This is a genomic window from Paraburkholderia translucens (genome assembly GCF_020881035.1).
GTDB classification, from domain to species: domain Bacteria; phylum Pseudomonadota; class Gammaproteobacteria; order Burkholderiales; family Burkholderiaceae; genus Paraburkholderia; species Paraburkholderia translucens.
The window spans coordinates 170,166-227,836 of record NZ_JAJITC010000004.1 but is presented as its reverse complement, the minus strand read 5'-3'; the positions used below and the strand labels follow the sequence as shown (position 1 = coordinate 227,836).

Annotated in this window: 43 protein-coding genes and 2 tRNA genes (1 of these 45 only partly in view); 35 read left to right on the top strand and 10 right to left on the bottom strand. The window is 62.2% G+C overall.

All coding sequences use genetic code 11. The annotated features are described in order from the left end of the window. The 4 genes from LJ655_RS08910 to LJ655_RS08895 form a co-directional block, all read left to right on the top strand. On the top strand, window positions 1-936 hold the end of the coding sequence (locus tag LJ655_RS08910) for a transposase family protein (protein ID WP_230560885.1). It extends 1,095 nt beyond the left edge of the window; only the last 936 of its 2,031 coding nucleotides appear in the window; its start codon lies beyond the left edge, outside the window; its stop codon occupies window positions 934-936. Next, complete coding sequence (locus tag LJ655_RS08905) at window positions 933-1,919, top strand: TniB family NTP-binding protein (RefSeq protein WP_230560884.1); 987 nt, start codon at window positions 933-935, stop codon at window positions 1,917-1,919. Before LJ655_RS08910 ends, LJ655_RS08905 begins: the two co-directional genes overlap by 4 nt. Continuing rightward, window positions 1,916-3,766 (top strand): TniQ family protein, encoded by a 1,851-nt coding sequence (locus LJ655_RS08900; RefSeq protein ID WP_230560883.1) that lies wholly within the window; start codon window positions 1,916-1,918, stop codon window positions 3,764-3,766. The genes LJ655_RS08905 and LJ655_RS08900 overlap by 4 nt, the downstream gene beginning before the upstream one ends. Window positions 3,767-4,001: 235 nt before the next feature. Continuing rightward, on the top strand, window positions 4,002-6,701 hold the full coding sequence (locus tag LJ655_RS08895) for a UvrD-helicase domain-containing protein (protein ID WP_230560882.1): 2,700 nt from the start codon (window positions 4,002-4,004) through the stop codon (window positions 6,699-6,701). A 268-nt stretch (window positions 6,702-6,969) separates the two neighbouring features. On the opposite strand, the gene LJ655_RS08890 is transcribed toward LJ655_RS08895, so the two are convergent. After that, a complete protein-coding gene (locus LJ655_RS08890; RefSeq protein ID WP_230560881.1) occupies window positions 6,970-7,410 on the bottom strand; it encodes a hypothetical protein in 441 nt (146 codons plus the stop codon). 53 nt (window positions 7,411-7,463) lie between these two features. Between LJ655_RS08890 and LJ655_RS08885 the strand changes: the two genes are divergently transcribed. The 6 genes from LJ655_RS08885 to eutC all read left to right on the top strand — a co-directional run bounded on the left by LJ655_RS08885 (window position 7,464) and on the right by eutC (window position 18,740). Further along, on the top strand, window positions 7,464-9,731 hold the full coding sequence (locus LJ655_RS08885; RefSeq protein WP_230560880.1) for an McrB family protein: 2,268 nt from the start codon (window positions 7,464-7,466) through the stop codon (window positions 9,729-9,731). Window positions 9,732-9,736: 5 nt separating this feature from the next. Next, window positions 9,737-11,326, top strand: coding sequence for a DUF2357 domain-containing protein (locus tag LJ655_RS08880; protein ID WP_230560879.1), 1,590 nt, complete (start codon window positions 9,737-9,739; stop codon window positions 11,324-11,326). A gap of 142 nt (window positions 11,327-11,468) precedes the next feature. Continuing rightward, window positions 11,469-12,701 (top strand): PDDEXK family nuclease, encoded by a 1,233-nt coding sequence (locus LJ655_RS08875; RefSeq protein WP_230560878.1) that lies wholly within the window; start codon window positions 11,469-11,471, stop codon window positions 12,699-12,701. 1,218 nt (window positions 12,702-13,919) lie between these two features. Beyond that, window positions 13,920-15,713, top strand: coding sequence for an outer membrane protein assembly factor BamB family protein (locus tag LJ655_RS08870; protein ID WP_230560877.1), 1,794 nt, complete (start codon window positions 13,920-13,922; stop codon window positions 15,711-15,713). Window positions 15,714-16,557: 844 nt separating this feature from the next. After that, window positions 16,558-17,952 (top strand): ethanolamine ammonia-lyase subunit EutB, encoded by a 1,395-nt coding sequence (locus LJ655_RS08865; RefSeq protein WP_230560876.1) that lies wholly within the window; start codon window positions 16,558-16,560, stop codon window positions 17,950-17,952. Further along, a complete protein-coding gene (gene eutC / locus LJ655_RS08860; protein WP_230560875.1) occupies window positions 17,949-18,740 on the top strand; it encodes an ethanolamine ammonia-lyase subunit EutC in 792 nt (263 codons plus the stop codon). Before LJ655_RS08865 ends, eutC begins: the two co-directional genes overlap by 4 nt. A gap of 23 nt (window positions 18,741-18,763) precedes the next feature. Here eutC and LJ655_RS08855 read toward each other — a convergent pair whose 3' ends face one another. Continuing rightward, window positions 18,764-21,157, bottom strand: a complete 2,394-nt coding sequence (locus tag LJ655_RS08855; RefSeq protein ID WP_230560874.1) for a heavy metal translocating P-type ATPase — start codon at window positions 21,155-21,157, stop codon at window positions 18,764-18,766. Window positions 21,158-21,237: 80 nt separating this feature from the next. Here LJ655_RS08855 and cadR point away from each other — a divergent pair, with 80 nt between their 5' ends. The 6 genes from cadR to LJ655_RS08825 all read left to right on the top strand — a co-directional run bounded on the left by cadR (window position 21,238) and on the right by LJ655_RS08825 (window position 26,765). After that, on the top strand, window positions 21,238-21,669 hold the full coding sequence (cadR, locus tag LJ655_RS08850; protein WP_230560873.1) for a Cd(II)/Pb(II)-responsive transcriptional regulator: 432 nt from the start codon (window positions 21,238-21,240) through the stop codon (window positions 21,667-21,669). 122 nt (window positions 21,670-21,791) lie between these two features. After that, window positions 21,792-21,992: a hypothetical protein gene (locus tag LJ655_RS08845; RefSeq protein WP_230560872.1), complete on the top strand. Its 201-nt coding sequence runs from the start codon at window positions 21,792-21,794 to the stop codon at window positions 21,990-21,992. Window positions 21,993-22,015: 23 nt separating this feature from the next. After that, window positions 22,016-23,419 carry an ATP-dependent RNA helicase DbpA gene (gene dbpA / locus LJ655_RS08840; RefSeq protein WP_230560871.1) on the top strand — a complete coding sequence of 468 codons (1,404 nt, stop codon included), beginning with the start codon at window positions 22,016-22,018 and terminating at the stop codon, window positions 23,417-23,419. Window positions 23,420-23,755: 336 nt separating this feature from the next. Further along, the gene (locus tag LJ655_RS08835; RefSeq protein ID WP_230560870.1) at window positions 23,756-24,910 is read left to right on the top strand and encodes a pyridoxal phosphate-dependent aminotransferase; all 1,155 of its coding nucleotides are present in this window, start codon (window positions 23,756-23,758) and stop codon (window positions 24,908-24,910) included. A 65-nt stretch (window positions 24,911-24,975) separates the two neighbouring features. Beyond that, window positions 24,976-25,770 (top strand): ABC transporter substrate-binding protein, encoded by a 795-nt coding sequence (locus LJ655_RS08830; protein ID WP_230560869.1) that lies wholly within the window; start codon window positions 24,976-24,978, stop codon window positions 25,768-25,770. Window positions 25,771-25,895: 125 nt separating this feature from the next. Then, window positions 25,896-26,765, top strand: coding sequence for a helix-turn-helix transcriptional regulator (locus LJ655_RS08825; protein WP_230560868.1), 870 nt, complete (start codon window positions 25,896-25,898; stop codon window positions 26,763-26,765). A gap of 46 nt (window positions 26,766-26,811) precedes the next feature. Here LJ655_RS08825 and LJ655_RS08820 read toward each other — a convergent pair whose 3' ends face one another. Beyond that, complete coding sequence (locus tag LJ655_RS08820) at window positions 26,812-27,399, bottom strand: LysE family translocator (protein WP_230560867.1); 588 nt, start codon at window positions 27,397-27,399, stop codon at window positions 26,812-26,814. 106 nt (window positions 27,400-27,505) lie between these two features. On the opposite strand from LJ655_RS08820, the gene LJ655_RS08815 reads away from it, so the two are divergent. Both LJ655_RS08815 and LJ655_RS08810 read left to right on the top strand, forming a co-directional pair. Next, window positions 27,506-27,676, top strand: coding sequence for a hypothetical protein (locus LJ655_RS08815; RefSeq protein WP_230560866.1), 171 nt, complete (start codon window positions 27,506-27,508; stop codon window positions 27,674-27,676). 63 nt (window positions 27,677-27,739) lie between these two features. Further along, the gene (locus tag LJ655_RS08810) at window positions 27,740-29,701 is read left to right on the top strand and encodes an acid phosphatase (RefSeq protein ID WP_230560865.1); all 1,962 of its coding nucleotides are present in this window, start codon (window positions 27,740-27,742) and stop codon (window positions 29,699-29,701) included. Between the two features lie 431 nt (window positions 29,702-30,132). Here the strand turns inward: LJ655_RS08810 and LJ655_RS08805 are convergent. Further along, window positions 30,133-30,208, bottom strand: a tRNA-Lys gene (locus tag LJ655_RS08805). 424 nt (window positions 30,209-30,632) lie between these two features. On the opposite strand from LJ655_RS08805, the gene LJ655_RS08800 reads away from it, so the two are divergent. Continuing rightward, on the top strand, window positions 30,633-31,511 hold the full coding sequence (locus LJ655_RS08800) for a patatin-like phospholipase family protein (protein ID WP_230560864.1): 879 nt from the start codon (window positions 30,633-30,635) through the stop codon (window positions 31,509-31,511). Between the two features lie 51 nt (window positions 31,512-31,562). Here LJ655_RS08800 and LJ655_RS08795 read toward each other — a convergent pair whose 3' ends face one another. Further along, entirely contained in the window at window positions 31,563-32,576 is a 1,014-nt protein-coding gene (locus LJ655_RS08795; RefSeq protein ID WP_230560863.1) for a D-2-hydroxyacid dehydrogenase family protein, read from the bottom strand. Between the two features lie 380 nt (window positions 32,577-32,956). On the opposite strand from LJ655_RS08795, the gene LJ655_RS08790 reads away from it, so the two are divergent. Then, window positions 32,957-34,813, top strand: a complete 1,857-nt coding sequence (locus LJ655_RS08790; RefSeq protein WP_230560862.1) for a phosphoenolpyruvate carboxykinase (GTP) — start codon at window positions 32,957-32,959, stop codon at window positions 34,811-34,813. 342 nt (window positions 34,814-35,155) lie between these two features. Continuing rightward, on the top strand, window positions 35,156-36,259 hold the full coding sequence (locus LJ655_RS08785; protein ID WP_230560861.1) for a LysR family transcriptional regulator: 1,104 nt from the start codon (window positions 35,156-35,158) through the stop codon (window positions 36,257-36,259). A gap of 185 nt (window positions 36,260-36,444) precedes the next feature. Here the strand turns inward: LJ655_RS08785 and LJ655_RS08780 are convergent, their stop codons facing one another. The 3 genes from LJ655_RS08780 to dprA all read right to left on the bottom strand — a co-directional run bounded on the left by LJ655_RS08780 (window position 36,445) and on the right by dprA (window position 41,115). Further along, window positions 36,445-39,105, bottom strand: coding sequence for a DNA topoisomerase III (locus LJ655_RS08780; RefSeq protein ID WP_230560860.1), 2,661 nt, complete (start codon window positions 39,103-39,105; stop codon window positions 36,445-36,447). A 301-nt stretch (window positions 39,106-39,406) separates the two neighbouring features. Continuing rightward, window positions 39,407-39,784 (bottom strand): thioredoxin family protein, encoded by a 378-nt coding sequence (locus tag LJ655_RS08775; RefSeq protein ID WP_230560859.1) that lies wholly within the window; start codon window positions 39,782-39,784, stop codon window positions 39,407-39,409. Window positions 39,785-39,885: 101 nt separating this feature from the next. Beyond that, window positions 39,886-41,115: a DNA-processing protein DprA gene (gene dprA / locus LJ655_RS08770; RefSeq protein ID WP_230560858.1), complete on the bottom strand. Its 1,230-nt coding sequence runs from the start codon at window positions 41,113-41,115 to the stop codon at window positions 39,886-39,888. Window positions 41,116-41,378: 263 nt separating this feature from the next. On the opposite strand from dprA, the gene def reads away from it, so the two are divergent. The 14 genes from def (at window position 41,379) to LJ655_RS08700 (ending at window position 54,036) form a co-directional block, all read left to right on the top strand. Further along, window positions 41,379-41,882 (top strand): peptide deformylase, encoded by a 504-nt coding sequence (gene def, locus LJ655_RS08765; protein ID WP_230560857.1) that lies wholly within the window; start codon window positions 41,379-41,381, stop codon window positions 41,880-41,882. Window positions 41,883-41,912: 30 nt separating this feature from the next. Then, entirely contained in the window at window positions 41,913-42,908 is a 996-nt protein-coding gene (gene fmt, locus LJ655_RS08760; protein ID WP_230560856.1) for a methionyl-tRNA formyltransferase, read from the top strand. Window positions 42,909-42,964: 56 nt separating this feature from the next. Beyond that, window positions 42,965-43,606 (top strand): LysE family translocator, encoded by a 642-nt coding sequence (locus tag LJ655_RS08755; RefSeq protein ID WP_230560855.1) that lies wholly within the window; start codon window positions 42,965-42,967, stop codon window positions 43,604-43,606. 104 nt (window positions 43,607-43,710) lie between these two features. Continuing rightward, window positions 43,711-44,568 (top strand): zinc metalloprotease HtpX, encoded by an 858-nt coding sequence (gene htpX, locus LJ655_RS08750; protein ID WP_230560854.1) that lies wholly within the window; start codon window positions 43,711-43,713, stop codon window positions 44,566-44,568. Window positions 44,569-44,765: 197 nt separating this feature from the next. Then, window positions 44,766-46,205: a 16S rRNA (cytosine(967)-C(5))-methyltransferase RsmB gene (rsmB, locus tag LJ655_RS08745; RefSeq protein ID WP_230560853.1), complete on the top strand. Its 1,440-nt coding sequence runs from the start codon at window positions 44,766-44,768 to the stop codon at window positions 46,203-46,205. Beyond that, complete coding sequence (locus tag LJ655_RS08740) at window positions 46,202-46,801, top strand: DUF4390 domain-containing protein (protein WP_230560852.1); 600 nt, start codon at window positions 46,202-46,204, stop codon at window positions 46,799-46,801. Before rsmB ends, LJ655_RS08740 begins: the two co-directional genes overlap by 4 nt. After that, window positions 46,791-49,190 (top strand): sensor histidine kinase, encoded by a 2,400-nt coding sequence (locus tag LJ655_RS08735; RefSeq protein ID WP_230560851.1) that lies wholly within the window; start codon window positions 46,791-46,793, stop codon window positions 49,188-49,190. Before LJ655_RS08740 ends, LJ655_RS08735 begins: the two co-directional genes overlap by 11 nt. Continuing rightward, complete coding sequence (esaR, locus tag LJ655_RS08730; protein ID WP_230560850.1) at window positions 49,191-49,880, top strand: response regulator transcription factor EsaR; 690 nt, start codon at window positions 49,191-49,193, stop codon at window positions 49,878-49,880. 94 nt (window positions 49,881-49,974) lie between these two features. Further along, a tRNA-Phe gene (locus LJ655_RS08725) sits at window positions 49,975-50,050 on the top strand. Window positions 50,051-50,447: 397 nt separating this feature from the next. Continuing rightward, on the top strand, window positions 50,448-51,179 hold the full coding sequence (gene queC / locus LJ655_RS08720; RefSeq protein ID WP_230560849.1) for a 7-cyano-7-deazaguanine synthase QueC: 732 nt from the start codon (window positions 50,448-50,450) through the stop codon (window positions 51,177-51,179). Window positions 51,180-51,233: 54 nt separating this feature from the next. Beyond that, window positions 51,234-51,866: a 7-carboxy-7-deazaguanine synthase gene (queE, locus tag LJ655_RS08715; RefSeq protein WP_230560848.1), complete on the top strand. Its 633-nt coding sequence runs from the start codon at window positions 51,234-51,236 to the stop codon at window positions 51,864-51,866. A gap of 6 nt (window positions 51,867-51,872) precedes the next feature. After that, complete coding sequence (gene queD, locus LJ655_RS08710) at window positions 51,873-52,319, top strand: 6-carboxytetrahydropterin synthase QueD (RefSeq protein ID WP_230560847.1); 447 nt, start codon at window positions 51,873-51,875, stop codon at window positions 52,317-52,319. Between the two features lie 203 nt (window positions 52,320-52,522). Continuing rightward, on the top strand, window positions 52,523-53,305 hold the full coding sequence (locus LJ655_RS08705; RefSeq protein WP_230560846.1) for an HpcH/HpaI aldolase family protein: 783 nt from the start codon (window positions 52,523-52,525) through the stop codon (window positions 53,303-53,305). Further along, complete coding sequence (locus tag LJ655_RS08700) at window positions 53,302-54,036, top strand: tetratricopeptide repeat protein (RefSeq protein ID WP_230560845.1); 735 nt, start codon at window positions 53,302-53,304, stop codon at window positions 54,034-54,036. Before LJ655_RS08705 ends, LJ655_RS08700 begins: the two co-directional genes overlap by 4 nt. A 66-nt stretch (window positions 54,037-54,102) precedes the next feature. Here the strand turns inward: LJ655_RS08700 and rodA are convergent, their stop codons facing one another. Beyond that, entirely contained in the window at window positions 54,103-55,251 is a 1,149-nt protein-coding gene (gene rodA, locus LJ655_RS08695; RefSeq protein WP_230560844.1) for a rod shape-determining protein RodA, read from the bottom strand. A gap of 10 nt (window positions 55,252-55,261) precedes the next feature. Further along, a complete protein-coding gene (gene mrdA / locus LJ655_RS08690; RefSeq protein ID WP_230560843.1) occupies window positions 55,262-57,643 on the bottom strand; it encodes a penicillin-binding protein 2 in 2,382 nt (793 codons plus the stop codon). Window positions 57,644-57,671: the final 28 nt, after the last annotated feature.

Below are 57,671 nucleotides of genomic sequence, written 5' to 3'. Positions count from 1 at the left end.
AAGGCGAAGGAAGCTCAGGGCAAGCCATTTATCGAGCGCCTGAACAGGTCGCTCAAGGAAGCGTTGCAGCGACTTCCGGGTTGCACACGCTTCGAAGGAAAAGATGGCATTCGCGACCCGGAAGCGCTGAATGACGAGTTGATGACCATCGAAGAGTTGGAGCGCTGGATTGTGCGGTGGCTGTACGAAGACTGGGTTAACAGTCCGCTAGACCGACTACGCTGGGACGAACTGCTGATGGACTCGGTGAAGGGCAAAACGCCGCTTGAGCGTCTGACGTGGTTGACAGAGGAGATGGGGTATCCCATTTCCATGCCGCCACCGCGTCACGAGTGGGTGGCGGCGCTCTTCGAACACAAGATGTGTGCGCTGAGTGCCAAAACTGGCGTCACGCTTGAGCACGGATTCCGTTACCGCGGCGAGGCAATGTCGTACCTGCTCGCCAAATATGGTGAACAGGCGCGGCTTCACGTTGTGTTCAATCCCGATGACTTCCGGCAGGTGTATGTGTTCGAAGGCGATGACCTGCCGCTCGTCACGCTCACGCACGAACACGTCCGTCCGGAAACGCCCGCGTGGACCTTCAAGGAAGCCAAGGAACGATTTGATGCAGGTATGGATGACTGGACAGTTCCCGCTGAGAAGGCGCAGTTCGAGCAGGACCTTGACGATGCGGTAACCGGAAACGGCAAGCCTCGCAAAACCAGGTCGCGCAGCAAGCGGGAGGAAAGCAAGGAAACCGTGCGACGCGCAAAAAATAACTCGGCGGTTCAGCGTGCCGTTGACCAGCCGCTATCGGCGGGTGTGCCGTTTGGGCCTGCAGCTTCACCCAATCCGTCGGGGCAAGCGGAAGAACTTCAGTCAGAAACCATCTCATACGACGACGCGCCTCCAATGGACATCGTGAACAGAAACACCGGAGAAAAACTGCTGTGACGCCAGCCCAACAATTGCGCCGCGACATCGAGACGTGCGAGCTTCCTCACAAAATGTTCGTGGAGCACCTCACTGCGCTCAAACGGCGTATCGATGACGCCCTCATGGGTTTTGCGCCAAAAATCATTCGAGTTCCTGGTCCGAGCGGTGTGGGCAAGTCGTCGCTTATCGCCAAACTGTCACGTGACTACCCTGAAATCCGCATCGACGGTCGGCGCCATGTGCCCGTGCTGGTTGTTGAGGTGCCTCAATCCGCAACGGCCAAACTCTTGCCCAAAAGTGTCCTGCGTGCGTTGGGTATCCAGGTTCCCGGCAACATGACGGCGGGCACCATGTTCGACTTGATGGTGACGCAGCTTCGCCTGGCTGGTACACGTGTCGTGATTTTTGACGAAGTATCGCACCTGGTTGATGAAGGGTCGCGGGTGCCTCCGCGCGCAGCCAGTGACTGGCTCAAGGCTCTGGCCGACGCACTCGACATAACACTGATTCTCTTTGGCATCCCCCGACTGGAACGACTTTTTTCGGCGAATGAACAGCTGCGTCGACGTGCTTGTCCTGCGCTCAACTTCCTGCCGTACGACGCAACCATTGCTGACCAAATGACAGCCTACGTCGCGTGCGTCGTGAATTATGCACGCCTGTTCTCGGCGGTGGGCTATCCCATTGACGTGCCCTCGCGCGTGCTGACACAGCAAAGCTATCTACTTACCGGCGGCCTGGTTGGGGTGCTCGCCGACTTCATGCGCGAGCTGGCGAGTTTAATGGCGAACGAAGCACCGCGCGCCATTACATACGCAGACTGCCAGAAGGCGACCGAATACGTCAGCCACGCGGGGTCACCGCACAGACTGGCTTTCCAGGACTCTGGTGACGCCGACGCAAGTGTGGAGCCGGCGGCGCTGAAACAGGCATACGTGCATGTCCTGACCAGTAACGCGGCGTCCGTGCCTGTTCGTAAAAAGTCCGGAGACAAACAATGACCCTAGTTCTCACCTACGCGCCCAGGGACGACGAGTCCGGACTGGGTTACTACCGACGCCTTGCAGCAGACAATGCACTTTTCAGCTGGCGCAACCTGGCCAGTACGGCTGGTGTCGAGCGAAATCGCCGTGCCTTGCTTGCACGCACGGACGACGTAGCCCGTAACCTCGGCCTCGAAACGGCATGGACCGAATTTGCCCGACGGCAAGAAAACCTCTGCCGGGATTGGGGACGTCTACATCGAGTGCAGTCTGACGCTGTGTGTCCTGCGTGCCTGGCCGAGTCGCCTCACCTTCGGCACCACTGGGAACACGCCTATGTCACGGCATGTCCGAAACACCGAATCCTGCACGTGGACCGATGCAATGCCTGCGGGAAGCACCTCTCGCCGGAGCGCCTCTACATTGGATTGTGCTCGTGCGGTCATGACCTGAGCAGCCTGCCAGCCGCGCCGGCGACCCCGGCGCAGCAGTGGCTGTCGACGCTGATTGCGAGCGACGGTCAGGATTCTGGCAGCATGAAGCCGCACGTCCAGGGCATGGACATCGACGTGCTGGTGAAAGTCATCCGCACGCTCTGCCAGTACGCGGACCCGACACGCGCCGGGTTGCCGCGCGGTGCGGCATTGCCGAAATCCATCACCGAATCGGTGGAGTTTCTCTCGCCGCTCGAAGCCTTGCTATCCAACTGGCCAACGGGCTTTCAGAGTCACGTCGAGCAGCGCATAGCCGCGGGCCGCAAGGATGCCCGCACTCTCAACACGTTACTCGGCGACTGGTACATCAGCCTGCGCAAGCTCTGCCAGGGCACGACGCTCGAACCCCTGCTCCAAATCATCATTGACGTCGCTGCACGGAACTCCGATTGCGTTCTAGGCCTGGATTCGGCCAAGGACCTAGCAGAAGACTCCACCGGGTACATGCGGGCACCGGATGCCGCGAAGGCCTTCGGCGTCAGTGCCTCACGCCTGATTGATTCCATTCAGGCTGGCGAATGCGAGCACCGCACACGGCGTACCGGCACGCGCGGCCGGGTCTACGAAATTCCTCGCGCCGAGGTGGAGCGAATCCAGCAGCAGCGCGCTGAATGGATTACCGATGCAGAAGCCTGTGCACTGGCGGGCGTGCGACCATCGGTGCTGGAGCGCATGAAGTCAGCCGGCGTTATCCGGTCAGATATCCGATGGCGGGAGGACCTTATGAAAGGCGGCCCGGTGGAGCTTAAGTCCATTCGGGATATGTACGAGCGCGTCTGGCATTTCGCGGAGCCAGCTTCAGCACCGGACGCCGCCGCGACGCTGGCCTGGTCGTCATTCACGAGCCGACGCATGGGCGACCTTCAGGCCATCGAGTCACTGATGCGGGCGATTGTGAACGGTAGCGTGAAAGCAGTTGTTCGAGGCAAAACGCTCGGTGAGATGTGCTTTCTGCGCTCGGACGTGTCGCAGTATTTCGGCACGCCGCTGCTGGAAGCTGGCATGTCAATTCAGCAGCTCGCCACGGCAACCGGCTCAAAGTGGGAAACCATTGCGCACTGGGTGAGCGAAGGGCTGCTCGCGTCTGAATCCATTCATCTGCGTGGCCAGCAGTGCAGGGTCGTGTTGCCTCATCAACTCCTCGCATTCCGGCAGACCTATGTCCCGCTTGCCGACCTGGCTCAAGCAATGAACACGAAAGCCTCGGCGTTGTCGCGCTTGCTGTCGGACGTCGAAATCGTTGGCGCGAAGCAGCTCCCGGATGGCGCCAACCGAGGCGGGCTTGTTCGTCTCGCAGACTTGGGTCGGCTCGCAGTTATCGGTGCGAAGGCCGGACGCGACTTGTTCGTTCCCGAATCGCTGGCGCACTGACAGTAGCCGAAAGTTCTGGTGCGCCAGAAAGACGGACAGTATGTCGCCGGTTTCACTAACGACGAGCTGTGGATGCCCTACGAAACGTGCCAGAACCTGGCTCACCGGCTTGGCCTAAGTTTCGCCGGTCCCACGGCTTCCGTTTGCCATTTGAACCCGCTACGCTGGTATTCTTTTGAGATAGACCGGCGTCGCCCGCTCAACTACCGGGCATCCCATACGCCGGTTAATATCAATGACCAACGCGAATAGAGACAAGCAGTGGGCACCTTCCCACTATGGCCAGATATTCACGAAATCGAAAAACTGGGTTCTGCGCCTGATAGATGGCGCCCTCGTTCTCTTCGTAAGTGGCAAGGTGACTATCAGACTCGACCTTGATGGTAAGCGCCGTCCGCACATCAAGCGGGGCGTGTTTTGGGCAGACATCACCTTTCGGGCCGGACAACCAGACGCAATCCGCATTGATGGACTACCGAATGAACGGGCGCGGGAACTTGAGCAGTCAATTGCTGCGTGCGAGCGTTCATATTTATTCAACCACGCGTACAACCAGATATTGGCCTGGCTGCAGCTGGGCGACGCTCAACTAGCCAAATTTGAGAGGGAAAGACTCTGGATACCCCAGAGCTGGCAAGCAGTATTCGAGTCCTGGCGACCAACCTCGAATTATTCCGATGAGGAACTCTGGAGGCTATTCGGAGACCCTTCGGTTCGTGCCAGACTTCCCGGCGAAGCGGACTACGTCGAATCAGTGCTCAAAATCTGGCGTCGTGACTGGCCAGCCTATTGGGAGCAGAAGAATGAAGAACACACGCAGCGGGAGCTAGTCGCCTGCAAGGACCTTTTTGACGTGGTCGAAAGCAAACCGCTGACAGAAGAGCAGGCGCGGGCCGTCATCTGTTTCGAGGACCGTGTGCTGGTTGTTGCATCAGCCGGGTCGGGGAAGACATCGACCATGGTCGCAAAAGCAGCATATGCAATCCGTCGCGATATCGTGCGTCCCGACCTGGTTCTTCTGCTGGCCTTTAACAAGAAGGCTGCCGACGAGCTTGAGGGCCGCGCTCGCCAATCCTTCGACCGGCTGGGTATGAGGGATGTCATGGTGGAGGCGCGGACGTTCCACGCGCTAGGGCTCAGTATCATCGGCAAAGCGACGGATGAGAAGCCGGATGTGCCTGACTGGGCAATCGACGTACGAGTCGGTCAACAAAAATTGATGGAAATCGTCGACCGTCTTAAAGACCAGTCGGCTACATTCCGCACGAACTGGGACCTCTTCCGTATTGTGTTTGGCCGGGACTTCCCGAAGTTTGGTGAGCAGGAAACCCCGGACGCCGTCGACCGGGATGGCAACGCAAAAATTAAGACCATCGACGGAAAGTTTGTGCGCAGCCAAGAAGAATGCTTCATTGCAAACTGGCTGTTCTATCAGGGTGTCAGATACGTTTACGAAAGACCTTACGAGTACAACACAAAAACGGCAGAACATCGCCAGTACAAGCCCGACTTTTACTATCCGGACATCGGCCTCTACCACGAACACTTCGCTCTGGACGCCAACGGCGAACCGCCACCTCATTTCGAGAACTACATGTCGGGCGTAGTCTGGAAACGCGAAGAGCACGAGCGCCGTGGTACCCAGCTCATCGAGACGACATCTCACCAGGTTCGCACTGGGGAAGCCCTGCGCAACCTTGAGCAGGCCCTCACTTCACATGGGATTGTCCTCGACCCGAACCCGGACCGTCCCGTCCCGAAGTATGGGCAGCCCCCAATTGATAGCGCTCTACTGATTGGGCTCATCCGGTCGTTCATCGTCCACACGAAGAGCAACTGCCTGTCCGTCGACGACATGCGTAAGCGCTTGGACGGTATGCCCAAAGATGCCTTTAAGCATCGGCACCGAATGTTCCTCGACCTTTTCGAGCCGATTCTCGAAGCCTGGAATGCAGCATTGGCCGATGAGGACGGAATCGACTTCGAGGACATGCTGAATCACGCGGCTGAGCATGTTGAAAGCGGTCGATACGTCTCACCGTACCGGCTTGTCATGGCGGACGAATTCCAGGATGCATCGCGCGCCCGGGCTCGACTCTGCTGCGCTCTCGCGAACGCCCGGCCGAATGGGGCGCAGATGACTTTCGGGACGACACTTGATAGCGTCTATGTCCTCGCAGCACCGCTGCATCCTGGGCACCGATATTTTTTTGGCGTGGGCGACGACTGGCAGTCTATCAACCGCTTCGCAGGTGCCGACGTGTCCGTGATGAGTGGCTTCTCTAAATGGTTTGGCCATTCCAAGGTACTCCGGCTCGAACAGACGTACCGATGCCCCCAGGCACTGTGCGACGTATCCAGCCGGTTCGTGACGAAGAACCCGCAGCAAATTAAAAAGAACGTCGTGTCATCGACGCCTGCTACCGGGCCAGTGCTGGAGGCCTTCCAGGTCAAGACACGATTCCAGGTCCAGAATGCCGTCGACGATTATCTTGCGAAGCTGCATCGTGGCATCCGCGACGGAAGTATTCCCCGTGCACGCGACAGAAAAATCGTTGTATTTATTCTCGGCCGGTACAACGCTGACAACTCGGTAGTCCCATCTGGCTGGCAGGCCCGGTACGGAGGGGAAATCGGATTGTCGTTTTTCACCATGCACAGCTCGAAGGGCGCTGAAGCCGACTATGTCATTCTGCCGGGCATGGTCAGCCGGGGCTTTCCGAACACGCGAGAGGATGACCCGGTACTTGCGCTGGCCATGCCAGGCACCGACCCATACCCCTTCGCGGAGGAACGACGCCTCTTTTACGTAGCGCTAACACGTGCCCGTCGGTCCGTGGCAATGTTCACGGTCGCTGGGTACCGCTCTTCTTTTCTGCGGGAACTGGTCGATGAAGGAGCCGTTATCGTTAGGACGATAGAACCGTTGGACTGACGCTTCGTGATTCCAGCTCGTGATTCGTTCAAGGGTCACCGAAATCTACGGCCACACGGTCTGGACGGATGTATCGCGACCGTCAACGTCACGGCGCTCAATAACTACTCGTGCCTGCCAGCCCGCCACGAAGGCCCATTGTCTCGCAGTGGACCGGAAGACTCCGAGCACAGTCATATGCCAGTAGCGGTCGGAACAGCCTCCGCAGTGAGGCCCGCGGTGGCGCAAATCGTTAATACGTCTCTCCGCCGCGTTTGAAGCCAGTCGTTTAGAGGGCTGGACTGAATTGCTGCTGGTCCAGTGAAATTGCTGCAATGATGGACTCGAACTCCATCATCAAATCCGGATGACGTTGGGAAACATATTGTCGTGCAGACTGATTCTCGAGGAGCTTGGAAAGATAGCCTTTTGCAAGCACGAGATTCAACACGTCTTGACCGTAGGTTTGCTGTTCGCGAGCGCATGGTCTCAGCGGAATTTGCGAAGGCACGGCGTCAGACGATGTCGGTGGATAGGCAGGTCCCGCGTCATCAATCAACACGCGAAACACGCGCTCGGTTACGTGCTCATCTCCAGTGAGGCTTCTCCCGCCTCGTTGGCATCGACATTTGCCCGCAACTGCTTTGCCCGTAGTAGCATTCTTTGCAGCCACCGTCTTCACGACCGCACGCGTCGCCGGCGGGGCAACCGCCTTCTTCGTTGATACCATTCACGAGCGGCTCGCTTTTGGCATAAAGAACTTGCGCGTAAAGGATTTTTAGCATGAAAGACAAGAACCAGGACCTGACGTCCGACGCAGCATTGGGTGAAGCGATTACGGCGTCGCTCGCCGAGTCGACGGGCGCGGCGCAGTCTTGGTACCCGCGTCTTCGTGAACATCTTGCGCGTGTCAAGGCAGCGACCTCCGTTGACTTTGCGAATCGTGATTTTCTGGAAGAATTGTGGAGCGATGAATCGGTGTCAGCTACCGGGATGGGTAGCGTCAAAGTAGGGCCGGCGCTCGATGACCCGGAGTTTCGCGAGTGGTTCAGCCAGGCGTTTAGTGACGTGTTGCCGGACGACGAAGCTCAGGTAGAGGTTCATCTGACCACCCTGTACAAGGAGCTCGAACGTCGTTTGGGGGAAAAGTGCGGACGCGTCGCACGTCTGAAATTGAATCGCGTAATGTGCGCGCGATTTCCACAGCACTTTACGACACTTGCCGACGTTGGTGCACTTAAGTTCCTTCATCGCGCGATGGGCGGTACGGCAAGTGACCATGCCGTCCACGCTCACATGGCCATCAAGCGTCGACTCGAAACACTCCTCGGCCCGGTCGACCCGAACAGGTCGGACGCCGAAGTCGAACGACTCTCCCTGCCGTGGTTCCTGTACGAACATATTGTCGACGAACCTGAATTGGAAGCCGAGCCATCGCCAGGTGGCACCGATTCCGCAACGCCAGTTGGACTTCGACCATTACCTGCGTCGCTCAGACGGAAAGGGCTGACCGCGCTCAAGGGGTACTTCGCAACACTCCTCGAATTCGTTCAAGTCCTGAAAGACGGGTTGACCAGAGAGGAGCTTGCTGACGAGGTCCGACGAAGCAATCCAACCTTGCTGGATAGCAGTGTAAGCACCGTCATCACTACGGTCACCCGCGAGTTTGACCTGTGTGTTCGCGACGGTGCGGTGTATCGCCTTAACGCGCGTGGATTGAACCTCCTGGACACACAGGACCCGGATGAGTTCGCAGACCATCTCCTGACCAGGATTCTCGGCGTCGACCACGTTATCAAGACACTCGAAGCCGGCCCACGACCGCTTGTCGACTTGGTGGAGACCCTGAAGCAGGTGAATCCAGGTTGGACCTCCGATGCGATTCCGCGCGCGGTTATTGCATGGCTCAATAGCCTCGCGGTGCTTGAGTTGGACCCGGCGCGCAAGTGTTCGCTCACAGAGCGCGGAAAAATCTGGGCGCACAAGGTCACGTGGACTCCCGAAGCTTTGCCAACAGTCTCCGTACCCGCGCAGCTAACTCTCGACAATGTCGATGTCCCGGCAACGGTTCCAGTGTTCGCCGAGGTTGCGAAAAGGCTGGAGAGCGTCAATGGGGGCAAGCTGCTGTTTCCCGGTGACCTTGTTCGTCAACTTCACGTTGGATTGTGGTCTCACCCCGTGCGCCACTTTGCGGTGCTGACCGGAATATCGGGCTCGGGTAAGACACAACTCGCCTGGAACTATGGCGTCGCCCTCTGTGGTATTGAGAATGGTCAAACCGAACGGGTACGTGTGATTCCTGTTCAACCGGGTTGGTTCGACCCGACACCGCTTTTCGGTTATGTAAGCCCATTAAATCAGCAATATTGTTCGGCGCCATTCCTCGAACTACTGTTGCGAGCAGTAAACGACCCTGCGCGCCCCTACTTAGTGGTTCTTGACGAGATGAATCTTTCTCATCCGGAGCAGTATCTCGCGCCCCTGCTGTCGGCCATGGAAACGCGGGGCTGGATTGACCTGCACGACATGGCAGAGGAGGCCACAGACGTCCCCCGCCGGGTTCGCTATCCTTCCAATCTAGCCATCATCGGTACGTTGAATATGGACGAAACAACCCACGGTCTGTCCGACAAGGTTCTGGACCGTGCGTTCACACTGGAGTTCTGGAACATAAGCGTCGAAGCGTTCCCGGGTTGGAACAATTTTGAATTGACTTCGGATTTGCAGGCATCCGTCAAAAAGCTTCTCGGGGACCTGAGCACCGCCCTCGCACCGGTCCGCCTGCATTTCGGCTGGAGAACGATTGAGGATGTGCTGAGATATTTGCAGCTGGCCGTTCAATCGGGAGCGACAGAGGTCGATGCACTCGACGCGGTCGTCTACGCAAAAGTACTACCCAAATTGCGCGGCGAAAGCACGGACCGGTTCCACCTTGCGCTCGAGTCGGCCCGAACCTCGCTGCTTGAGCACGGCCTAAAACGCTGCGCGGAAAAGGTGTCGGCCCTTGTTGCGGACCTGAAGGAAACAGGAACTGCGCGATTCTGGCGATAAACTCAGTGAACGACAATATCTCAGGGCCCCCGTTACTTGTTCGCCTCGTTGGTTCGCCTGCCGCGCCGACGACATACTATCCGGGCGACACCATTACCGGTCTGCGGGAGTGCGAGAAGTGCGTCTTCGAAATCCTGGATGTTTATACGGCACAGCTATTCGTCGATGATGTGGAAGTTCGCGCGGACAAAGACGGTCGCTACGAATGGACGCCGACGTTTTACGCTGGTCGCGTGGAGATTGGCGTCTCGATTCATCCGGACGCCGATACTGTGTACTACGCGCAGGTCGGCCCGTCATCAGAAAAGACAGGCGACGAGCAGTTTGAGACGATGGTGCGCGAAATTCGTGACTTCCGGGCGTCTCTCCTGCTCGGTGAAACTAGCGCCGCCATGTCATTCGGGAATGACCCAGCAATCAGCCCGCTCGACAACCTCGTCCGACTGACGAGACTAAAGCGGTACGCGCCGGTTTTTCTTCGGGAGGCTCGCGCGATATGCCGCGTACCGCACCGGTCGCTTCTACAGGCGGACCGCCTTATCTCGCTCGCCCGGGCAAAGCGCCTTCATCCACTTGCCCTGCGTGAGCCGCGACTTGCTGCCATTGTGGCGGGGCATGCTATCGAGTCTGCGTCCCTGGATTCCATACGTGTCGCAACATCGACACCAGTACAGACTTTCGATACGCCCTCAAATCGGGCGCTTAAGGCGCTCGTTACCAAGGTTAAGGCCCAAGCGACAGACTTGCTCGCCGCAGTCTACCAGGGGCAGTTCGGCGGAAACCCGGAAGAACAGGCACTCCGGCGTCCAAGGAGAGAACGCCTGCTGCAACGTCTGGTCAGCGAGGCGAACAGTCTGCTCACACGCGAGCCCTTTCGTAGTGTTTCCCGTCTGGAGACCTCGGCGGCAAGCCTCACGCAGATTGCTGCTCAGCCGGCTTACAGCAGTGCTTACAGGCACGGTACCAGAGCGCTGCTTCGTGGAGTAGAAGGTACTTCCGACCAGGACCACTTGCATGTCAGTCCAACTTGGGGCGTCTATGAGACGTGGAGCTTCGTCCACCTTCTTTCAAGACTGGCTGAGAAACTCGGTCCGGCCCAGTGGAAAAGCATCAGGAACGGCATCGTCTCGGCGGCCGAATCGTACTCCCTGGAACTGACAGACGGAATCCGGTTGGAAGCGCATTTTCAGGCGAACTTTCCGGCGGGCGCTCCTTCGTCAAATCGTGCCGGTTGGAGCCTGTCGCGTCTCCGCATACCGGATATCGTGCTCGCCATCCAAACTCCCACACGATTCGAGTTCCTGGTCCTGGACGCAAAATACAGGCGCAAACGCGACAACGTACTCGAGGCGATGGAATCGGCCCACATCTACCACGATTCCCTGCGTGTTCATCATCATCGGCCAACTTTCTGTGCTCTGTTATTGCCAGCCGTGGCGGACGTTCCGTCTCTGGATGTCGATTCCTTCCTGCATGAACACGGCGTGGGCACGATTAGTCAGTTTCTTGCTGGGGACGCGGGCGTGAAGCGATGTGTCGACCTGATTACAAGCTGGGGCACTGGCACGGGCGCACTGCAACTGCAACCAGATTGAAGAAAATGATGCAAAAGGCTGCATGGCCAGGCGAAGACGTGTGAGATTGCCAAACTTACGTAGACAACGGCTTCATATCGGATTCGTATCGGATTCAACGTAGGGTTTTTCTCGAACAACAACAACCTCACAAAGGCGTTGCATGACGGTGTTTCTTGAAGAGCACGGGCCCGATGAAGGCCTCGTAGGATTTCAGCGCGTTTCGCTATCCGCTGGCCACAACGAGAACTGGTTGCAGGAAAAGCTGTTTGACCACCCCACTCTTGTTCCAATGGTCGAAATGTTTGGGCACGGTGAAGCATTAATGCCGCTGTGCCGTGAATATCCGCTCCGGTATGGCTCATCCAATGTCTTTGTAGACCTTTTGGGTGTGTCTCCGACCGGGCGTCTTGTGCTGATTGAGTGCAAACTCTGGCGAAACCCCGGTGCGCGGCGCGAAGTTGTGGCACAACTATTCGAATATGCATCGTTGATGGGCCGCCTAACGTACTCGGACCTTGAAGCCAAGCTGAAGCAAGTGCGCGGCTTGACCGGCGAGAATCCGATGTTCAAGGCTGTCAGCGAAGCCTTTCCCGAGCTCGATGAAGCAAGTTTCGTCGACGCGGTCAATGAATCACTCCGCCGAGGCGACTTTCTGCTTGCAATCGCCGGCGATGGAATTCGAAGTGACCTGCATGCTCTCAAGAATCTATTGGCGAATCAGGGCGGCATACTCGCACGGCTCGCGCTGCTCGAAATCCGGCTTTTCCGCGACGCAAACGGACGAACGCTCCTCGTTCCCAACGTGCCAGTGCAGACGGAGCTCGTCCGTCGAGAGGTGTTTGTAGGTGTCGGCCGGGAAGCGTCGACCTCCGACCCATTCATTCCGCCTCGCGCCGATGAGATGGTCGTCGGAAAGGAGGGGGTGGACTCGGGCACCACAGGCAGTTCCTCGTACGGGCCGAACCGGCCGTTCTGGACACGATTTATCAACGAGGTACGCTTTGACCATCCTGACCAGCCGCCGCCCCGGCACGGCGGAAATAATTGGGTTCGGATGGCCATGCCTGGCCCGCTTTCAAACGGGCTGGTCGCTTTCAGGGAAGCAAATCATACTGCAGCGCTCATGGTGAAGTTCAAAGGCCCCGAAGGGCGGAATCTCATGCAAACATTGCTCGAGGACCAATCTGCCCTGGAAAGTGAACTGGGCCATTCCGTCCGGTTTAACATCAAGGATGTAACAGAAGATAGTGACCGCGTCGTTGCTGTCCTGCTTGTGGAGTACAAGCCGCACGAAGGCCCCGAAATGGAATCGGAACAGATGACTTGGCTCCTAAAAATGGCCAACGCCATGGTCAATGCGTTGCGACCCAGGCTGGCGGCGACCACAGCCTGATGCAGTTTCGCCGGCACTAAACGCTTCGGGACATTTCTACGCGAGTACCTTCAGGTTGCAATGCTGCTTTGGATTGCGGCAGAAGAGTTCGCTTTTTTCTTGCGCTTGGCGGGTCTTGATGGACGACGATGATGGGAGGACTTCGCCAGAAAGATACTCGTTGCCTGGCCGGGCTCGGCTGCGAGACAAAGAATCTCACGCGATGTTTCCCAAAATTTCATCACATGCTTCCCAGAACCCGCAGAGCCTTGTCCGGCGGGGCAGAAAATCTCACCATATGGGTCTCGCTACAGGTAGTGTAGTGCCGGGAAACGGGATTAGTGAGACTAGGAACGAGTCTGTAAGACTGAAAAAGCCGAATAAGCGAGACTGGCGGGATCGCTTCTAAAGTTTGACCGTTCCAGTGTCGCAGGGTTGTCAGGGCCCCGAGGTTTTCAGTCCCACCGACTCTTGATCCGTAGGTCGAGTGTTCGAGTCACTCACGCCCCACTAAAGAATTCAAGGACTTACAGTGCTCTTGCCTGTAAGTCCTTTTTGTTTTCGCGTCGTGTAGGCACCGTGTAGGAAAATTTGTTCAATGCGGGCGCTGGATTGGATTGCCTACATTGGGCGGTGCCTGCTTCTGGTGAGACGGAAGTCTACCGGGCCCCGAGCTCGCGTTTACCCAGCTGCGCTCGCATAGCGTTCTGGGCGGCAAACCGCCCTCGCCCGCTGCTGGCAGCAGCATTCATTCAACCTGAGCCACTAAGGCAGGGACGGGCGAACAGGAGCTTTTTTGACGGGGAGTAGCAAGTTAACAGGGGCGACCTGTTGGCCCCGAAAGATGTCTCCCACTGAAGGGTTAGCCTAACGCTGCCGGAGTATGCGTTCGTACCCTTTTCGCCCGCCGCCGAAGCGGGGTGTTTATTGCCCCATTTTTTAAAAGCGCTAGCGACTAGAGCTCTGGACGGGGTGGCCGGGTGTGCCGATCTGCTTCCAGCGCAATCGCGCATTCGGATGAAGCAGCCGAACGGTGGGCGAGCCTTGCATTACTCAATAGGGACGACAATTCGTCGTCCGCCAGACGGTAGTCCATCGCGGACATTTCTTGCGCTTGATTTTAGATGGCCTACGATTAACTCACGTTAGCAAAGCGCGTATCAATTAGTAGAGCGAGGCGGGAAGTCGCGGTGCGCCGTCTAGCCAATGCTAACAGCAATATTTGCAAGAGGTGGCTACATGAATAGCGCACACAGCGTTATCGACGCTTCTCGGCTCATTGCAGCTTTGATCCTCGCCTGCATGGCGGCCTCGGGCGCACAAGCGCAAAGTTCGAACGCGGCACCGGCTGCGGCATCTGCGCCGGGTCTTGCAACAGCCGCTCAGGCGTCGTCAAACGCACTGGACCCATTCCCTCATGGCCCGCACCCATCTGGCGTCGGACCGAAAGTGCCGCCCGCCTTTGCCCTCGACGGATCGGAAGTAGACAAACAGAATGGCGGAGACAAGATCAATCCGGATAATTTCCGCGACGATCGCGGGCCGGCGGTGGATACGCCGTACCAAGCTCCCGAAGCAGCGACTGCCGCGACATTGAGCCGGACACCAGGGGCCGTCGCCGCGCCAACCTTTACGACGACCGATTGGCCGACGTATGGCATGAACAGGCAGCGCACTGGGTATAACCCGGTCGAGACGGTGCTTACCCAGACCAACGTGAGGACGTTGGTACAGCACTGGAAGTCACCTGTGCTGGACGGTGCCATCCTGACTCAGCCGGTACTGGCTACCGGGGTGACAATCAATGGGGTACCAACCGATATCGTCTACGTTGCGACAGAGGGGAACACTACATGGGCACTGAATGCCGCGACGGGGGCGGTCATTTGGAAAAGCGCCCCTATCCCTCAAGCTATCTTGACGTCGGCCTGCACCGGGCTCTTTCAAGGCAAGATCGGGGTGCAGGGCACGCCCGTCATCGACCATGCCAACAACCGGATTTTCGTTGCGAGCGGGCGAGGCTACCTGCATGCGTACGACCTCCGGACCGGCGTGGATCTCCCGGGCTTCAACCTGCCACTTCTTGACGCAGCCAACGCTTCTCCAAGAACGATGGTCTATGGCGGCTTGACGCTCAGTCCCGATGGTTCGTCGATATATGTGGCGACAGCCGGCGACCCCTGCGATACGGAGCCGTATCATGGACAGGTCGTCCGCGCGTCCACCACCAACCCCGCTGCGATTCTGCAACGCTGGTACCCAGACGGCGCAAGCGGGCCAGACGGGGGTGGTATATGGGGTGCGGGAGGCGTATCGATTCCGCCTGATGGGACGGTCGTCTATGCACTCACGGGCAACGCATTCGCCAATCCGGAAAATGCCGCGTTCGCGGAGCACGTCGTGAAACTCACGCCGACCCTGGCGGTAGCCGCGTCGAACTCGCCGCTTTCTCCGCCCAGCACGGACTCCGACTTCGGCGCTACAGCATTGCTCTTCCAGCGTCCCACCTGCCCGACGATGCTCGCGGCCTACAACAAGTCCGGCAACCTGTTCATCTATAACCGAGCCACTATTCAGCAGCAGGGGCCCATTGAAAAGTTGACGATTTCCCTCAGTTCAGTCGAGGGCAGCAACATAGGCCTTCCTGCATTCGACTCGGTGCTAAATCGGCTTTACGTCGTGTCCCCTGGCGGTTCGGGGAGCAACAACTTATACCAACACGGGGTCATTGCACTGTCGATCGACAGCAACTGTACTGTGAACCCCAAACCCGTGTGGACGGCGAAAGTCGGCTTGAACCGCTCCTCGTTCAACCCGGCTATCCCGCCCGTCGCCGCAAATGGTGTGGTGTATTACGCAGACGGTTTGGGCAACGACTTTTACGCATTGGATGCAGCGGACGGGACCATACTCTTCCACGACCAATACACGCCAGTTCAAACCGGCGAGGGTAACTTCGCGTCGCCGATGGTCGTGAACGGGCAAGTCTTCGTCGCTGGTAGCGACCACGTGGTTCATGCCTATGGCCTCTGACTGCTAAATTCGTTAGCCATACGGTAGCTTTTTCGCAAGAATAACCAGGCTGGCCCGCGACTGTTCAAATTGCCGCCGCCAAATTGTCCAAATCGCCTTTCCAACGAGGCCACTTATCCACATCCCCCTCTGGACAACTTTTGTAAAAGCAGCCGAACACGTTGTGGGCGAAACCTTGATAAATCCGCAGCGTTTGTGGGTCGCCCGAAAACTCTCCCAGGCTCCGTTAACCTGTCCGCCCCCACTCCCAATGGTTATCGATTCCGCAGCACATTGATCGGTAAACGAACTTCCAAGTTATCCACAGCCGAACGCATGGCTTGTTAACTACTACTACGTATACGTATACAAAGACTATAAAAACCAGAGAAGCAGCCCCAAACCCGCGCAACGTATACGGACACAACAACAGCAACATCGCAGCAAGCAGAAGCAAGCGAGCACCGCCCCAGCCACCCGACCTCACGCGATCTCCGCAAGCCGTCCTATACCGAGCGGTTCGTCGAGGTGATCGTTCATATGGTCGAGCACGCGCGCGAGTCGCGTTTCGTATCGAGCCCGATGGTCTGATTCATTCATGACTGAACCGCTGAAAATTGACGCGACAGAATGCGAACAAAGTATCACTTCGGAGTGTGCCGGCCGTTTACCAAATCCTGCGGATTTGCGACAGACATCGCTCGCCAGCAGCAAGGTAAACAGCCCCAACCCCCGCGACGTGACGGCCTCCGCCGTTTGGCGCTATCGTGTGATGCACGAGCACGAGTCTGCAGCAAGCAGCATGTAAACCGCCGTTCCCACTCCTACCCGCGTTCGCGCGAAGTGAAGCGATGGAGCCGCAAACATGAGCTACACCGAGTCGATCGGCAGCCGCATCTACCGCTTCGCCGACCTGAAGACCCTGCTCGCAAAGGCGAGCCCGCAACGTTCCGGGGACCAGCTCGCGGGCATCGCGGCAGCGAGCGAGGAAGAGCGGGTCGCCGCAAAACTGGCGCTGGCGCAGGTACCGCTACGCACATTCCTGAGCGAACCGCTGATCCCGTACGAAACCGACGAAGTCACGCGCCTGATCATCGACGATCACTCCCCCCGAGCCTTCGCCGAAATCTCCCATCTGACAGTAGGCGACTTCCGCAACTGGCTGCTCAGCACCTCAACCGACGCCGACGCACTCACCCGCATCACGCAGGGCCTCACACCAGAGATGGTCGCCGCGGTCTCAAAGCTGATGCGCAACCAGGACTTGATCACCGCCGCCCGTAAACGCCCGGTCATCACACGCTTTCGCAACACAGTCGGTTTACCGGGCCGCATGTCCGTCCGCCTGCAACCAAACCACCCAACCGACGACGTCAAAGGCATCGCCGCCTCGATGCTCGACGGCCTGATGTACGGCTGCGGCGACGCGCTGATCGGCATCAATCCCGCGAGCGACAACCTCGCCGCGATCACGAAGCTGCTGCTGATGATCGACGAATTCCGCCAGCGCTATCAGGTGCCCACGCAATCGTGCGTGCTCACGCACGTGACCAGCACGATCGCCGCGATCGAAAAAGGCGCACCGGTCGATCTCGTGTTCCAGTCGATAGCGGGCACGGAGAAGGCGAACGGGAGCTTCGGCATTTCGCTCGCGCTGCTGCAGGAAGCGTACGAAGCGGGGTTATCGCTGCAACGTGGCACCGTCGGCAGCAATCTGATGTACTTCGAAACCGGGCAGGGCAGCGCGTTGTCGGCGGATGCGCATTTCGGCGTCGATCAGCAGACCTGCGAGGCGCGTGCCTACGCGGTCGCGCGCAAGTTCAAGCCGTTTCTGGTAAACACGGTGGTCGGTTTCATCGGCCCCGAGTATCTGTACGACGGCAAGCAGATCACGCGCGCGGGTCTCGAAGATCACTTCTGCGGCAAGCTGCTCGGCGTGCCGATGGGCTGCGACATCTGCTACACGAACCACGCCGAAGCGGATCAGGACGACATGGACAATCTGCTGACGCTGCTTGGCGTCGCGGGCATCAACTTCATCATGGGCGTGCCGGGCGCGGACGACGTGATGCTCAACTACCAGAGCACCTCGTTTCACGACGCGCTGTACGTGCGCGATGTACTCGGCTTGAGGCGCGCGCCTGAATTCGAGGCTTGGCTGGAGTCGATGCAGATCATCGATGCACGCGGCGCATTGATCGGTGCATCGGCACGGCAACCGCTGCTCGAAAGCGCGCGCGACTGGATGGGTATCGTATGAGCGAGAACGACGCACTCGACAAGGATCCGTGGAACGTACTGCGCCGGTTTACGCGAGCACGCATCGCGCTGGGCCGCGCGGGCAACAGCTTGCCGACCGCACCGTTGCTTGAGTTCAATCTCGCGCATGCGCAGGCGCGCGACGCCGTGCATCATCCGCTCGATGTCGACGCGCTACACGCGCAGTTGCACGCGCAAGGTTTCAGCACGCTCGACGTGCATAGCGCCGCGCCGGATCGCGAGCATTATTTGCGGCGTCCCGATCTTGGGCGGCGTCTGTCGGAAGCGAGTCGCGCGGCGCTTGCGCAACTGCCGGCACAACCAAGCGACGTGCTGTTCGTGATCGGCGATGGCCTATCGGCGTTCGCCGCATCGAAGCAGGCTGTGCCACTGTTGCAAGCCATTCATCCGAAGCTCGCGAGCTGGACCATCGGCCCTGTCGTGGTGGCGCGTCAAGCCCGCGTCGCTCTCGGCGACGAGATCGGCGAATTGCTCGGCGCGAAGATCGTCGTGATGCTGATTGGCGAGCGGCCAGGCTTGAGTTCGCCGGACAGCCTGGGCATCTACATCACCTATGCGCCGAAAACCGGGTGCAGCGACGCACAGCGCAACTGCATTTCGAACGTGCGGCCCGAAGGACTCGACTACCAGCAGGCCGCGCACAAGCTGCACTACCTGCTCACGCAGGCGAGAAAGCTGGAACTTACAGGTGTGGGTTTGAAAGACGACAGCGATGAGCTGCTGGCGAGCGCGCCGATAAACCCTGCCGTAAGCGGCGATTCAGCATAGGGCGCGACGCGGAAACATCGCGCTCATTTCCGCAACAACCTCAACCCATTGCCCACCACCAGCAGACTTGCGCCGACGTCGGCAAACACTGCCATCCACATCGTGCCGAATCCCATCAGCGTCAGCACGAGAAACACGCTCTTGATGCCGAGCGCAAGCGCAATGTTCTGCACCAGCACCGCGTATGTCGCTTTCGATAAGCGGATGAACGCCGGAATCTTCCGCAGATCGTCATCCATCAACGCGACGTCAGCGGTTTCGATCGCGGTGTCGGTGCCCATCGCGCCCATCGCGAAGCCGATGTCGGCGCGCGCGAGCGCGGGCGCATCGTTGATGCCGTCGCCGACCATGCCGACGGTCGCGCCATCGGCGGACCATTGCACGACCGCGTCGAGCTTGTCCTCGGGCAACTGGTCGCCGCGCGCTTCATCGACGCCAACCTGATGCGCGATCGCCATGGCCGTGTGGCGGTTGTCGCCGGTCAGCATCGCGGTGCCGACGCCGAGCCGCCGCAGTTCGGCGACGGCCGCGCGGCTCGTCTTCTTCACGGTATCGGCGACCGCGAACAGCGCGAGCACGCGCTGCGCGTTGGCGAGCATGACGACGGTTTTGCCCTGCTCCTCGAGCGCATCGAGGCGCGCTTCGAGTTGCGTCGAGCAGCGGCCCAGCTCTTCGATCAGGCGATGATTGCCGAGCCAGTAGGCAATGCCGTCGATATCGCCGCGCACGCCGCGTCCGGTGATCGCTTCGAATGCGTCGACGCGCAGGTGCTCGACGCCGTCGTCATTGGCGGCAGCGGCAATTGCCATCGAAACAGGATGATCGGAACGGCCCGCGAGACTCGCCGCAAGCGTGCGGTAGCAAAGCGCGTCGGCCTCGTCTCCGACCACCTCGAACTCCGTCTGCACCGGGTTGCCATGCGTGATCGTCCCGGTCTTGTCCAGCGCGAGCCGGCTCAGCTTGCGACCCTGTTCGAGGAAAACACCGCCCTTGATCAGAATCCCCTTACGCGCAGCGGCCGCGAGCCCGCTGACGATCGTCACCGGCGTCGAAATGACGAGTGCGCACGGACACGCGATCACGAGCAGCACCAGCGCCTTGTACACCCACGCGTGCCACTCGCCACCCGACATCAGCGGCGGGACCAGAGCGACGGCGAGCGCGATCGCGAACACGATCGGCGTGTAAACGCGTGCGAACTCGTCGACGAAGCGCTGCGTCGGGGCCTTCGTGCCTTGCGCCTCCTCGACCGCGTGGATGATGCGCGCAAGCGTCGTGTTGTCGGCCGCGGCCGTTACGCGATAGTCGAACGAGCCCGCCTGGTTGATCGTGCCGGCGAACACGGCGTCGCCGGTCGCTTTGTCGACGGGCAGGCTCTCGCCGGTGATCGGCGCCTGATCGACGCTCGAGCGGCCCGCGACGATCTCGCCGTCGAGTGCGATCCGCTCGCCGGGCCTCACGCGTAGCAGCGCGCCGGGCGCGATCGCGTCGACGCGCACGAGCCGCCATGCGCCGTCGGGCTGCTGCACGCTAGCCTCGGCGGGCGCGAGCCGCATGAGTCCTTCGATCGCGTTGCGCGCGCGGTCGAGCGAGCGCGCCTCGATCAGTTCGGCGATCGTGAACAGCACCATCACCATCGCGGCTTCGGGCCACTGGCCGAGCAGCGCCGCGCCGGTCACGGCAATGCTCATCAGCGCGTTGATGTTCAGGTTGCCGTTGCGCAGCGCGACCCAGCCCTTGCGATAGGTCGTAACGCCACAGGAGGCGATCGCGACGATTGCGAGACCCGCCACTGCCCAGGCGGGCGCACCGAGCCAGCCAGCGGCCTCTGAGGCCGCGGCTACGACGGCGGCGAGGATCAGGGGCCACCAGGGCTTGTGCAAGGCGCCAGCGGCCGCACTGGTATCCGCAATGCCTGAATCTCTGGCATCGCTAGCCAGTTCGGGCGTGAAGTCGAGGGAGCGCAATGCGGCCAGGACCGTTTCGAGCGAATTCGGGGCGTGGACGACGGTCAGCACGCGCTGCATCAGGTTGAAATCCATGCTGCGCACGGCCGACATGCGATCGAGCTTCTTGCGGATCAGCGCTTCCTCGGTCGGGCAGTCCATCTGCAGGATGCGGATTGCGGTACGCATGTCATTGCCGACGACCTCTGAAGGCGGCAGGCGCAGCGGCGCCGCCTCGAACGCGGCGCGCGCACAGCAGGCTCCGCCGTCGTGATCGTGGACGTGGCCGTGGTCATGAACATGGCCGTCGTGATGATCGTGGCCTTGATGCCCATGCCAATGCCCGCACCCGCTACCCGTGCCCTCGTCATGGTCATGGTCGTGCCGTGCATCAACCTTCCCGCAAGCGCCGTGCGTACGGACTTCGTCCCATTCCGGACGAGCGGCGGCGACACGGCTGGTATCAGGCATGGTGGCTTCCTCGTGCAATTTGTGGTCTAGTAAACACCTTGTAGCCACTACAAGGTCAAGGCCGCGTGGAGGTAAGGTCCATGAAGATCGGCGAACTGGCGAAAATCGCCCATTGCACGACGGAAACCATCCGTTTCTACGAAAAAGAGCGCCTGCTGCCCGAGGCGGAGCGCACTGAGGCCAATTACCGCAGTTACACGGCGAAGCACGTCGAGCGCCTGCGTTTCATCCGCAATTGCCGCGCGCTCGACATGACCCACGACGAAATCCGCGCGTTGCTGCGTCTGACCGACGCGCCGGCGAATGGCTGCGGCGGTATGCATACGCTGGTCGACGAGCACATTGCGCACGTCGACACGCGTATCGAAGAGCTACAGCAGCTGAAAGCGCAACTGACGACGCTGCGCGACCAATGCCACGGCGAGCATCCGCTCGAAGACTGCGGCATCGTGCACGGGCTGACCGACATGGATGTCGCCGTGCCGCGCCCGCGGCATACGCATCTCGGCTGACGCCGGGCCGGCCGTCGGGCGCTATCGCGTCACGACGCGGCGCTGGCGCGGCAACCCCATACACGGCAAGGCCGCATGCGCGACCTTGGCGATCGATCATCGAATCCAGTTGGAGAATCAACGTGTTCACCTGTAGAAACCAGTCCTGCGGCGCGCAGTGGGAGCAATCCGACGTCGTCATCAAGAACGAAGGGCAGGGGCTCCTGTTCCGCTGCCCGCTGTGCGGCGCGCGCAATTACGTCGAGAAATTCGACGGCGACGACGGCGAGGTGCTGTACGAGCAGCTGCCGGGCCGCCCCGATCAGGGCCCGCTGGCCGAGTAATCGCAATTCCTGCTGACGATCCTATGAATAGTCCCACTCCCGCCGGCGCCCCATTCAGCGAGCTGCCGCTGCCGCCCGCGACGCTCGCGAACCTGACGCAGCTCGGCTACGTCGAGATGACGCCGATCCAGGCCGCGAGCCTGCCGATCGCGCTCGCCGGTCAAGATCTGATCGCCCAGGCGAAAACCGGCAGCGGCAAGACCGCGGCGTTTTCGCTGGCGCTGCTCGCACGGCTTGACGCGCGCAAGTTCGACACCCAGGCAATGGTCCTGTGCCCGACGCGCGAACTCGCCGACCAGGTCACCCAGGAAATCCGCCGCCTTGCGCGCGCGGAGGAAAACATCAAGGTGCTGACCTTGTGCGGCGGCACGCCGATGCGTCCGCAGACGGCAAGCCTCGAACACGGCGCGCACGTCGTGGTCGGCACGCCGGGCCGCATCATGGATCACCTCGAACGCGGCAGCCTCGCGCTGCAATCGCTGAACACGCTCGTGCTCGACGAAGCCGACCGCATGCTGGACATGGGTTTCTTCGACGACATCGCGAAGGTGGCAAGGCAATGCCCGAAAGAGCGTCAAACGCTGCTGTTCTCGGCGACGTATCCTGAGAGCATCGCGAAGTTGAGCCAGCAGTTCCTGCGCAATCCGAAGGAAGTCAAGCTCGCCGAGCGGCACGACGACAGCAAGATCCGTCAGCGCTTCTACGAAGTGAGCGAAGACGAGCGTCTGCACGCGGTCGGTCTGCTGCTCAATCACTATCGTCCGGTCAGCACGATTGCGTTCTGTAACACCAAGCAGCAGTGCCGCGATCTGCTCGACGTGCTGCGCGCGCAAGGCTTTCATGCGCTGGCGCTGCACGGCGAGCTCGATCAGCGCGAGCGCGATCAGGTACTGATCCAGTTCGCGAATCGCAGTTGCTCGGTACTCGTCGCGACGGACGTCGCCGCGCGCGGTCTCGACATCGCGCAACTCGAAGCCGTGATCAACGTCGACGTGACGCCGGACCCGGAAGTGCACACGCACCGCATCGGCCGTACGGGCCGTGCAGACCAGGAGGGCTGGGCGCTCAGTCTCGCGAGCATGGACGAGATGGGGCGCGTGGGCGGGATCGAGCAGGCGCACAAGCGCGACGTCGAATGGCACAAGCTGTCCGAGCTGAAGGCGGCCAGCAATGACCCGCTGCTGCCGCCGATGGAAACGTTGCAGATTCTCGGCGGCCGCAAGGACAAGATCCGTCCCGGCGACGTGCTCGGCGCGCTGACGGGCGACGCTGGTTTCGCGGGCTCTCAGATCGGCAAGATCAACGTGACCGACATGTCGACCTATGTCGCGGTGGAGCGCAGCATCGCGCGCGAGGCGGTGCGCCGGCTCAGCGCGGGCAAGCTGAAAGGCCGCAAGGTCAAAGTCCGTTTGATGGACGAAGCCTGATTCACCCGAAGCTCCGGCCTTTCCTTCTTCGAATCCGAAGCGCACCGACTCGCGAAACGGCCGCATCCGCGGCCGTATACGCAAGAGAACCAGTTAGCATCACATTCCTTCATGCCCGCGCGGATTCCCGGATCCCCCGAACTCCCTGCAAACTATGACCTCGCCGAGCTTGCCCGAGGTGGAGCGGCCTCGTGCAAGTCATGACGAAAACGCATGCCGCGCATGACAAAGTTTCGATTGTGAGCGTTCTTTGGCTGATGCCTAATCACCGCACAGGAAGGAACGCCCCGCTGCCGTTCGCACGGCCGCCGGCGGCTGAAGAAAGGAGAAGCTCTTATGCAGAGCGCCACGCAAGCCCGCTCGAAACTGCCGGACGTCGGCACCACCATTTTTACCGTGATCGGCCAGTTGGCCGCGCAACACGATGCTTTGAACCTCTCGCAGGGCGCGCCGAATTTCGCGCCGGACCCGAAGCTCGTCGATGGCGTCGCGCAGGCGATGCGCGCGGGTCACAATCAGTACGCGCCGATGGCGGGTATCGGCGCGCTGCGCGAAGCGCTCGCTGACAAGGTCGCAACGCTGTACGGCGTGCGCTACGATCCGGCCAGCGAAGTGACCGTGCTCGCGAGCGCGAGCGAAGGGCTCTATTCGACGATCAGCGCACTCGTGCATCCGGGCGACGAAGTGATCTACTTCGAACCGTCGTTCGACAGCTACGGCCCGATCGTGCGCTTGCAGGGCGCGACGCCGGTCGCGATCAAGCTGTCGCTCGACCACTTCCGGGTGGATTGGGACGAAGTCGCCGCCGCGATCACGCCGAAGACGCGCATGATCATCGTCAATACGCCGCACAATCCGACCGCGACGATTTTTAGCGACGCCGATATCGAGCGGCTCAAAGCGATCACGCGCAACACCGACATCGTGATCCTGTCCGACGAGGTCTATGAGCACGTCGTGTTCGACGGCGCGAAGCATCAGAGCATGGCGCGCCATCGCGAGCTCGCGGAGCGCAGCCTGATCGTGTCGTCGTTCGGCAAGTCGTATCACGTGACCGGCTGGCGTGTCGGCTATTGCCTCGCCCCCGCCGCGCTGATGGACGAGATCCGCAAGGTTCACCAGTTCATGGTGTTCTCCGCCGACACACCGATGCAGTACGCGTTCGTCGACGCATTGGCCAATCGCGACAGCTACCTCGGCCTGTCCGGCTTCTATCAGAAGAAGCGCGATCTGCTCGCGCATGCGCTGCGCGAATCGCGCTTCGAGTTGTTGCCGAGCGAAGGCAGCTTCTTTATGCTCGCGCGGTTCCGCGGCTTCTCCGATGAAAGCGACAGCGATTTCGTGCTGCGCCTGATCCGCGATGCGCGCGTCGCGACGATTCCGCTGTCGGCGTTCTATACCGACGGCACGGATTGCGGGCTGATTCGCCTGAGTTTCTCGAAGGACGACGCGACGCTGATCGAAGGCGCGCGGCGTTTGTGCGAGATCTGAGTGCGCGAGCGCACACCCGAAGTCGCCGAAGTCATGAAAGTATTGGAAGAAAGAAGGGAGATGTCATGAAGTTGCTTAAATGCCTGTTGGCGCTTGCGTACGCAGGCGCGTCGCTCGCGACGGCGTCCGCTGCAAGCGCCGCCGATACCACCACGCTGCGTTTCGGCCTCGAAGCGCAGTATCCGCCGTTCGAATCGAAAGGACCGAACGGCGAGCTTCAGGGGCTCGATATCGACGTGGGCAACGCGGTCTGCGCGGCCGCGCATATGACCTGCAAGTGGGTCGAAACCTCGTTCGACGGCCTGATCCCCGCGTTGCAAGGCCGCAAGTTCGACGCGATCAATTCGGCGATGAACGCGACCGAACAGCGTCGCCAGGCGATCGACTTCACGACGGTCGTCTATCGCGTGCCGTCGCAGCTGATCGCGCGGCGCGACAGCGGTCTGCTGCCTACGCCCGCGTCGCTGAAGGGCAAGCGCGTCGGCGTGCTGCAAGGCTCGATCCAGGAGACCTTCGCGAAGGTGCATTGGGAACCGGCCGGCGTGATCGTGCTGCCGTATCAGGATCAGAATCAGGTCTACGCCGATCTGGGCGCGGGCCGTCTCGATGGCACGCTCGTGCTCGCGCCCGCCGGACAAACGGGGTTTCTGTCGAAGCCCGACGGCAAGGACTACGCTTTTGTCGGTCAACCGGTGCGCGACGACAAGATTCTCGGCAGCGGCATCGCATACGGTATTCGCAAAGGCGACACTGCGCTGCGCGATCAGTTGAATGCCGCGATCGCCAAGGTGCAAGCCGATGGCACCGTGAAGACATTGGCCGCGAAATACCTCGGCAATATCGATGTGAGCGCGAAGTAGTCGCGTAGCGTTGGACAGGCGGCGCCGCGCGTTCGCTTGTTGCCCATGCGTTCGACGACTACGATACGTAGGTTTCGCGAAGTCGGAGACGATCGCGAAGTCGACGGATCAAACGGAGAACGCGCATGGGCGAGACGACCGAGGCGACAAGCGCTGCAAACAACGCGCGCGCAACGGGCGCGGCCGCGCCGCGCTTCTGGCGCAGCGACGCGCTGCCGTTCATCGAAGCGCGCGCCATCGACGATGGCCGCAGGGTCTGCTACGCCAAACATTCGCACGAAACATTTTCCATCGGCGCGGTGACCCGCGGCCGCAGCGTATATCTGAACCGTCACGCGCGGGAATGGATCGGCGCGGGCGCCGTGGTGATGATGAACCCCGACGATGTGCACGCGTGCAATCCGGTTGCCGGTGAGCGCTGGTCGTATCGGATGCTGCACGTCGACGTCGCATGGATCACGAAACTGCAGCACGAGCTTGGCTTGAGCGGGAACCACGCGTTTCGCCCGTTCTCGCAGATCATGACGCTCGATGCCGCGTTGTTCGACGGCCTGAATCGTCTATACACGATTCTCGCCGGCGACAACGAGATCGACGCCGACACGCTGCGCAAGGAAAGCGCGGTCATCACCTTCTTCTCTCATCTCCAACAAACGCTCGATCCGGTGAGCTTGCCCATGCGTGCCGGGAACGGCCAGCTTGCGCGCGCCGCGGAGTACATCGCCGAAAACTGCACGCGCGCGCTCAGACTCGACGACGTGTGCGAGGCGGCCGGGCTGTCCGCGTCGCATCTGATCCGCGCGTTCAAGCAGCGCTACGCTATGACGCCGCACGCGTATCTGATCAACCGGCGCATCCAGTACAGTCGCGCGCGATTGCGGCGGGGAGCGCTGATTGCGGACGTCGCGCTCGACGCCGGTTTCGCCGACCAGGCGCATTTGCAGCGCACCTTCAAACGGCTGGTGGCGGCGACGCCGGGGCAGTATCGCAGGTGAGCGTGATGCGGCCCGAAGCCGCGTTGGCAGGCAAGCGCGAGCCGCATCACTCGGCAAGCAGATACAACGCACTGAGCGCGAGCAGCGCCGCCATCACGCGATTGAACATCCTGACCCGCTTCGCTTCACGCAGATGCCTGCGCAGAAACGTGCCGGCATAGGCCCAACTCGCGATCGACAGATAGCAGATCACGAAGTACAGCGCGGTGAATTGCCAGAGGAGCGTGCCATCGCCGCCGGCCGCATACGCGCCCATGCCGGCCAGCGACGCGAGCCACGCCTTCGGATTGAGCCATTGCATCGCCGCGCCGCGCGCGAACGACGGCCCGCGCGCCGGCTTGTCCGCGCCGAGCTGGCCGTTGTCGATGGCGAGTTTGCAGGCCATGTAGAGCAGGAAGCCCATGCCTGCCCATTTGACGATCTCGATCAGATCAGGAAAGCGCGCGAGCAATTCGTGCAAGCCGAGTCCGATCAGGAGCAGCAACGCCGTGAAACCGACCGTCGCGCCAGTGACATGCCGCAAACTCGCGGCGAGCCCGTGCTGCGCTCCGGCGCTGAGCGCGACGACGTTGACCGGGCCCGGAGAAATGGAACTGGCGAGCGCGAACGCGGCCATCGAGAGTAATGCAGTCATCGGATGCCTCGAAACGTGAGTGTGGCGAATGGATTGCGACGCTCAACCGTAACGGGACGGCGACAGCATGTATTGAAGGAAATTGCCAAGGCAAAGGGCAGGCGCGTTGAAGAAAAAACAAACGCGCAACAAACGCGCGTCTGAATCTGAATCTCGATTCGCGCAAACGTTATCGAGGAAATCCAATGTGATCTGCGCACTGGGCGTCGGCGAGCTGGGCGTTGCGCAAGCGGGCTGCGCGTTTGGTCGCTTTAACGAGCGCGAAATAAATCCGTAATTCACCAGTAACAGGCCGTAACGACAATCCGTCGCCATTAACCACGACGACGGAGTTGCCTGCATGCTTGCTTCCCTCATCCGTTTCCCGCTGCGCCTCGCGGTGCTTTCGAGCGTTGCCGTACTGGCCGCCTGCGGAGGCGGGAATGTCGATCCCAACACGAGCGCGAGCGCGGCCATTCCGGCGCCCCCCGCCGATCCCGGCTTTGTCGACAACGCACCGATCCCCGACGTGCCCGCCTTCGTCGACAACATCGCGACCAACCAGCGCGGCGACGCCCGCTACGCCACGCTCGAAACGAATGCTGGCGTGCGCGTGGTGGCGCGCTTCCTCGACCTCTGGCAGCCACTCACGATGCTCGTGGACGCCGGCGTTTCCGCGCCGGCGAACGGCACGTTTCCCGCGGTCGCGCAATCGACGTGGACGGGGGTGCCGATCGACGGCACGCCGAACGGCACGATCCTGAACAGCACCGTGCTGAACGCGAACATCCAGTACGTCGTGACCGCCACGACCCGGCGCACCCAGGCGCAGGCCGACGCGGCCTACTATGACGACCGCCGCGGCAAGGGCTACAGCGTCACCGACGGCATGGGGCCGCTCACCGCGGCGTGGCGCTCGGCTGCGCAGCAAACCACGAGCATCACGTCGATTCCCGCGAACGCGACCACAACGCTCTACAGTGACTCGGGCAACAACATCGGCGTGGGGAGCACGAGCAACGCGACCTTCGGCAAGGTCGTCGATCTGCTGAATACGATGGGCAACAACGCCTCCACCGAGCCCGCCAAGCGCTTCTACAAATATGCGAGGCCGTTCCGCTGGAGCACGAGCGTCGTGGTCGATCCCACGCTCGTGCCGGCCATTAGTACGACGCCCGCCACCGACGGCGGCTTCATTAGCGGTCACGAAGCCGAAGCCATGCGCGACGCGATGACGATGGCCTACCTCATTCCCGAGCGTTACCAGGAGATGGCGAGCCGCGGCCTCGAACTTGGCGAGAACCGCATTCTCGCGGGTATGCATTCGCCGCTCGACGTGATTGGTGGGCGCCTGTTCGCCCTCGCTGTGACGGCCGCGAATCTCTACGACCCCGCGAACGCCACGCTCAAGAGCGCGGCCTACACACAGGCGCACAGCGCGCTCGAGCAGGCCACCGGCACGGACGCGACAACCTTCGCGGCCTACGCACATTCGGCGACGACCTCGACCGACCGCTTCGCCGACTACTCGACCAACAAGTCAGAATTCGCGCGCCGCATGACGTTCGGGTTCGGCCAGATCGAATCGACCGAAGCGCCGCCCGTCGTGCCCAAAGGTGCCGAGGTGCTGCTCGAAACGCGTTTCCCGTACCTGAGCGCCGATCAGCGGCGCGTCGTGCTGAAGACGACGGAAGTCGCTTCGGGCTATCCGGTCATGGACGATGCGGAAGGCTGGGGCCGCCTGAATATGTTCAGCGCAGCCGACGGTTATGGCGCTTTCAACGGCAACGTGATCGTCACGATGGATGCGACGCAGGGCGGCTTCAACGCCGCCGATGCCTGGCGCAACGACATTGCCGGTTCGGGCAAGCTCACGCTGCAAGGCAGCGGCACGCTCACGCTCGCGGGCAACAACAGCTACACGGGCGGCTCGCAGGTGAGCGGCGGGGTGCTTACCGCTTCGTCGGCCACGGCTTTCGGCAACGGCGACGTCTACGTTGGCTCCGGCGGCGGCGTGACCGTGGCGACGCGCGCACCGTTGACGATCACGGGCAAGTACACGCAACTCGACGGCACGACGCTCGAACTCGACATCGACGGCAACGGCGGCGGACGCCTGCGCGTGGGTGGCCAGCTCACCGTAGCGGGCGGCACGCTGCATGTGAAGTTCGTGAACGGCTACGTGCCCAAGGCCGGCGACACGATCGACGTGATCGACGGCAGCGGCGCATCGGTGAAGTTCGCGACGGTCACGGTGGACGGTTTCAAGGCCACGCCGGTTTATTCCTCGAGCGGCGTTTCGATAAAACTGTCGGCATCGTAACGCCATGAAGCACGGCCCCGGGGCTGAAGGATCGAAAGCCGATTCTTGCGGGCGAAAGCCGTCCGGCACTTCGGGGTGTTTCTCAGCCAATTGGCCAGCATTGTTTTGTTAATCAGCTTGGAATTGGGTAGGTTGTTTAGGTCGACCGGTGCCGGTTTCGCAAGAATGGGGACCGAGGGTTTGAAGCAGTGCGGCAACGTGCGGCGACGTCAGCGAGCTATCGGCACGGAGTTTCTTGAGAATGGCGAGGAATCAGGACGGCTGCGTCGGCACGACGGGCAATCAACGGGACATTGGATGATCGCTCAGGCAGCCCGAACGGCGAGAACGGCGATTGGCAGATGGTGTTTTCTGCAGCCTTTGCGTCGCCTAACGGAAACCGCAGCCCAAACGAAAAAGGGTTCCAATTGCTTGGAACCCTTCTAAATGCTTGGTGGGGCGTGAGTGACTCGAACACTCGACCTACGGATTAAGAGTCCGCTGCTCTACCAACTGAGCTAACGCCCCAACAGAAACGAGATTATGCAGGATCTTTTTGAGATTGCCAAGCCCTTTTAGCTGTTTCATTAAGAAAAGCCCATCGCTGGAACTCGAGCCATCCCTCGACGAAACCGCCATCCGGAAAACGCTGACGGGTCCGCCGCTGCCGGTATCATGTCGCGGACACCTCGACGCAAGCGGCGTAACGCGATTTTCGACCAGGGGATTTTTACGGACGACAATGAGGTTACCGAGTCGCTCGAGCGAGCCCTCGCGTGGGGGTCCGGGCGCTCACACTGATCGAGGCGCGCGTGCCTCGCATGGGCCGTAATCTGATGTTCGACGAAGGCGGCAACATGACCGTTCGATCCACCACGACTTGCGCACTGCCGGAGTGAATGCCGGCACAAACTATCGATAGCAAGAGCCAAAGAAAGCAAGGAAAAGCAGCATGTTCGATCAGGTCGTATTCGCCGGCGGCGGTAACCGCTGCTGGTGGCAAGCGGGTTTCTGGGACGTCGTGCAGCCGCAGCTCGACATCCGTCCGCGAGTGATCACCGGGATTTCGGCCGGCGCTGCGACTGCGTGCATGATCTACACGCGCGGCGATTCCGACTGGGTCATGCGCTATTACGAAGATGCGCTGCGCCACAACACGCGCAATGCCTACTGGGGCAACCTGCTGCGCGGCGAGTCGATCTTCCCGCATTACCGGATCTACCGGCAGGCACTGCTCGACATCTACGGCGACAAGTTTTCGAAGCTCGCCCAGGCGCCGGAAATCCGCATCGGCGTATCCCATCTGCCGCGCTGGCTCGGCGCAAGAAGCGCGGTCGCAGCGGGGCTGGTCGCGTACAACATCGAAAAATACGTGCGCAAGACGTTGCATCCGACGCTCGGTCGGACGCTCGGTTTTCATCCGGAATTCGTGCGCGCACAGGATTGCGCGACTGTCGACGAGCTCGCGGACCTGATCCTGCAATCGTCCAGTACGCCGCCGTTCACACCGGTTCTGCGGCGCAACGGCCGGCCGGTGCTGGACGGCGGGATGGTCGACAACGTCCCGGTCGGCGCGCTCGACGCCGATGTGCCGGGTAACGTTCTCGTGATGGTGACGCGTCTTTATCCGCGGCCGCAGATGTTCGTCGTACCGCACGGCGTGCAGCAGCGGCTCTACGTGCAGCCATCGCGCAAGGTGCCCATTTCAAGTTGGGACTACACGAGCCCGTCGCAGATGGTGCACGCCTACAACCTCGGCCGCGCGGATGGCGAGGTCTTCCTTGAACGCGTGACTGCGGTGATGGAGGCGGCAGCGCACGAAGCGCAATGAGCGGCGCGGCCCGCGGGCCAAACCCGATCCGCCCGCCGCCTCACTCTCCAATCACCGCCGACGCCCGCCTTGCAGCGCCTCCGGATTCGCGACACTGGCGGTGTCGCCGGTATCGAACGCAAGAATGTTCCTGAACGCCGCGGTGAAATACAGTTCGTAGCTCTCGCGCTCCACATAGCCGATGTGCGGCGTGCAGATCACGTTTTCCATGCGCAGCAGGCTGTAGCCCTGCAGGATCGGCTCGCTTTCGTAGACGTCGATCGCGACCATCCCCGGACGGTTGTGCGATAGCGCGTTCACGAGCGCATTCTCTTCGAGCAGCTCGGCGCGGCTCGTGTTCACGAGTAGTGCGGTCGGCTTCATGCGCATCAGGTCGTCCTGCTTGACGATGCCGCGCGTGTCGTCATGCAGTCGCAGATGCAGCGACAACACATCGCTGTTTTCGAACAGCTCCTCACGAGTCGCCGCGACGCCGTAGCCGTCGGCGCGAGCGGCTTCGCGCGAATGCTCGCGGCCCCACACCAGCACGTTCATGCCGAACGCCTTGCCGTAGCCGGCCAGCAGGCGGCCGATCTTGCCGTAGCCCCAGATTCCGAGCGTCTGCCCGCGCAGCACCTGACCCAAACCGAAGTTCGGTGGCAGCGCCGACGTCTTGAGCCCCGACTGTTGCCAGGCGCCCTGTTTGAGGTTTGCCACGTATTGCGGGATGCGCCGTTGGGCGGCCATGATGAGTGCCCACGTTAGCTCGGCCGGCGCGACCGGCGAGCCGGTGCCCTCGAGCACGGCGATACCGCGCTCGGTGCAGGCCGCCAGATCGATGTGGTTCGACACCTTGCCGGTCTGACTGATCATGCGCAAGCGCGGCAATTTGTCGAGCAGTTGCGAGGTGATGCGGGTGCGTTCGCGAATCAGGACGAGGGCGTCGACTTCGGCCAGCCGGCTTGCAAGTTGTCCGAGACCGCGCACGGTATTGTTGAAAACTTTGACTTCATGGTCGGCCAACAAGTGAAAGCAGTCCAGCTTGCGGACGGCGTCCTGATAATCGTCGAGAATGGCAATCTTCATGGTATGCAATTTGCGCCGCACCCCGGTGGTGCGGACTGTTATGCTGACTGTGCCAGCGTGTGACCTGGGTCACATGCGGGTCTGGCTGATTGCCTTACCGTAGAAGCTGTCGCACCCAAAAGAACGGCAGCGCTGCGTGAAGGCGAATTGAGAACGTTTTTAGCAGTTTGTTGCGTGTTGAGGCAAGTCGCTTTACACAAGGTTGCAGAAGCCCTGTAGGAAGCGCGCCTCCGCCTGGCAAGCTGTATGGCCCAGGACGATCTGCGCAATCGTGTGCCGGCAATTGAATCGACGCGCCGGCGCAATGAGTTCAATGCCTCTCGCAAGCAGCGTCCCCGGGCTTGTACCGTTTTTCCATTCATTCAAACGGAGACAAGTCGATGAATCTACCCTCGTTCGAAGGGCAGCCCACTATCGAGGCGCCCACATGGGTCAAACACCGCAAGCTGATCGACTGGGTCCAGCGCATCGCTGCTCTGACCAAGCCCGCAAAAGTGGTCTGGTGCGACGGTTCGCAAGAGGAATACGACCGCCTATGCGCGCAGATGGTCGAAGCCGGTACCCTGAAGAAGCTCAACCCCGCCAAACGTCCCAATTCCTATCTCGCCTGCTCCGATCCGTCCGACGTCGCGCGCGTCGAGGATCGCACTTTCATCTGCTCGCAGCGCGCCGAAGACGCCGGCCCGACCAACAACTGGATCGCTCCGGACGAAATGCGTTCGACGCTCGACGGCCTGTTCGACGGCGCAATGCGCGGTCGCACGATGTACGTGGTGCCGTTCTCGATGGGCCCGCTCGGCTCGCCGATCGCGCACATCGGCGTCGAGCTGAGCGATAGCCCTTACGTCGTGGCCAATATGCGCATCATGACGCGCATGGGCCGCAGAGTGTATGACGTGCTCGGCGAGGACGGCGAGTTCGTGCCGTGCGTGCATTCGGTCGGCGCGCCGCTTGCGACGGGAGAGCAGGACGTGTCGTGGCCGTGCAACAAGACCAAGTACATCGTGCATTTCCCCGAATCGCGCGAAATCTGGAGCTTTGGCTCGGGCTATGGCGGCAATGCGCTGCTCGGCAAGAAGTGCTTCGCGCTGCGCATCGCGTCGACGATGGGCCGCCACGAGGGTTGGCTTGCCGAACATATGCTGATTCTCGGCGTCACGTCACCGCAAGGGCGCAAGCATCACGTGGCGGCGGCATTCCCGTCGGCCTGCGGCAAGACCAACTTCGCGATGCTGATCCCGCCGGCGGGCCTGAACGGCTGGAAGATTTCGACGATCGGCGACGACATCGCGTGGATCAAGCCGGGCAAGGACGGCCGGCTGTACGCGATCAATCCGGAAGCAGGCTATTTCGGTGTCGCGCCGGGAACGAGCGAAAAGACCAACTACAACGCGCTCGCCACGCTGAAGGAAAACGTGATCTTCACGAACGTCGCGCTGACCGACGACGGCGACGTCTGGTGGGAAGGCATGACCGAGGAGCCACCAGCACATCTGATCGACTGGCAAGGCAAGGACTGGACGCCGGCGGACGCGAAGGAAAGCGGCCGCAAGGCGGCGCATCCGAACGCGCGTTTCACGGCGCCGGCTTCGCAGTGTCCGTCGATCGACGCGGACTGGGAAAACCCCGCCGGCGTCGCGATCGATGCGTTCATCTTCGGGGGCCGCCGCTCGACCACCGTGCCGCTCGTCACCGAAGCGCGCAACTGGGTCGAGGGCGTCTACATGGCGGCGACGATGGGTTCCGAAACGACCGCTGCGGCTGCTGGCCAGCAGGGCGTCGTGCGCCGCGACCCGTTCGCGATGCTGCCGTTCTGCGGCTACAACATGAGCGACTATTTCAGCCATTGGCTGAAAACCGGCGAGCGTCTGCAGCAGTTGAGCGCGAAGCTGCCAAAAATATTCTGCGTGAACTGGTTCCGCAAGGGCGCGGACGGCAAGTTCGTGTGGCCGGGCTTCGGGGAGAACATGCGGGTGCTGAGCTGGATGGTCGGCCGCATCGAGGGTACCGCGCAGGGTGAAGAGCACGCTTTCGGCATTTCTCCGCACTACGAGGACATCGACTGGAGCGGCCTGAACTTCACCCGCGAGCAGTTCGAGCAGGTCATTTCAGTCGACGCCGCCGCATGGCGCAACGAACTCGTGTTGCACGCGGAGTTGTTTGACACGCTGCAACATGGTCTGCCGCCGGCACTGGCCGAAGCGAAGCGCGCGCTGGAGGAAAAGCTCACGGCCTAGGCATGTGAGTGCTCACTCACTCTGAAAAGCCGCCCACGGGCGGCTTTTTTCTTTGGGCACCCAGATTCGTTTCGATGTTTTCTATCCCGCAACATCCGCGCGACCTTTGCGTCTGTTCGGACAAAAGAGACAGAGCAAGCTGCGCCGCAGCAGATTGTTTTCCTTTCAGGAATAATCTGCGGTCCGGCCCCGCTTTTATCGATACAGTCGTACCAAAATTGCGATATTTCCTATTGCGGGGGCAACTTCTGCACGATTTTGCGAGTCGTAGGAGAATTCCAAGTTCGCTTCACTGGTTTTCACTAATTGTCAGGAAGCAGTAACAAGGCAGGGAGTTGTCCTATGGATCATTTGCAGTCGATGCGGGTTTTCGTCAAGGTGTCGGATCTCGGCAGTTTTGCTCGCGCCGCGAGCGCGATGGATATTTCCAATGCGGTCGCCACACGTCACGTTGCCGACCTCGAAGGCCGTCTTGGTACGCGGCTGCTCAATCGCACAACCCGCAGCTTGTCACTGACTGAATCCGGTCAGGTCTATCTCGAGCGCGCCCGTCAGATTCTCGACGAACTGGAAGACGTCGAACAAATGGTGGTGGCGCGCAACCACGAACCCGTCGGCACGCTGCGCATCGTCGCGCCCGTCGTGTTCGGGCTGCATAACCTCGCGCCCGTGCTGCAAACGTACGCGGAGCGCTATCCGAAAGTCATTCCTGATGTCACGCTGGTCGATCGTCAGGTCGATCTCGTCGAAGAAGGTTTCGACGTAGGCGTCGTGATCGCGCGGCAAATGCGCAGCGCGAGCATCGTCACACGGCGTCTCACCACCGGCTGCATGACTGTCTGCGCGACGCCGGCTTACCTGGAAAAGCATGGCACACCGACACGTCCCGAACATCTGCTCGAGCATCCGTGCCTGAGCCTGCCGTCGGAATACTGGGGCGATGAGCGCGTGTTCACCGGACCGGAAGGTGAAGTGCGTGTGAGGCCTTCGAACGTGATCGTCGCGAACAATACGGAAATGTTGCGGCAGTTCGCGCTGCTCGGTATGGGCACCGCCATCCTGCCGAGCTACCTGATCGGTCGCGACATGACGCGCGGGCGGCTCGTGCGTTTGCTCGGCGACTATCGTTTGCCTCAGGTCGAGATCAACATTGCGTATCCGAGCCGCCGTCACCTGCCGGCCAAGGTGCGCACGTTCATCGACCATCTGGTCGAGCATTTCAACCAGACGCCGAACAGCGTGCTGGGTGAGCAATGGATCAAGGACGGTCTGGAGCGGCCCGCAACGTCGGCCGCGTTCGAATCTGCTGAGTCGCGTGCGCCGGAAGCATTCGATGGCGCCGAGCCGCTGTCGCGGCTGCTCGACAGCGAGCTGTCACCGGCCGTGCCAAAGCCGCCGACCAAGTCGTCGAATCGCACACGACCGACAGCGTTGTCACCGCTGTAAGTCTCCCACTACCGAAGCCTGGAACTCTGCGGGCGGGCAATAAAAAGGCGCAGTCACCTGAAGTGACTGCGCCTTTTTTGTGGGCAGATGCGAACGAGGCCGCGACCAACGATGCACGCATCGCCGGGTGGCGGCGCACATGGCTACTGATGCTGACGCCGCGAGCCGCCGATCCGCGAGCCGACTTAGGAGCCGGTTTTACGCGCTGTGGTTTTCTTCGCCGGCGCCTTCCTGGCGGCGGGCGCCTTCTTCGCCGTTGCCTTCTTCGCCGCCGGTTCGGCCTTCACGGCCACCGCGGTATCGCCCTCGTCAGACTCCGTCATCGCCTTCGCCTTCGCCGCCGAGCGAGCGGCCGACGTCTTCGCCGCCGCGCTTTTCGCCGCCGCCGGCTCCTTCTTCTCGAATTCGAAGCCGATCTTGCCGTCGTTCTGCTTGACGAGGAACGCCTTGAAGTTACGTCCCGTACGCGACGACTTGAAGTTCGTCAGCAGATCCGTGCGCCCCTCCTCGAGCAGCCTGGCCATCTGCTCGCGGGCGATTTCCTGCTGCAGGATGACCTTGCCGGAGCGGAAGTCGCACGTCTTCGGATTGGCGACTGAGTTCTCGCAGACATAGCTCATGCCGTGTTCGAACACGCGGCCCTGACACTTCGGGCACGCACCAATCGGCTGCTGATCGGAAAAGTCGGGCGGTTCGCCGTCTTCGCCGCCCGCATCCTGGCCGAAGTCGAACTCGAGCTTGTAGTTCTTGATTTCGTCGTCGAGCGACAGTTTCAGGATTGCCGAGAACGGCCGGCCCATCTTGCTGCGGAAACCCGACAGCGGCCCGATCGTCTTGTTCTGCAGCAGTTCCTCGACTTCGGCGATCTCGAACTGACGGCCGCCCGGAATCTTCGAGATCGAGAAGTCGCACTTCGAGCACGCGAAACGCCGGTAGTTCTCCTTCACCTGGCCGCCGCAATTCGGACAAGGTGTCTGCAAGGTCGCGTAATCGCCCGGGATCGTGTCGGAATCGTATTCCTTCGCGCGCTTGACGATGGTCTGCGTCATGCGCGCGATTTCCTGCATGAACGCATCGCGCGCGAGGTTGCCGCGCTCCATCTGCGACAGCTTGTATTCCCACTCGCCGGTCAGTTCCGGCGCGGTCAGCTCCTTCACGCCGAGGCCGCGCAAGAGCGTCATCAGCTGGAAGGCCTTGGCGGCCGGGATCAGATCGCGGCCTTCGCGGATCAGATATTTTTCGGTGAGCAGGCCTTCGATGATCGCCGCGCGCGTCGCCGGCGTGCCGAGCCCTTTGGCCGCCATCGCTTCGCGCAATTCGTCGTCTTCGACCAGCTTGCCCGCGCCTTCCATCGCCGACAGCAGCGTCGCTTCGTTGTAGCGTGCGGGCGGCTTCGTGACCAGTTGCTGAGCGGCGATCTTGTCGGTCTTGACCTTTTCGTCCTTCTGGACCGGCACGAGGTTCGCGTCATCGCCGCTCGTTTCGCGGCCATAGACCTGCAGCCAACCAGGTTCGACCAGCACCTTGCCCTCGGTCTTGAACTGATGGCCGACCACCTCGGTGATACGTGTCGTCACCCGGTATTCGGCGGCCGGGAAGAACACGGCGAGGAAGCGCTTCACGACGAGGTCGTACAGCTTCTGCTCCGGCTCGGACAGAATCTTCGGTGCCTGCAGCGTCGGGATGATTGCGAAGTGGTCGCTGATCTTCGAATTGTCGAAGATGCGCTTGTTCGGCTTTACCCAACCCTTGTCGAGCACCTGCTTCGCGAACGGCAGGTAGTTGTTGCTCTCCTTGAGCATGCCGAGCGTCTGCTTGACCGTGTCCAGATAGTCTTCCGGCAGCGCGCGCGCGTCGGTTCGCGGATAGGTCAGCACCTTGTGCTTTTCGTACAGTGCCTGAGCCAGACCCAGCGTGTTCTTCGCGGAAAAGCCGAAGCGGCTGTTGGCTTCACGCTGCAGGCTGGTCAGGTCGAACAGGGCGGGCGACAGCTGCGTCGACGGCTTCGACTCCTCGGTCACCGTGCCGAGCTGGCCACGGCAAGCCGCGACGATCGTCTCTGCCGCGGGCAGCGACCAGAGGCGCGAATCACGCTTCTCCGGGTCGAATTCGTCGCGCTTGAATTTCGGGTCGAACCAGCGGCCTTCATAGAAGCCGGCCGCGCAGACGAATTCCGCCTTCACTTCCCAGTAGTCGCGCGGCACGAAGCGTCGAATTTTTTCTTCGCGCTCGACGACGATCGACAAGGTCGGCGTCTGCACGCGCCCGACCGTGGTCAGAAAGAAGCCGCCACCCTTGCTGTTGAAGGCGGTCATTGCGCGCGTGCCGTTGATGCCGACGAGCCAGTCCGCTTCCGAGCGGCAGCGCGCCGCATCGGCGAGCGGCTGCATTTCTTCGTCGCTGCGCAGATGCGCGAAACCGTCGCGGATCGAGCCGGCCGTCATCGACTGCAGCCACAGCCGTTGCACCGGCTGTTTGGCTTTCGCGTGCTGCGCGATCAGGCGGAAAATCAGCTCGCCCTCCCGCCCCGCGTCGCACGCGTTGATCAAACGGTCGATGTCCTTGCGCTTCATCAGCTTGGTCAGCACCTTCAGGCGCGATTCGCTTTTCGCGATCGGATTCAGATCGAAATGCGGGGGAATGACCGGCAGGTTGGCAAAGCTCCACTTGCCGCGCTTGACTTCGTATTCGTCGGGCGCGGCGATTTCCAGCAGATGGCCGACTGCCGAGGAAAGGACGTAGTCGTCGCTTTCGTAGTACTCGTCATGCTTGGTAAACCCGCCCAAAGCGCGCGCGATATCGTTCGCGACAGAAGGCTTTTCGGCGATGATCAGTGCTTTGGACATGACTCGATGTGAGGTTGGTGGATCCGGGTTGGTGGCCTTGAGCGCCAACATGGCGCGCGACGCTCGCTTCAGACCGTTTTCGACCCAATAACGACCGCTTTATAGCACAAGCCGCGAACTGGTCGTGTCAAGCGCGATAAAAGCGCGCAATCATAGTTGCGCGTCTGGCAGTTGATCAACTGCTGCAAACGCCGTGTGCGGACAGCGATGCCGGCCGTGGTGTTGTCCCCAATAATGGTCAACGACAGGCCGCGCCACGCGTCTTTTCGTGTTGCCGGCGGGGCGGCGCGCAAGGCCGCCTTCAGGCGACCGCTAGCGCCGGCCGCAGCTTCGGTGCGCCGGTCACGCCGGGCAGTGCGGTCAGATCCGACAGCATCCGCTCTACGATCGATACCTGCGGTAAAACCGTACCGAAGAATCGTGTTGTGACCGAGTCTTCGATCAGGACGGTCGGGAAATTCTCGACGTCCAGATCGTCGAAGCGATCTGCATGGGTTTCGATGTCGATCCATGCGAAACAGACTTCCGGGTGCCGGTCGGCCAACTGGTTGAAAGCGTCCCGGTACTCGCGACACGTCCCGCACCACTCCGCGCACAGGCATGCAACGAACAGCGTGTCGGGTTCGTTGACGCGCTCGGCGATCCGGTCCTGATCCGTGTCGAGGTTCAGCGCGGGCATGAAGTGGTTTCCTTGAGTACTTTGTCGGGTGCTTTGGCGCGAATGTAGCATGGCCGGTCGGGAAGAGTGGCCAATGTCGGTTGACGCCGGTCAGTCTCGGCTCAGTCATGATGGGCTCGCATGAAGCGGCCGCCAGGCAGCAGCGTGACCTCGCCGGCGAGTTCGAGCCGCAGCAAGGCGGCGTGCAGGGCGGCGTCCTGCATTTCGGTGCGGGTGGCGAGAATTTCAAGCGTAGTCGGCGAATGACCGAGCGCGGCGAGCAGGCGTTCGGTGTCGGAGGCGAGCGCCGGCTGGAAGGCCGGTTCGGACGGCGCCGGGTCGGCGAAGGCGGCGGTCGCAGCTTGCGAAGCTTGCGCTCCCAGCGAAATGCACAAACCGGCGTGCTCCGACGGCACGGCCCGTTTCGCCGCTCGTCCGGCGTTGCTCACCGGCCGCCGGGTGAAGCCCAGTTCCTCCAGCACCTCGTCGGGCGTTTCAACGAGCCGCGCTCCCTGCTTGATCATGCGATGACAGCCGCGCGACAACGGCGCGTGAATCGATCCGGGCAACGCAAACACCTCGCGCCCCATCTCATTGGCGAGCCGCGCGGTAATCAGCGAACCGGACCGCATCGCCGCCTCGACGATCACGACCCCGCTGACCAGCCCGGCGATCAGCCGGTTGCGCTGCGGGAAATTCGCGGCGCGCGCCGGCGTGCCGAGCGGCCATTCCGAGAGAATCGCGCCTTGCTCAGAGATCTGCCGCGCCAGCGCATGATGCGCGGCCGGATACACGAGGTCCGCGCCGGTACCGATTACCGCGACCGTCCCTCCGACGCCTTCCAGCCCGCCCCGATGCGCGGCGCTGTCGATGCCGAGCGCGAGCCCTGACACGACCGTCACGGCCGCAGCTGACAGGTAGCGTGCGAACCGACGCGCATCTTCGATGCCCTGCGGCGTCGCGCTTCGGCTACCCACCAGCGCGACGGCTCGCGTATGCAGCAGTTCGAGGCGGCCCTTTATATATAGCAGAGGCGGCGGATCCGGCATCGTCAGGAGTGCGGGCGGGTAGGCGGGGTCGTCGAGCGTGACGATCTGATTGCCCGGCAGTTCACGCCATGCGAGCACTGCATCGAGCTGGCCGTCGAACGCCGGACCCGGTGGCGCCAACACGGCGCGAGCCGCGGCTTCACCGGCAACGTCTGCCAGCACGTCCTGCGGCTGCGCCAGAATCGCTTCCGGCAGCCCGAACGCGCCCAGCAACATGCGCAACGCCGCGGGTTTGAGGCCCGGCGCAAGCGACAGCCGCAGCCAGGCGGCCAGTTCTATACGGGTTGCGGGCAAGGTCTGCATGCGGGTCGCTCCTTTGGCTGGGCCTGCGCACAGGCGGGCGCCATGCTAGAATTTTCATCATCCGAAATAAACCGCGACAAACCGCGAGCCACCGCGGCGCCGGGCTTACCGGCGCGGGTTGATCGTCGGGCGTACGAGGTGCGTTGAATCGAACCGGTTCGACACCATCTATCCTCTGCGCATTACGACGGGCTCACAACCTGGCCGAATGGCCAACGCGAGCCTCCCAACGGTGAGCGGCGTCAGAAATCACACTCAAAATCATGGCTTTACTGAACATCCTCAATTACCCGGACAAACGGCTGCACAAAGTGGCGAAGCCGGTCACGGAGGTCAACGACCGTATCCGCCGTCTGGTCGCGGACATGGCCGAAACGATGTACGCGGCGCCCGGCGTCGGCTTGGCCGCCACCCAGGTGGACGTGCATGAGCGTGTGATCGTGATCGACGTGTCGGAAACGCACGACGAGCTGCTCGTGCTCATCAACCCGGAAATCGTCTGGTCGAGCGATGAGAGGAAGCTCTCGGAAGAGGGCTGTCTGTCGGTGCCCGGCATCTACGACAACGTCGAGCGCGCCGAAAAAGTGCGCGTGCGCGCACTGAACGAGAAGGGCGAGACGTTCGAGCTCGATTGCGAAGGGCTGCTCGCCGTGTGTGTCCAGCACGAGATGGATCATCTGATGGGCCGCGTGTTCGTCGAATATCTGTCGCCGCTGAAGCAAACGCGCATCAAGAGCAAGATGAAGAAGCTCGCCCACGCCATGTAACGCGCTTTCAAACTTGCCTGCTGCCCATTCATGAGTCATTTGTTGCGCGTCATCTTTGCCGGCACGCCGGAATTCGCCGCGGCCGCGCTGGCCGCGATTCATCGAGCCGGGTTTCCGGTTCCGCTCGTGCTGACGCAGCCGGACCGGCCCGCGGGACGCGGCATGAAACTGCAGGCGAGCCCGGTCAAGCGCTACGCGCAGGAGCACGGCCTCGCGCTCGCGCAGCCCACGTCGCTGCGCCGCGCCGGCAAATATCCGCAGGAAGCCGCCGCCGCGATCGAGCAACTGCGCACGACGCCGCACGACGTGATGGTGGTCGCCGCCTACGGGCTGATCCTGCCGCAAGAAGTGCTCGACATTCCGCGCTTTGGTTGCATCAACATTCACGCGTCGCTGTTGCCGCGCTGGCGCGGCGCGGCGCCGATTCATCGCGCGATCGAGGCGGGTGACGCGCAGACCGGCATCACACTGATGCAGATGGACGCCGGCCTCGACACCGGCGCGATGATCTCCGAAGTGCGCACCCCCATTTCCGCCGACGACACCACCGCCACACTGCACGACCGACTCGCCGAGGACGGCGCGCAGCTAATTGTCGATGCGCTGATTGAACTCGAGCGCAGCGGCAAGCTGGCGTCGACCCCGCAGCCGGCCGACGGCGTGAGCTACGCCGAGAAAATCGCCAAGCACGAAGCGGCGCTCGACTGGCGCCGGTCGGCCGAGGCGCTTGCGCGTCAGGTGCGCGCGTTCGACCCATTCCCCGGCGGTGCCGGCACGCTCGAAGACGGCAGCCTCGTCAAGATCTGGGCCGCCACGGCCGTGGCCGCGCCGGCCCGGGGCAACCACAAGGCGCCCGGCACCATCACCGAGGTTTCACCCGACGGCGTGCTGGTCGCCTGTGGCGAAGGCGCGCTGCGTCTGACGCAACTGCAGAAGCCCGGCGGCAAGCGCCTGCCGGTGCGCGAATTCCTCGCTGGTTCGACGCTCACCGAAGGGCAGCGCTTCCAGCTTCCCGCGGCAGAATAAGCGGCTCGCGCGCTAGAATCCTCCATGCAGCAGACCAGGTTTCGAGGGTTCGTCACATGTTCGGCATCGTCCATTTCGAGTTTTTCATCGTCGCGGTTTTTCTCCTGAACATCACGCCAGGACCGGATACCGCGTATATCGTCGGGCGCAGCGTCGCACAGGGCCGCGGCGCCGGGCTGATGTCGGCGCTCGGTATTTCGGCGGGCTGCTGCATTCACTCGCTTGCCTGCGCGTTCGGCCTGACCGCGCTGCTGGCCGCATCCGCCACGGCGTTCACCATCGTTAAATTGGTCGGCGCGATCTATCTGATGTATCTGGGCGTGCGCCTCATCTTCTCGAAGCCGACGGCGGATGCGCCCGCCGGCGACACGCGCGCGCCGTCCGCGCCGAAGTCGCTGCGGCAGCTTTTCCTGCAAGGCTTCTGGACCAACGTGCTGAACCCGAAGGTCGTGCTGTTCTTTGTGTCGTTCTTCCCGCAATTCGTCGCGACCGGCAGCGAGCACAAGACGTTCGCCTTCCTCACGCTCGGTGCGGTCTTCGTACTGATGAGCACTGTCTGGAACAGCTTCGTCGCGTGGATCGCTGGCAGCGTGACGCAGCGTTTCTCGGGCAAACCGGCGGTCAAGCGGTGGCTCGATCGCGGCGTCGGCAGCGCGTTTGTCGGCTTGGGCGTCAAGCTCGCAACCGCCTCGCGGTAATTGAATTTTCCCGAACCGCCCTTATCTAACATTCCGCTTACAATTTGGCGCCGCAATCGCGCGGCACGGAGACGAAGGCCACGCTTGGGCAAGGAGTTGCAGACATGTTTAACTGGGTTAAAACCGCGATGTTGATGGCCGCGATCACGGCCCTTTTCGTCGTGATCGGCGGGATGATCGGCGGGTCGCGCGGCATGATGGTCGCGCTCGTGATCGCCCTGGGAATGAATTTCTTCTCGTACTGGTTCTCCGACAAGATGGTCCTGCGCATGTACAACGCGCAGGAAGTCGACGAAAACAGTGCGCCGCAGTTCTATCGGATGGTGCGCGATCTGGCCACGCGCGCGAATCTGCCGATGCCGCGCGTCTACCTGATCAACGAGGACGCACCGAACGCATTTGCCACTGGCCGCAATCCGGAACACGCGGCCGTCGCGGCGACCACCGGCATTTTGCGCGTATTGTCCGAGCGCGAAATGCGCGGCGTAATGGCGCACGAACTCGCGCACGTGAAGCATCGCGACATCCTGATCTCGACGATTTCGGCGACGATGGCCGGCGCGATTTCCGCGTTGGCGAACTTCGCGATGTTCTTCGGCGGCCGCGACGAAAATGGCCGTCCGGCCAATCCGATCGCGAGCATCGCCGTTGCGCTGCTCGCACCGATCGCTGGCGCGATGATCCAGATGGCGATTTCGCGTGCGCGCGAATTCGAAGCCGACCGTGGCGGCGCGCAGATTTCGGGTGATCCGCAGGCACTAGCATCGGCGCTCGACAAGATTCATCGCTATGCGAGCGGCATTCCGTTCCCGACTGCCGAGGCGCATCCGGCCACCGCGCAGATGATGATCATGAATCCGCTGTCGGGCGGCGGTATCGCGAATCTGTTTTCGACGCACCCTGCGACCGAAGAACGGATTGCGCGTCTGATGGAAATGGCGCGCACCGGGCGCTTCGAATAAGGTGCGGCGTCACCTCTGAGCGTCAAGGGTGACAAGCCGAAAAGCGGGCTCGCGAGGCCCGCTTTTTTCGTGCATTTCCTCGCCACCGAGCGACAACGTCCACCGGCGCCACCCGCCCGCGACGGCGCCCCATCAGCGCCACGCTACAATGTGCGCAGATTGCGCCGCGCACCGTGCGGCGAGCCCTTACTCCCTTCATGACTTCAAAGCCTTCTTCGCGTTCTGCTTCTTCGTCGTCGCGTTCGCGCGAATCCCGTTTGTCGACGCTGCATCTGTCGCCCGAATCGCTCGGGTTCGCGCTCGACTGCGCCGCCCAGGCCGTCGGCGCCGTGCGTCTCGGCGCGGCGTTGCCCGCGGCGTTGCAAAGCGTCTTCGTGGCGGTGCCCGAGGGTAACGCCGCAGCGGCGCGCGGTGCGGTGCAGGACATCGCGTATCGCACGATGCGCCGTCTCGGGACCGTCGAGTGGCTGATCGCGAAGCTCGTCAAGAAAGCGCCTGCGCCGCATGTCGCGCATGTGCTCGCGTGCGCGCTTGCGCTGCTCGTCGACGACGAAGCGAGCGCCGCCTACACGCCGTTTACTGTCGTCGACCAGGCGGTCAGCGCGATCGGCGCGCGCCGCGAGTTCGCGTTCGCCAAGGGGCTCGTCAACGCGGTGCTGCGCAACTTCTTGCGTGAGCGCGAGGCGCTGCTCGCCGCCGTGCAAGCGGACGAAGTGGCGCGCTGGAACTATCCGGTGTGGTGGATCGACGCCGTGAAGCGCGCATGGCCTGAGGCGTGGCAATCGGTGCTGGCCGCCGGCAACACGCAAGGTCCGTTGACGTTGCGCGTGAACGCGCGCCATTCGACGGTCGATGCTTATCTGCAAGCGCTGCAACGCCAGCAGATCGCCGCGACCAAGGCTGGCGAGCACGCTGTAACGCTCGCTACGCCGATGCCAGTCGAACGCATTCCGGGCTTCAGCGAAGGCATCGTGTCCGTGCAGGACGCGGGCGCGCAGCTCGCCGCGCAACTGCTCGGCGTGCGCGACGGCATGCGCGTGCTCGACGCGTGCGCGGCCCCCGGCGGCAAAACCGGCCATCTGCTCGAGCTCGCCAACATTGAACTCGTCGCGCTCGAAAGCGATGCGTCGCGCGCGCGCCGCATCGGTGAAAACCTGCGGCGTCTGAAGCTCGAAGCGGAAGTGCGTATCGGCGACGCGGGCGCGCCCGCGCAATGGCACGACGACCTCGATCAGCCGTTCGACCGCATCCTCGCCGACGTGCCGTGCTCGGCGTCGGGCATCGTGCGGCGTCATCCGGATATCCGCTGGCTGCGTCGTCAGTCCGATATCTCGGCACTCGTCGCTGAACAGCGCCGCATTCTCGACGCGTTGTGGCCGCTCGTGAAACCAGGCGGCGAGTTACTTTACGTGACGTGTTCGATCTTCCCCGAAGAGGGCGAGCTGCAGGCACAGTGGTTTGGAAACCAGCATCAGGATGCGGTACGATTGGACGCGCCGGGGCAGCTGTTACCCTCAGTTGACTGCGCGCCCGCCGACCCATTGGCCGGTTCTCATGCCGGACAGCACGCTGAATTCAGCGCCGGCGCGAACTTAGACCACGACGGATTTTTCTACGCGCGCTTCCAGAAACGGTGACCATCAAACGCTTTTTCCCGCTTCGGCTCGCTGCCGTGCTCTGGATCGCGCTGGCCGTCTGGCTTGCAGTGCCGGGCGTGGCACACGCTGACTCGATCGCGGTACAGCGGGCGTCGCTGCAGGCTGACAATGGCGGCTGGAGTCTCGACGCGCATTTCGAATTCGATCTGAACAGCAATCTCGAAGACGCGGTCAACAAAGGCATTCCGCTTTACTTCACGACCGATTTCGAACTGAGCCGACCGCGCTGGTACTGGTTCGACGAGCAGCCGGTCAATGTGTCGCAAAGTTTGCGACTGTCGTTCCAGCCGCTCACGCGCGAATACCGCGTGTCGAGCGTACAGTCGGGCGGCTTGCAACTCGGCTTTTCCACGCTCAAGGATGCACTCGCGGTCATCAAGCACGTGACGTCGTGGCACGTGATCGACCGTAATCAGGTGCGCGTCGGCGAAACCTATATCGCATCGGTGCGCATGGCGCTCGATATCGGGCTGATGCCCAAGCCCTTCCAGATCGACGCGGTGAACAACCGCGACTGGAACCTCGCCTCCGACTGGAAGCGCTTCACTTTCACGGCGGCCGAACATGCTAAATAAAGTGCGCTCATCTTCCACCAGTGTGAGCAGCATCGTCGTGCGCGTGCTGGTGTCGACGGTAGCGGTGACGGCCGTGCTGCTGCTCGTGTTGCTGGCCGCCGCGAGCGCGAACACCGAATTCTTCGACCGCTATTACCAATGGCTGTATGCGGCCAACGTCGCGGTTGCGCTCGTCTTCCTGCTGGTGGTGACGACGCTCGTCATCATCATCATCGTGCGATTACGCACGGGCAAATTCGGCACGCGGCTGCTTGCGAAGCTGGCGTTCTTCATGGCGCTGGTCGGCGTGGTGCCGGGTGGCATCATCTATATCGTGTCGTATCAGTTCGTATCGCGCAGTATCGAGTCGTGGTTCGATGTGAACGTCGAAACCGCGCTCGCGTCCGGGCTCAATCTCGGGCGCGGCATGCTCGATGCGTCGCTGTCCGATCTGCAGACGAAGGCGCGTCTGATGTCCGAGCAACTCGCGAGCGCGGATGCCGCCGGTACCACGCTGACCCTGCTGCGTCTGCGCGATCAGTTCGGCGTGCAGGACGCGACGATCGTCGAGCCGACTCGCAGCATGTCGGGCGCGGCGCCGGACATGCACGTGGTCGCGCAGGCGTCGGGCAACTACGCGATGCTGCTGCCGAACGATCTGCCGACACCGCTGATGATCGAGCAGGCGCGCGGTCACGGCTATGCCGCCATCGAAGGTGAAGTGGACGGCGACCCGCAGACGCACGGCGGCAAGGGCACGCTGCGTCTGCGCGTCGTGCAGCGTATTCCCGATTCGAACGCGTCGCTATTGCAACCCGCCGAGCGCTTCCTGCAGCTGACGCAGCCGGTCTCGACAACGCTCGCACGCAATGCCGATTCCGTGCAGCGCGCGTATCGCGAGTATCAGGAGAAGGCACTCGGGCGCACCGGTCTGCGCAAGATGTACATCGGCACGCTGACGTTGTCACTGTTCCTCGCGACCTTCATCGCAATGATGCTCGCGCTCGCGCTCGGCAATCAGCTCGCGCGGCCGCTGTTCCTGCTCGCGCAGGGCACGAAGGAAATTACCGAGGGCGACTACACGCCCAAACGCGAAATCAAGTCACGTGACGAGCTGGGCTTCCTCACGCAGTCGTTCAACGCAATGACGCGGCAGCTCTCGGAAGCGCGCGGGGCGGTCGAGAAAAATCGTATCGCGCTGGAGCATTCGAAGGCGTATCTCGAAAGCATTCTCGCGAACCTGACCGCGGGCGTGTTCGTATTCGACCGGCAGTTCCGGCTGACCACCGCGAATCGCGGCGCCGAGCGGATCTTCCGTCAGCCCTTCCAGACGGTGCTCGGTTCGTCGCTCGATCAGATCGGCGTGCTCGGCGATTTCGGTGCGATGGTGCGCAAAGCTTTTGCCGATCGCGAAGCAGCGAGCGAAGTTGGCCAAAACGACAACGGCCACTGGCAGCAGCAGTTTTCGGTGCCGGTGGCTGGCGAGGCCGAGCCGCTCACGTTGCTCGTGCGCGGCGCGCGCCTCGTCGCGGCGAACGAGCGCGATGCCGAAGACTTGCAGACCTCGGGCTACGTTATCGTCTTCGACGACATCTCCGACGTGATCTCCGCACAGCGTTCGATCGCCTGGGGCGAAGTCGCGCGGCGGCTCGCGCACGAGATCAAGAATCCGCTCACGCCGATTCAACTCTCGGCCGAGCGTTTGCAGATGAAACTCGCCGACAAGCTCGCGCCGTCAGATGCTGACGTGTTGAAGCGCGGCGCGACGACGATCGTCAATCAGGTCGCAGCGATGAAGCAGATGGTCGACAATTTTCGCGACTACGCACGCACGCCACCCGCCGTACTCGCGCATCTGCAGTTGAACGATCTGGTCAGCGAAGTGCTGACGCTGTACGGTATAGAGGAAGGCAAGGGTGCGATCCAGGTCGAGCTTGCGGCATTGCCCGCGATACGCGGCGACGCGACGCAGTTGCGTCAGGTGATCCACAACCTGCTGCAGAACGCGCAGGACGCGGTGGCCGAGGTCGCGCATCCGCGTGTTTTGCTCGAGACGAGGACAGTAGAATACGGAGACCCCGACGCGCAAGGCAAGGCACGCGTCGCGGTACGTCTGACCGTGTCGGATAACGGACCAGGTTTCCCCGCGCGTATCCTCACGCGCGCGTTCGAGCCGTACGTGACGACCAAGGCTAAGGGTACGGGTCTGGGACTTGCGATGGTCAAGAAGATCGTCGACGAACACGGCGCGCGCATCGACATTCGTAATCGCATGAAGGCTGGCGACGTAGTCGAAGGCGCGCAGATTTCGATCCTCTTCCTTCAGCTTGCGGAAGACCCCGCGCATCCGGCGCACAGCAGTGCGTCGCAGGGAACGACAAAAGCAACAGTGCAGACAAGGGCAGCGTAAATGGCAACCATCCTGGTGGTAGATGATGAAATGGGCATCCGGGAATTGCTCTCGGAGATCCTGAGCGACGAGGGACACGTCGTGGAGGCCGCTGAGAACGCGCAGGAGGCGCGCGAGTTCCGTTTGCGTCAGGTGCCGGATCTCGTGCTGCTCGACATCTGGATGCCGGACACCGACGGCGTGACCTTGCTCAAGGAATGGGCTGCGCAAGGTCAGTTGACGATGCCCGTCATCATGATGTCCGGCCACGCGACGATCGACACCGCGGTCGAAGCCACCAAGATCGGCGCGCTCAACTTCCTCGAAAAGCCGATCGCGTTGCAAAAGCTGCTGAAGGCGGTCGAGCAGGGACTCGCGCGTGGTAACGCGGCGCCCGTGCCTGGCGGCGTGGCTGCGAAGCCGGCGCTGCCGGTCAGCGCAACGTCAGTCGCGTCGTCGGCCGCGTTGCCGATACTGTCGAGCGATGGCCTCGGCGGCGGCGCGCTCGCTGCGCAAACCGCATCGATCTCGTTCGACATTCCGCTGCGCGATGCGCGCGACGCGTTCGAACGCGCGTACTTCGAATATCACCTCGCGCGCGAGAATGGCAGCATGACGCGCGTCGCGGAGAAGACCGGGCTCGAGCGCACGCATCTTTATCGCAAGCTGAAGCAACTCGGCGTCGATCTCGGCAAGAACAAGGGAGAGTGAGCGCCATCCGTTGCAGGCGAACGCGGCCCGGCAAGGTTTTTTATGAAAGGGCTTGCTGAACTGCGGATCGCTTGGTATAGTTTCGTTCTTCGTTGGCCCGGTAGCTCAGTTGGTAGAGCAGCGGATTGAAAATCCGCGTGTCGGTGGTTCGATTCCGCCCCAGGCCACCAGGATTCAGCCCCAGGAAATCGCAAGATTCCTGGGGCTTTTCCGTTTGGCGGGCAAGTCGTTGCTTCGGCTTGCCATGCAGTTCGAGCCGCGCGCGTGGGACCGCTAGTGTCGGTGTCGTTCGGTGCCGCGTGATAAAATCGCGCCAGTTCAAGGACTTGCATGCAGGCGTCGCACGCGGTCGTGCAGCGCGCGCATGCGGTGCCGAACGCATCGCAACGCCGAAGCACCCAATCCTTCGTCCGACGATCGGCGGTACAAGCGCCCGGCCACGTTCACGCGCAACCCGCGACCTATACTGCTTTGGACCGGCACAGAGCCGGCACACGTCGCGCCGCGTTGCTTGCATGGCGCATCTCGCGCAGCGCGACGTGGCACTCTCATTCACGGAGTATCACGGTGATCCGCAAAGACGCTAAGCGTAGCGCGCTCGTGCTGTTTTCCGGCGGCCAGGATTCCGCCACGTGTCTCGCGTGGGCGCTCGATCGCTACGACACGGTCGAAACGCTCGGCTTCGATTATGGTCAGCGGCACCGTGTCGAACTCGAGTGCCGCGAGGGGTTCCGTCAGGCCATCGTGCGCGCATTTCCGGCTTGGGCCGGCCGTCTCGGCGACGATCACATGATTGACCTGTCGCTGCTCGGTGCGATCAGCGACACCGCGATGACACGCGAGATCGAGATTGAGGCGACGGCCAATGGTTTGCCGAACACGTTCGTGCCGGGCCGCAATCTGATGTTCATGACGATTGCCGCGGCCATTGCGTATCGGCGCGGCTTGCAGGTGCTGGTCGGCGGGATGTGCGAAACGGACTTCTCGGGCTACCCCGATTGCCGCGACGACACGATGAAGGCGCTGCAGGTCACGCTGAATCTCGGCATGGACAAGCGCTTCGCGCTGGAGACGCCGCTGATGTGGCTCGACAAGGCCGACACGTGGCGTCTCGCCCACGAGCTCGGCGGCGACGAGCTGGTGGAACTGGTACGCGTCGAGACGCATACCTGCTATGTCGGCGAACGCGCCGAGCTGCACGCGTGGGGCTTCGGCTGCGGCGCATGCCCGGCATGCCGGTTGCGCAAGCGTGGCTATGAGGCTTACCTTGCCGGTGAGAAAGTCAGCGAGCCGGTCTGACGGTTCGGGCGGCAGCGCCGATCATTGATTCAGGAACACAGGACAGAAAGCAGCATGACGTACGCGGTGAAGGAAATCTTCTACACACTACAGGGCGAGGGAGCGAATGCCGGCCGGCCGGCCGTGTTCTGCCGCTTCGCGGGCTGCAATCTGTGGTCGGGCCGCGAAGAGGATCGCGCGGAAGCCGTCTGCCGTTTCTGCGATACCGATTTCGTCGGCACCGACGGCGAGAACGGCGGCAAATACCGCACCCCCGAAGAACTGGTCGCGACAATCGCGTCGCAGTGGCCGCAGGGCGAGGGCCAACGTTTCGTCGTGTGCACCGGCGGCGAGCCGATGCTGCAGATCGATCAGCCGCTCGTCGACGCGCTGCACGCGGCGGGCTTCGAAATCGCGATCGAAACCAACGGCTCGCTGCCGGTGCTCGACACGATCGACTGGATCTGCGTGAGCCCCAAGGCCGACGCGCCGCTCGTCGTGACGAAGGGCAACGAACTGAAGGTCGTGGTTCCGCAGGACAACCAGCGTCTCGCCGACTACGCGAAGCTCGACTTCGAGTATTTCCTTGTCCAGCCGATGGACGGACCGTCGCGCGACCTCAACACGAAGCTCGCGATCGATTGGTGCAAGCGTCATCCGCAGTGGCGCCTGTCGATGCAGACTCACAAGTATCTGAACATTCCCTGATTTGCCGTGCTGACGATTACCCGAAAACTCGAATTCGACGCGGGCCACCGCATTCCCGATCACCGCAGCCAGTGCCGTAATCTGCACGGTCATCGCTACGTGCTCGAAATCACGTTGCAAGGCGATCTGGTCGACACCGAAGGCGCACCCGATCGCGGTATGGTGATGGATTTCGCCGACGTGAAGTCGCTCGCAACCGAGCACCTGGTCGACAAGTGGGACCACGCGTTTCTCGTCTATGAAGGCGACACGCAGGTGCGTGGCTTTCTCGACAGCATGGCGGGTCACAAGACGGTCGTGATCGATCGCATTCCCACCGTCGAAAACCTCGCCGCGATTGCGTTCCACATACTCGCGAATGTCTACGACGCGCACTACGGCGTGAACCTGCGCCTGCACAAAGTGCGGCTGTACGAAACGCCGAATTGCTGGGCAGACGTCGTCCGCGACTAGCTCTGCACCTCAAGCCATATCCCGCCGCGCGAGCGAACCTTCGCGTTATTGTCACGGTATGATCGTTCCGACAACCACGCGGAGCGAGTCATGCCGGTTCCCGCATTGCGACGCAGCAGGCTTCGAGGCCGTCATCGCCCCGGTGCCTGCGTGATTCGCTATCTGGCCCCGCTTCGCACTGCAAAACTGCGCGAGGCCAGCCGATGAGCACCTTCACCAATTCCCTCAAACAACGTCTAAAGGACAACGCGCCGCTGTTCGGGCTGTGGCTGTCACTCGGCAGCGACGCCGCGGCCGAAGCGCTCGCGCACGCCGGCTTCGACTGGCTGTTGATCGACATGGAGCACGCGCCCAACGATAGCGGCGGCGTCGAGTCGCAATTGCGCGCGATCGCCGCCGCGCATCTGCCGAGCGAGCCGGTGGTGCGCGTGCCCGCGAGCGAGCCGTGGCTCGTCAAGCACGTGCTTGACGCCGGAGCGCGTACGCTGATGTTCCCTAACATCGAATCCGCTGAAGACGCGGCACGCGCCGTGCGGCTCACGCAATATCCGACCGCCGAGGCGCTCGACGGCCTGCGCGGCGTCGCGGGCGTCGTGCGCGCGGCCGGTTATGGCATGCGCCGCGATTACCTGCAGACGGCCAACGCGCAGATCGCGACGATTGTCCAGATCGAATCGGCGGCCGGCTTGCAGGAGGTCGAGCAAATCGCGGCGACGCCGGGCGTCGATTGCCTGTTCGTCGGGCCGGCCGATCTGGCCGCGAGTCTCGGTCATCTCGGCGACGCGAAGCACGCGGAGGTGCAGGCGGCCATGGCGCGCGTCGTCAGCGCGGCGGACAAGGCCGGCATTGCCGCCGGCATTTTCGCCATGGACGTGGCGGGTGCGCGGCAGCATCGTGATGCCGGCTTTCGCTTCGTCGCGCTGGCCGCCGATGTGATCTGGATGTTGCGCGCGACGCGTCAGGCATTACAGGAGGTGCGGTCATGAACGGCAGAGTGCAGGGTGTTGCCGGGCGCGTTATCGCGCGGGCGACGGCGCGCGTGATCTTCGCCGCGGCGCTGCTCGCGAGTGGCGCGTGGGAGGCCGCATACGCGCAGGATCGCGTCGCGAAGGCGGATGATCCGCAGACACAATCCGCGGTGGCCGACTACAACGCCGGCAACCTCGGCGCGGCGCTGGCCGAATTCCGCCAGGCCGCCGAGCGCGGTAGCCGGCTCGCCCAATTCAATTACGCGATGATGTTGCTCAACGGCGAGGGCGCGCCGGTCAACGTCGACGAAGGCAAGAAGTGGCTACGCAAGGCCGCCGACGCGAACATGTCGCACGCGCAATACGTGTACGGGAAGATGTACGACGATGGCGAGTTCGTCGAGCGCGACCCGGTGGAGGCGCATCGCTGGTTCATGAAGGCGGCCGAGCAGGGGCACGTGCAGGCGGAGCTGGCGCTCGCGAATCAGTTCCTCGATGGGCGAGGCACCGGGCGCGACAACAGGCAGGCGTTCGTCTGGTACAAGAAGGCGGCGCAGGGCGGCGACATGACCGCGCAGTATGTAACCGGCTCGTTCTACGAGCGCGGCGGAGATGGTGTCGACAGGAATCTGAATGTGGCGCGCGCGTATTACGCGGCCGCGGCGGCGCAGGGTGACCCCGCGGCGCGCCTGAAGTATCAGCAATTGAGTGCGCAGCTGCGCGATCAGAAGGAAGTGAAACCGCAGTGACGAAACAGGGCGCCCGCAAGGAGCGCCCTGTGTTCATGTTCTATCGCTGCGTGCGGCCAGTTGCGGTTAGCTCTGCATCAAGCGCTTCTGTCGCGCGACGCTCATGATCAGCCCGATCGCGACGCCCAACGTGGTCAGCGCAGTGCCGCCGTAACTCATGAACGGCAATGGCACGCCGACCACCGGCAGAATCCCGCTTACCATGCCGATATTGACGAACGCGTACGTGAAGAACGCCATCGTCAACGAGCCGGCCAGTAATCGCCCGAACAAGGTCGCGCCATTGGCTGCGATGTAAAGTCCGCGCGCGATCAATAGCATGTATAGCGTGAGGAGCACGATCCCGCCCGCCAAACCGAACTCTTCCGAAAACACGGCGAAGATGAAGTCGGTGTGCTTTTCGGGGATGAACTCCAGATGCGCCTGCGTGCCCTTCAGCCAGCCCTTGCCGAGCGGGCCGCCCGAGCCGATCGCGATGACCGCCTGAATCGTGTGGAAGCCTTTGCCGAGCGGGTCCGAAGTCGGATCGAGCAGCGTGCAGATGCGGTGCTTCTGATAGTCGTGCATCAGCGGCCACTGCACTTCGGGCTGACAGATCTTGTCCTGGAACGCGGCGATCGAACCGACCGCGATCACGGCTGCGATCAGCACCGGCACGATCAGCTTGAAGCTCAGTCCCGCGAAGTAAATCACGAACAAGCCGGCCGCGAACACGAGCACGGCCGTGCCGAGGTCGGGCTGCTTCGCGATCAGCCCGACCGGCACGATGAGGATCGCGAAGCCGACCAGGTAGTCGTACCAGCGCATCACACCTTCGCGGCGGTGGAAGTACCAGGCGAGCATCAGCGGCGTGGCGATCTTCAGGATTTCCGACGGCTGGATTACCACGCCGACGTTGATCCAGCGCTTCGCGCCCTTGCGCGTGAGGCCGAACATGGCGACCGCGACCAGTAACGCGATGCCGAACGTATAAAGCGGAACCGCGAAGCGCATCAGCGTATTGGGCGGCACATTGGCGAGCGCCCACATCAGCACGAAGGTCAGCAGGATGTTGCGCAACTGGTCTTCGACGCGGCCCGGCATGTCGAGGGTCGCGCTGTACAGCGTGACGATGCCCACGCACAGCAGCAGAAATACGATCAGTGCGAGCGGACGGTCGAAGCCCACGAACATCCGTTTGATGCGGTCGAGCCAGGCGCGCTTGTCGAATTGCATGCCTTTCTCCTTATTCGTCGATGCCGCCGGCGGCCGGCTGGCGTGGCGACGCGTCCTGGACGCTGTCCTCGCGGGACGGCGCCGTGGCGGTCGGCGTCGGCTCGCTCGCCGGACGGGGTTTATGCGGGGCGCCGGGCGAACGCGGCGCGGATTTCTTTGCGGCGGCCGAAGCCGAAGCGGGCGTCGCCGCCGACGCCGCTCGCGCGGCGGTAGCCGAAGCCGTGGCCGGTGCGCTGGCCGGCGCCATTGCCGCTGCGCCCGCCGACGCCGCCACCGCCGCAGACGCGCCATTGGCGCCCGAAGCCGCAACAGCCGCGGACGCACCCGAGGCCCCAACAGCCGCTGCCTCCGACGCCCCCGGCATCGGCAGCGCCGTGAAGCCCGCCGCAATCCTGAGGGGCTGAGCGCCTTCACGCGGTGCCGGCACATCGCCGACCTGTGGCGCGGATGCTTCGAGCGTGGTCGATGCCGCTGCCGCGACGGCCGCTGCCTCCGCGCCGGGCTTGTTCCTGCCGATCAGGTAGTAGTCGAGCACCTTACGCGCGATAGGACCGGCGGCCTCCGCGCCCCAGCCGCCGTTTTCGACAATCAGCGCGAGTGCGATCTTCGGTTGATCGACCGGTGCGAACGCGATGAACAGCGCGTGATCGCGCAGATTCTCGGCGATCGCGTGACCCTTGTAGTTCGCGCCCTGCAACGAGTACACCTGGGCGGTGCCGGTCTTGCCGGCCGCCTGGTACGGCGCGCCCGCGAACACTTTGGCTGCCGTGCCGCCCGTCACCACGCCTTCCATCGCGCGCTTGATGAAGTCGATGTCCTGCTGCCTGACATCGATCTTGTCGCTCGGATCACGCACCACCGGCCGCGTTTCCCTGGAGATCGGATTTTCGATGTCGCGCACGAGGTGCGGCTTCATCACGACGCCGTTGTTCGCGAGCGTTGCGGTGGCATGCGCGAGTTGAAGGATGGTGAACGAGTTGTAGCCCTGGCCGATGCCGAGGCTGACCGTCTCGCCTTCGTACCACTTCTGCTGTTCGGGGCGGCGGTACGCGCGACGCTTCCAGTCGGTCGATGGCAGGATGCCCTTCGCCTCGCCTGCGATGTCGATGCCGGTGATCTGCCCAAAGCCCCACGGCTTCATGAAGTTCGCGATGTTGTTCACGCCGAGGTCGTGCGCGAGCATGTAGAAGTACGTGTCGTTCGACACGACGATCGCGCGATTCATGTCGATCCAGCCTTGGCCCGAGCGCACGTCGTTACGGAACGTGTGGCCGCCGAACGTGTAGTAGCCGGGGTCCTGGAAGCCCCAGCTCGGCGTGCGCTTGTGCAGTGTCAGCGCGGCGAGCGCCATGAACGGCTTGTAGGTCGAGCCCGGCGGATAGGTGCCGTGCAGCGGCCGGTTCAGAAGCGGGTGGTCGGGCGAGTTGTTCAGCTCGTCCCACGTCTGCTGGTCGATGCCGTCGACGAATGAGTTCGGATCGAAGCTCGGCGCCGACACGAATGCGAGCACATCGCCAGTCGATGGTTCGATCGCGACGAGCGCGCCGCGGCGTCCGGCGAACGCCTGCTCGGCGACCTGCTGAAGGCCGATGTCGAGCGACAGCACGAGATTGTTGCCCGGCGTCGCCTGGGTGCGCGACAGCGTGCGCACGGGGCGGCCGCCCGCCGTCACCTCGACTTCCTCGAAACCGGTCTGGCCGTGCAGCTCGGTTTCGTAGCTCTGCTCGACGCCGATCTTGCCGATGTAATCGGTGCCCTTGTAGTTGTTCGCGTCCAGGCGCGGATCGTAGTGGTCTGGATCGCTGTCGTTCTGATCGCTGGCGTCGTCGATACGGTCCTGGTCGCGCTGCGAAATCCGTCCGATATAGCCGATCACGTGGGCAGCGGTCGGCCCGAGCGGGTACTGGCGGAACAATCGCGCGCGCACTTCGACGCCGGGGAAGCGGAAGCGCTGCGCCGTGAAGCGCGCGACTTCGTCATCGGTCAGGCGCGTGCGGATTGGCAGACTCTCGAAGTTCTTCGAGTCTTCCAGCAGCTTCTTGAAGCGGCGGCGGTCGCGCGCGTCGATCGAGACGACCGTGGCGAGGTTGTCGATCACGTTCTCGAGCGTGTCGTTCAACTTCGACGGGGTGATTTCGAGCGTATAAGCCGAGTAGTTCTTGGCGAGCACGACGCCGTTGCGGTCGGTGATGATGCCGCGGTTCGGCACGATCGGCGCGACGGAGATGCGGTTTTCATCGGCCTGCAACGAGTACTTGCTGTAGTGCCAGACCTGCAGGAACAGGAAGCGGAAGCCGATCAGCCCGAAGCAGACGAACACGAACAGGCCCGCCGCCGCGACGCGCAGGCGGAACTTCGTGAGCTGCTGTTGAGTGTCCTTGAATTCGGTCATGCGATTCTGCAAAAGGCCCGTCTGCGGC

What these genes read in the sequence shown, in the direction of transcription:
- LJ655_RS08820 (WP_230560867.1), bottom strand. Translation starts at nt 27,399, where the DNA reads ATGACTGCATTACTCTCGATGGCCGCGTTCGCGCTCGCCAGTTCCATT.
- LJ655_RS08735 (WP_230560851.1), top strand. Translation starts at nt 46,791, where the DNA reads ATGCTAAATAAAGTGCGCTCATCTTCCACCAGTGTGAGCAGCATCGTC.
- LJ655_RS08855 (WP_230560874.1), bottom strand. Translation starts at nt 21,157, where the DNA reads ATGCCTGATACCAGCCGTGTCGCCGCCGCTCGTCCGGAATGGGACGAA.
- LJ655_RS08800 (WP_230560864.1), top strand. Translation starts at nt 30,633, where the DNA reads ATGTTCGATCAGGTCGTATTCGCCGGCGGCGGTAACCGCTGCTGGTGG.
- LJ655_RS08810 (WP_230560865.1), top strand. Translation starts at nt 27,740, where the DNA reads ATGCTTGCTTCCCTCATCCGTTTCCCGCTGCGCCTCGCGGTGCTTTCG.
- LJ655_RS08885 (WP_230560880.1), top strand. Translation starts at nt 7,464, where the DNA reads ATGAAAGACAAGAACCAGGACCTGACGTCCGACGCAGCATTGGGTGAA.
- def (WP_230560857.1), top strand. Translation starts at nt 41,379, where the DNA reads ATGGCTTTACTGAACATCCTCAATTACCCGGACAAACGGCTGCACAAA.
- LJ655_RS08755 (WP_230560855.1), top strand. Translation starts at nt 42,965, where the DNA reads ATGTTCGGCATCGTCCATTTCGAGTTTTTCATCGTCGCGGTTTTTCTC.
- LJ655_RS08865 (WP_230560876.1), top strand. Translation starts at nt 16,558, where the DNA reads ATGAGCTACACCGAGTCGATCGGCAGCCGCATCTACCGCTTCGCCGAC.
- LJ655_RS08835 (WP_230560870.1), top strand. Translation starts at nt 23,756, where the DNA reads ATGCAGAGCGCCACGCAAGCCCGCTCGAAACTGCCGGACGTCGGCACC.
- LJ655_RS08775 (WP_230560859.1), bottom strand. Translation starts at nt 39,784, where the DNA reads ATGCCCGCGCTGAACCTCGACACGGATCAGGACCGGATCGCCGAGCGC.
- LJ655_RS08785 (WP_230560861.1), top strand. Translation starts at nt 35,156, where the DNA reads ATGGATCATTTGCAGTCGATGCGGGTTTTCGTCAAGGTGTCGGATCTC.
- eutC (WP_230560875.1), top strand. Translation starts at nt 17,949, where the DNA reads ATGAGCGAGAACGACGCACTCGACAAGGATCCGTGGAACGTACTGCGC.
- LJ655_RS08830 (WP_230560869.1), top strand. Translation starts at nt 24,976, where the DNA reads ATGAAGTTGCTTAAATGCCTGTTGGCGCTTGCGTACGCAGGCGCGTCG.
- LJ655_RS08900 (WP_230560883.1), top strand. Translation starts at nt 1,916, where the DNA reads ATGACCCTAGTTCTCACCTACGCGCCCAGGGACGACGAGTCCGGACTG.
- htpX (WP_230560854.1), top strand. Translation starts at nt 43,711, where the DNA reads ATGTTTAACTGGGTTAAAACCGCGATGTTGATGGCCGCGATCACGGCC.
- LJ655_RS08705 (WP_230560846.1), top strand. Translation starts at nt 52,523, where the DNA reads ATGAGCACCTTCACCAATTCCCTCAAACAACGTCTAAAGGACAACGCG.
- mrdA (WP_230560843.1), bottom strand. Translation starts at nt 57,643, where the DNA reads ATGACCGAATTCAAGGACACTCAACAGCAGCTCACGAAGTTCCGCCTG.
- cadR (WP_230560873.1), top strand. Translation starts at nt 21,238, where the DNA reads ATGAAGATCGGCGAACTGGCGAAAATCGCCCATTGCACGACGGAAACC.
- LJ655_RS08790 (WP_230560862.1), top strand. Translation starts at nt 32,957, where the DNA reads ATGAATCTACCCTCGTTCGAAGGGCAGCCCACTATCGAGGCGCCCACA.
- LJ655_RS08870 (WP_230560877.1), top strand. Translation starts at nt 13,920, where the DNA reads ATGAATAGCGCACACAGCGTTATCGACGCTTCTCGGCTCATTGCAGCT.
- LJ655_RS08890 (WP_230560881.1), bottom strand. Translation starts at nt 7,410, where the DNA reads ATGGTATCAACGAAGAAGGCGGTTGCCCCGCCGGCGACGCGTGCGGTC.
- LJ655_RS08700 (WP_230560845.1), top strand. Translation starts at nt 53,302, where the DNA reads ATGAACGGCAGAGTGCAGGGTGTTGCCGGGCGCGTTATCGCGCGGGCG.
- rsmB (WP_230560853.1), top strand. Translation starts at nt 44,766, where the DNA reads ATGACTTCAAAGCCTTCTTCGCGTTCTGCTTCTTCGTCGTCGCGTTCG.
- LJ655_RS08795 (WP_230560863.1), bottom strand. Translation starts at nt 32,576, where the DNA reads ATGAAGATTGCCATTCTCGACGATTATCAGGACGCCGTCCGCAAGCTG.
- fmt (WP_230560856.1), top strand. Translation starts at nt 41,913, where the DNA reads ATGAGTCATTTGTTGCGCGTCATCTTTGCCGGCACGCCGGAATTCGCC.
- esaR (WP_230560850.1), top strand. Translation starts at nt 49,191, where the DNA reads ATGGCAACCATCCTGGTGGTAGATGATGAAATGGGCATCCGGGAATTG.
- LJ655_RS08780 (WP_230560860.1), bottom strand. Translation starts at nt 39,105, where the DNA reads ATGTCCAAAGCACTGATCATCGCCGAAAAGCCTTCTGTCGCGAACGAT.
- LJ655_RS08875 (WP_230560878.1), top strand. Translation starts at nt 11,469, where the DNA reads ATGACGGTGTTTCTTGAAGAGCACGGGCCCGATGAAGGCCTCGTAGGA.
- dprA (WP_230560858.1), bottom strand. Translation starts at nt 41,115, where the DNA reads ATGCAGACCTTGCCCGCAACCCGTATAGAACTGGCCGCCTGGCTGCGG.
- LJ655_RS08895 (WP_230560882.1), top strand. Translation starts at nt 4,002, where the DNA reads ATGACCAACGCGAATAGAGACAAGCAGTGGGCACCTTCCCACTATGGC.
- rodA (WP_230560844.1), bottom strand. Translation starts at nt 55,251, where the DNA reads ATGCAATTCGACAAGCGCGCCTGGCTCGACCGCATCAAACGGATGTTC.
- dbpA (WP_230560871.1), top strand. Translation starts at nt 22,016, where the DNA reads ATGAATAGTCCCACTCCCGCCGGCGCCCCATTCAGCGAGCTGCCGCTG.
- queE (WP_230560848.1), top strand. Translation starts at nt 51,234, where the DNA reads ATGACGTACGCGGTGAAGGAAATCTTCTACACACTACAGGGCGAGGGA.
- LJ655_RS08825 (WP_230560868.1), top strand. Translation starts at nt 25,896, where the DNA reads ATGGGCGAGACGACCGAGGCGACAAGCGCTGCAAACAACGCGCGCGCA.